At 62.5% G+C, this 56,046-nt stretch carries 54 protein-coding genes (1 of these 54 running past the window's edge); 27 read left to right on the forward strand and 27 right to left on the reverse strand.

The genetic code is table 11. From position 1 onward, the window contains the following. The 4 genes in view from ffh to rimM are tightly spaced (at most 58 nt apart) and all read left to right on the forward strand, a layout consistent with a single transcriptional unit that may run on beyond the window. Positions 1 to 326, forward strand: partial view of a signal recognition particle protein gene (ffh, locus tag AC0CMF_RS15255; RefSeq protein WP_374629627.1) — the final stretch only. Its footprint begins 1,255 nt before the window's first position; 326 of the gene's 1,581 nt are visible here — the last part of the coding sequence; its start codon lies off the left edge, out of view; its stop codon occupies positions 324 to 326. Then, the gene (locus AC0CMF_RS15260; RefSeq protein ID WP_050474048.1) at positions 323 to 661 is read left to right on the forward strand and encodes a chorismate mutase; all 339 of its coding nucleotides are present in this window, start codon (positions 323 to 325) and stop codon (positions 659 to 661) included. The genes ffh and AC0CMF_RS15260 overlap by 4 nt, the downstream gene beginning before the upstream one ends. 18 nt (positions 662 to 679) lie before the next feature. Further along, positions 680 to 1,051, forward strand: coding sequence for a 30S ribosomal protein S16 (gene rpsP / locus AC0CMF_RS15265; RefSeq protein ID WP_050474047.1), 372 nt, complete (start codon positions 680 to 682; stop codon positions 1,049 to 1,051). A 58-nt stretch (positions 1,052 to 1,109) separates the two neighbouring features. Continuing rightward, entirely contained in the window at positions 1,110 to 1,667 is a 558-nt protein-coding gene (rimM, locus tag AC0CMF_RS15270; protein WP_058898436.1) for a ribosome maturation factor RimM, read from the forward strand. On the opposite strand, the gene AC0CMF_RS15275 is transcribed toward rimM, so the two are convergent. Next, a complete protein-coding gene (locus AC0CMF_RS15275) occupies positions 1,613 to 2,107 on the reverse strand; it encodes a VanZ family protein (protein WP_050474045.1) in 495 nt (164 codons plus the stop codon). The two genes, rimM and AC0CMF_RS15275, sit on opposite strands and share 55 nt — an antisense overlap. A 245-nt stretch (positions 2,108 to 2,352) precedes the next feature. Between AC0CMF_RS15275 and trmD the strand changes: the two genes are divergently transcribed. From trmD to AC0CMF_RS15300, 5 genes are all read left to right on the forward strand, one after another. Beyond that, positions 2,353 to 3,051: a tRNA (guanosine(37)-N1)-methyltransferase TrmD gene (gene trmD / locus AC0CMF_RS15280; RefSeq protein ID WP_374629628.1), complete on the forward strand. Its 699-nt coding sequence runs from the start codon at positions 2,353 to 2,355 to the stop codon at positions 3,049 to 3,051. A gap of 225 nt (positions 3,052 to 3,276) precedes the next feature. Next, a complete protein-coding gene (rplS, locus tag AC0CMF_RS15285; RefSeq protein ID WP_094462549.1) occupies positions 3,277 to 3,768 on the forward strand; it encodes a 50S ribosomal protein L19 in 492 nt (163 codons plus the stop codon). 262 nt (positions 3,769 to 4,030) lie between these two features. Beyond that, positions 4,031 to 5,443 (forward strand): 3-isopropylmalate dehydratase large subunit, encoded by a 1,413-nt coding sequence (gene leuC, locus AC0CMF_RS15290; protein ID WP_374629629.1) that lies wholly within the window; start codon positions 4,031 to 4,033, stop codon positions 5,441 to 5,443. Between the two features lie 284 nt (positions 5,444 to 5,727). Further along, a complete protein-coding gene (locus tag AC0CMF_RS15295; protein WP_050474041.1) occupies positions 5,728 to 6,285 on the forward strand; it encodes an HNH endonuclease in 558 nt (185 codons plus the stop codon). A 141-nt stretch (positions 6,286 to 6,426) separates the two neighbouring features. Then, complete coding sequence (locus tag AC0CMF_RS15300) at positions 6,427 to 7,872, forward strand: TadE/TadG family type IV pilus assembly protein (RefSeq protein ID WP_058898431.1); 1,446 nt, start codon at positions 6,427 to 6,429, stop codon at positions 7,870 to 7,872. A 96-nt stretch (positions 7,873 to 7,968) separates the two neighbouring features. Here the strand turns inward: AC0CMF_RS15300 and acs are convergent, their stop codons facing one another. Beyond that, positions 7,969 to 9,906 carry an acetate--CoA ligase gene (gene acs, locus AC0CMF_RS15305; protein WP_374629631.1) on the reverse strand — a complete coding sequence of 646 codons (1,938 nt, stop codon included), beginning with the start codon at positions 9,904 to 9,906 and terminating at the stop codon, positions 7,969 to 7,971. 177 nt (positions 9,907 to 10,083) lie between these two features. Continuing rightward, positions 10,084 to 10,752: a YggS family pyridoxal phosphate-dependent enzyme gene (locus tag AC0CMF_RS15310; RefSeq protein ID WP_374629632.1), complete on the reverse strand. Its 669-nt coding sequence runs from the start codon at positions 10,750 to 10,752 to the stop codon at positions 10,084 to 10,086. Between the two features lie 329 nt (positions 10,753 to 11,081). Here AC0CMF_RS15310 and leuS point away from each other — a divergent pair, with 329 nt between their 5' ends. Genes leuS through holA form a run of 3 tightly spaced genes read left to right on the forward strand, consistent with a single transcriptional unit; the run spans position 11,082 to position 15,294 of the window. Continuing rightward, positions 11,082 to 13,688, forward strand: a complete 2,607-nt coding sequence (leuS, locus tag AC0CMF_RS15315; protein WP_050474037.1) for a leucine--tRNA ligase — start codon at positions 11,082 to 11,084, stop codon at positions 13,686 to 13,688. Continuing rightward, entirely contained in the window at positions 13,675 to 14,238 is a 564-nt protein-coding gene (gene lptE / locus AC0CMF_RS15320; RefSeq protein ID WP_058898428.1) for an LPS assembly lipoprotein LptE, read from the forward strand. Before leuS ends, lptE begins: the two co-directional genes overlap by 14 nt. Before the next feature lie 12 nt (positions 14,239 to 14,250). Next, on the forward strand, positions 14,251 to 15,294 hold the full coding sequence (holA, locus tag AC0CMF_RS15325; RefSeq protein ID WP_374629633.1) for a DNA polymerase III subunit delta: 1,044 nt from the start codon (positions 14,251 to 14,253) through the stop codon (positions 15,292 to 15,294). A gap of 69 nt (positions 15,295 to 15,363) precedes the next feature. Here holA and AC0CMF_RS15330 read toward each other — a convergent pair whose 3' ends face one another. The 9 genes from AC0CMF_RS15330 to hemE form a co-directional block, all read right to left on the reverse strand. Continuing rightward, on the reverse strand, positions 15,364 to 16,287 hold the full coding sequence (locus tag AC0CMF_RS15330) for a ParB/RepB/Spo0J family partition protein (RefSeq protein ID WP_050474035.1): 924 nt from the start codon (positions 16,285 to 16,287) through the stop codon (positions 15,364 to 15,366). A 110-nt stretch (positions 16,288 to 16,397) separates the two neighbouring features. After that, complete coding sequence (locus AC0CMF_RS15335; RefSeq protein ID WP_019964314.1) at positions 16,398 to 17,222, reverse strand: ParA family protein; 825 nt, start codon at positions 17,220 to 17,222, stop codon at positions 16,398 to 16,400. Then, the gene (gene rsmG, locus AC0CMF_RS15340; RefSeq protein WP_374629634.1) at positions 17,219 to 17,905 is read right to left on the reverse strand and encodes a 16S rRNA (guanine(527)-N(7))-methyltransferase RsmG; all 687 of its coding nucleotides are present in this window, start codon (positions 17,903 to 17,905) and stop codon (positions 17,219 to 17,221) included. Before rsmG ends, AC0CMF_RS15335 begins: the two co-directional genes overlap by 4 nt. A 13-nt stretch (positions 17,906 to 17,918) precedes the next feature. Beyond that, entirely contained in the window at positions 17,919 to 19,799 is a 1,881-nt protein-coding gene (mnmG, locus tag AC0CMF_RS15345; protein ID WP_374629635.1) for a tRNA uridine-5-carboxymethylaminomethyl(34) synthesis enzyme MnmG, read from the reverse strand. Positions 19,800 to 20,146: 347 nt separating this feature from the next. Next, positions 20,147 to 21,499, reverse strand: a complete 1,353-nt coding sequence (gene mnmE / locus AC0CMF_RS15350) for a tRNA uridine-5-carboxymethylaminomethyl(34) synthesis GTPase MnmE (RefSeq protein ID WP_374629636.1) — start codon at positions 21,497 to 21,499, stop codon at positions 20,147 to 20,149. Between the two features lie 332 nt (positions 21,500 to 21,831). After that, positions 21,832 to 22,407, reverse strand: a complete 576-nt coding sequence (locus AC0CMF_RS15355; protein ID WP_374629637.1) for a GNAT family N-acetyltransferase — start codon at positions 22,405 to 22,407, stop codon at positions 21,832 to 21,834. Positions 22,408 to 22,516: 109 nt separating this feature from the next. Further along, a complete protein-coding gene (gene rho / locus AC0CMF_RS15360) occupies positions 22,517 to 23,782 on the reverse strand; it encodes a transcription termination factor Rho (RefSeq protein ID WP_026355666.1) in 1,266 nt (421 codons plus the stop codon). A gap of 281 nt (positions 23,783 to 24,063) precedes the next feature. Beyond that, entirely contained in the window at positions 24,064 to 24,492 is a 429-nt protein-coding gene (hemJ, locus tag AC0CMF_RS15365) for a protoporphyrinogen oxidase HemJ (RefSeq protein WP_019964308.1), read from the reverse strand. Positions 24,493 to 24,502: 10 nt separating this feature from the next. Next, complete coding sequence (gene hemE / locus AC0CMF_RS15370) at positions 24,503 to 25,531, reverse strand: uroporphyrinogen decarboxylase (RefSeq protein ID WP_374629639.1); 1,029 nt, start codon at positions 25,529 to 25,531, stop codon at positions 24,503 to 24,505. 433 nt (positions 25,532 to 25,964) lie between these two features. Between hemE and AC0CMF_RS15375 the strand changes: the two genes are divergently transcribed. The 5 genes from AC0CMF_RS15375 (at position 25,965) to dnaQ (ending at position 29,804) form a co-directional block, all read left to right on the forward strand. After that, positions 25,965 to 26,813, forward strand: a complete 849-nt coding sequence (locus AC0CMF_RS15375) for a pyruvate, water dikinase regulatory protein (protein WP_082675899.1) — start codon at positions 25,965 to 25,967, stop codon at positions 26,811 to 26,813. Positions 26,814 to 26,946: 133 nt separating this feature from the next. After that, a complete protein-coding gene (locus AC0CMF_RS15380; RefSeq protein WP_374629641.1) occupies positions 26,947 to 27,540 on the forward strand; it encodes a Maf family protein in 594 nt (197 codons plus the stop codon). After that, positions 27,537 to 28,379 (forward strand): shikimate dehydrogenase, encoded by an 843-nt coding sequence (locus tag AC0CMF_RS15385; RefSeq protein ID WP_374629642.1) that lies wholly within the window; start codon positions 27,537 to 27,539, stop codon positions 28,377 to 28,379. The genes AC0CMF_RS15380 and AC0CMF_RS15385 overlap by 4 nt, the downstream gene beginning before the upstream one ends. Further along, positions 28,376 to 28,963, forward strand: a complete 588-nt coding sequence (gene coaE, locus AC0CMF_RS15390; RefSeq protein WP_374629643.1) for a dephospho-CoA kinase — start codon at positions 28,376 to 28,378, stop codon at positions 28,961 to 28,963. The genes AC0CMF_RS15385 and coaE overlap by 4 nt, the downstream gene beginning before the upstream one ends. A gap of 118 nt (positions 28,964 to 29,081) precedes the next feature. Continuing rightward, entirely contained in the window at positions 29,082 to 29,804 is a 723-nt protein-coding gene (gene dnaQ, locus AC0CMF_RS15395; RefSeq protein ID WP_374629644.1) for a DNA polymerase III subunit epsilon, read from the forward strand. Positions 29,805 to 30,111: 307 nt separating this feature from the next. On the opposite strand, the gene AC0CMF_RS15400 is transcribed toward dnaQ, so the two are convergent. After that, entirely contained in the window at positions 30,112 to 31,098 is a 987-nt protein-coding gene (locus AC0CMF_RS15400) for a 2-hydroxyacid dehydrogenase (RefSeq protein ID WP_058898417.1), read from the reverse strand. 269 nt (positions 31,099 to 31,367) lie between these two features. Here AC0CMF_RS15400 and AC0CMF_RS15405 point away from each other — a divergent pair, with 269 nt between their 5' ends. Continuing rightward, the gene (locus tag AC0CMF_RS15405; RefSeq protein ID WP_374629645.1) at positions 31,368 to 31,922 is read left to right on the forward strand and encodes an SH3 domain-containing protein; all 555 of its coding nucleotides are present in this window, start codon (positions 31,368 to 31,370) and stop codon (positions 31,920 to 31,922) included. Between the two features lie 86 nt (positions 31,923 to 32,008). Here the strand turns inward: AC0CMF_RS15405 and fabI are convergent, their stop codons facing one another. The 3 genes from fabI to fabA form a co-directional block, all read right to left on the reverse strand. Further along, positions 32,009 to 32,821: an enoyl-ACP reductase FabI gene (gene fabI, locus AC0CMF_RS15410; protein ID WP_472482096.1), complete on the reverse strand. Its 813-nt coding sequence runs from the start codon at positions 32,819 to 32,821 to the stop codon at positions 32,009 to 32,011. A 78-nt stretch (positions 32,822 to 32,899) separates the two neighbouring features. Beyond that, positions 32,900 to 34,114 (reverse strand): beta-ketoacyl-ACP synthase I, encoded by a 1,215-nt coding sequence (gene fabB / locus AC0CMF_RS15415; RefSeq protein WP_122522674.1) that lies wholly within the window; start codon positions 34,112 to 34,114, stop codon positions 32,900 to 32,902. 112 nt (positions 34,115 to 34,226) lie between these two features. Next, complete coding sequence (fabA, locus tag AC0CMF_RS15420; protein WP_050474024.1) at positions 34,227 to 34,733, reverse strand: 3-hydroxyacyl-[acyl-carrier-protein] dehydratase FabA; 507 nt, start codon at positions 34,731 to 34,733, stop codon at positions 34,227 to 34,229. 501 nt (positions 34,734 to 35,234) lie between these two features. Here fabA and irrA point away from each other — a divergent pair. Next, on the forward strand, positions 35,235 to 35,675 hold the full coding sequence (gene irrA, locus AC0CMF_RS15425) for an iron response transcriptional regulator IrrA (RefSeq protein WP_050474023.1): 441 nt from the start codon (positions 35,235 to 35,237) through the stop codon (positions 35,673 to 35,675). A 4-nt stretch (positions 35,676 to 35,679) separates the two neighbouring features. Here the strand turns inward: irrA and AC0CMF_RS15430 are convergent, their stop codons facing one another. Further along, positions 35,680 to 36,216 carry a GNAT family N-acetyltransferase gene (locus AC0CMF_RS15430; RefSeq protein WP_374629646.1) on the reverse strand — a complete coding sequence of 179 codons (537 nt, stop codon included), beginning with the start codon at positions 36,214 to 36,216 and terminating at the stop codon, positions 35,680 to 35,682. Next, positions 36,213 to 37,049 (reverse strand): endonuclease III, encoded by an 837-nt coding sequence (nth, locus tag AC0CMF_RS15435; RefSeq protein ID WP_374629647.1) that lies wholly within the window; start codon positions 37,047 to 37,049, stop codon positions 36,213 to 36,215. The genes AC0CMF_RS15430 and nth overlap by 4 nt, the downstream gene beginning before the upstream one ends. A gap of 22 nt (positions 37,050 to 37,071) precedes the next feature. On the opposite strand from nth, the gene AC0CMF_RS15440 reads away from it, so the two are divergent. Both AC0CMF_RS15440 and AC0CMF_RS15445 read left to right on the forward strand, forming a co-directional pair. Further along, positions 37,072 to 37,611 carry a DUF2244 domain-containing protein gene (locus AC0CMF_RS15440; RefSeq protein WP_374629648.1) on the forward strand — a complete coding sequence of 180 codons (540 nt, stop codon included), beginning with the start codon at positions 37,072 to 37,074 and terminating at the stop codon, positions 37,609 to 37,611. 89 nt (positions 37,612 to 37,700) lie between these two features. After that, complete coding sequence (locus tag AC0CMF_RS15445) at positions 37,701 to 38,345, forward strand: DUF2799 domain-containing protein (protein ID WP_186391407.1); 645 nt, start codon at positions 37,701 to 37,703, stop codon at positions 38,343 to 38,345. A gap of 15 nt (positions 38,346 to 38,360) precedes the next feature. On the opposite strand, the gene AC0CMF_RS15450 is transcribed toward AC0CMF_RS15445, so the two are convergent. From AC0CMF_RS15450 to AC0CMF_RS15475, 6 genes are all read right to left on the reverse strand, one after another. Then, positions 38,361 to 39,533, reverse strand: a complete 1,173-nt coding sequence (locus AC0CMF_RS15450) for an MFS transporter (protein ID WP_374629649.1) — start codon at positions 39,531 to 39,533, stop codon at positions 38,361 to 38,363. 192 nt (positions 39,534 to 39,725) lie between these two features. Next, positions 39,726 to 41,009: a TRAP transporter large permease gene (locus tag AC0CMF_RS15455; RefSeq protein WP_094462562.1), complete on the reverse strand. Its 1,284-nt coding sequence runs from the start codon at positions 41,007 to 41,009 to the stop codon at positions 39,726 to 39,728. Next, entirely contained in the window at positions 41,006 to 41,536 is a 531-nt protein-coding gene (locus AC0CMF_RS15460; protein WP_050474017.1) for a TRAP transporter small permease, read from the reverse strand. Before AC0CMF_RS15460 ends, AC0CMF_RS15455 begins: the two co-directional genes overlap by 4 nt. A 5-nt stretch (positions 41,537 to 41,541) precedes the next feature. After that, positions 41,542 to 42,528, reverse strand: a complete 987-nt coding sequence (gene dctP, locus AC0CMF_RS15465; protein ID WP_050474016.1) for a TRAP transporter substrate-binding protein DctP — start codon at positions 42,526 to 42,528, stop codon at positions 41,542 to 41,544. A 26-nt stretch (positions 42,529 to 42,554) separates the two neighbouring features. After that, positions 42,555 to 43,514, reverse strand: coding sequence for a hydroxymethylglutaryl-CoA lyase (locus AC0CMF_RS15470; protein WP_374629650.1), 960 nt, complete (start codon positions 43,512 to 43,514; stop codon positions 42,555 to 42,557). After that, positions 43,511 to 44,698, reverse strand: coding sequence for a CaiB/BaiF CoA transferase family protein (locus AC0CMF_RS15475; RefSeq protein WP_374629651.1), 1,188 nt, complete (start codon positions 44,696 to 44,698; stop codon positions 43,511 to 43,513). Before AC0CMF_RS15475 ends, AC0CMF_RS15470 begins: the two co-directional genes overlap by 4 nt. Positions 44,699 to 44,805: 107 nt before the next feature. Between AC0CMF_RS15475 and AC0CMF_RS15480 the strand changes: the two genes are divergently transcribed. Next, positions 44,806 to 45,738 carry a LysR family transcriptional regulator gene (locus AC0CMF_RS15480; RefSeq protein WP_050474014.1) on the forward strand — a complete coding sequence of 311 codons (933 nt, stop codon included), beginning with the start codon at positions 44,806 to 44,808 and terminating at the stop codon, positions 45,736 to 45,738. A gap of 12 nt (positions 45,739 to 45,750) precedes the next feature. Here AC0CMF_RS15480 and mutS read toward each other — a convergent pair whose 3' ends face one another. Next, the gene (gene mutS, locus AC0CMF_RS15485) at positions 45,751 to 48,495 is read right to left on the reverse strand and encodes a DNA mismatch repair protein MutS (RefSeq protein WP_374629653.1); all 2,745 of its coding nucleotides are present in this window, start codon (positions 48,493 to 48,495) and stop codon (positions 45,751 to 45,753) included. A gap of 144 nt (positions 48,496 to 48,639) precedes the next feature. Between mutS and AC0CMF_RS15490 the strand changes: the two genes are divergently transcribed. Beyond that, on the forward strand, positions 48,640 to 50,922 hold the full coding sequence (locus AC0CMF_RS15490) for an NADP-dependent malic enzyme (protein WP_374629655.1): 2,283 nt from the start codon (positions 48,640 to 48,642) through the stop codon (positions 50,920 to 50,922). Between the two features lie 58 nt (positions 50,923 to 50,980). Here AC0CMF_RS15490 and AC0CMF_RS15495 read toward each other — a convergent pair whose 3' ends face one another. Then, complete coding sequence (locus AC0CMF_RS15495; RefSeq protein WP_374629656.1) at positions 50,981 to 51,190, reverse strand: YegP family protein; 210 nt, start codon at positions 51,188 to 51,190, stop codon at positions 50,981 to 50,983. A gap of 330 nt (positions 51,191 to 51,520) precedes the next feature. Here AC0CMF_RS15495 and AC0CMF_RS15500 point away from each other — a divergent pair, with 330 nt between their 5' ends. Then, the gene (locus tag AC0CMF_RS15500; RefSeq protein WP_374629657.1) at positions 51,521 to 52,189 is read left to right on the forward strand and encodes a phosphoribosylanthranilate isomerase; all 669 of its coding nucleotides are present in this window, start codon (positions 51,521 to 51,523) and stop codon (positions 52,187 to 52,189) included. A 15-nt stretch (positions 52,190 to 52,204) separates the two neighbouring features. Then, positions 52,205 to 53,410 carry a tryptophan synthase subunit beta gene (gene trpB, locus AC0CMF_RS15505; RefSeq protein ID WP_050474010.1) on the forward strand — a complete coding sequence of 402 codons (1,206 nt, stop codon included), beginning with the start codon at positions 52,205 to 52,207 and terminating at the stop codon, positions 53,408 to 53,410. Between the two features lie 349 nt (positions 53,411 to 53,759). Here trpB and AC0CMF_RS15510 read toward each other — a convergent pair whose 3' ends face one another. After that, a complete protein-coding gene (locus tag AC0CMF_RS15510) occupies positions 53,760 to 53,927 on the reverse strand; it encodes a hypothetical protein (protein WP_160318761.1) in 168 nt (55 codons plus the stop codon). Positions 53,928 to 54,264: 337 nt separating this feature from the next. Between AC0CMF_RS15510 and trpA the strand changes: the two genes are divergently transcribed. Next, complete coding sequence (gene trpA, locus AC0CMF_RS15515; protein WP_122522494.1) at positions 54,265 to 55,092, forward strand: tryptophan synthase subunit alpha; 828 nt, start codon at positions 54,265 to 54,267, stop codon at positions 55,090 to 55,092. A 36-nt stretch (positions 55,093 to 55,128) separates the two neighbouring features. Continuing rightward, entirely contained in the window at positions 55,129 to 56,043 is a 915-nt protein-coding gene (accD, locus tag AC0CMF_RS15520; protein WP_050474008.1) for an acetyl-CoA carboxylase, carboxyltransferase subunit beta, read from the forward strand. Positions 56,044 to 56,046: the final 3 nt, after the last annotated feature.

The following is a 56,046-nucleotide window of genomic DNA, read 5'->3' on the forward strand; positions in this document are numbered from 1 at the left end:
TGCACCGCCAGATGGCCGACGTCATGAAAATGATGGGCAAGAACAAGGGCATGCTCGGCAAGATGATGGGCGCCCTCGGTGGCAGTATGGCCGGTGGCATGCCCAATATCGATCCCAAGCAGCTGGAAGAACTGGCCAAGAGCGGCAAGATCCCCGGCGCCGGTGACCTGCTGAAGGGCCTGCCCGATGGCGGCGCAGGCGGTATGCCGGGCGGACTGCCTCCCGGCATGGGCGGCCTCGGCGGCCTGCCGAAGCTGCCGGGCCTGGGTGGCCTCGGCGGCATGGGCGGTTTCCCCGGCCTTGGAGGAAAGGGCAAGAAGCGATGACCGATCAGAACAAGACCGCCGCCGCCGCCCTGCTCGGCGAAAGCCCCGCCATGACCGAGCTGCGCGCCCTGCGCGCCTCGATCGACAATATCGATGCCGCGCTGATCCACATGCTGGCCGAGCGCTTCAAGTGCACCCAGAAGGTGGGCCATCTCAAGGCCACTCATGCGCTGCCGGCCGCTGATCCGGCGCGCGAACAGATTCAGATCGAGCGGCTGCGGCGCCTTGCTGCCGATGCCAATCTCGATCCTGACTTTGCCGAGAAATTCCTGGCGTTCATCGTCAAGGAAGTCATCCGGCATCACGAAGCCATTGCCGCCTCGAACGGCAACTGAACAACTGGAGAAACTCAAATGGCTACGAAAATCCGCCTCGCCCGTGGTGGCGCCAAGAAGCGTCCTTACTACCGCATCGTCGTTGCTGACGTCCGCGCTCCGCGTGACGGCCGCTTCATCGAGAAGGTCGGCTCCTACAACCCGATGGTTGCCAAGGATTCCGCAGAGCGCGTCGTGCTCGACATCGACCGCGTCAAGCACTGGCTCGCCAATGGCGCAACGCCGACCGACCGCGTCGCCCGCTTCCTGGACGAAGCCGGCCTCATGAAGCGCGAAGCCCGCAGCAACCCGAAGAAGGCCGAGATGGGCAAGAAGGCTGCCGAGAAGGTTGCCGCTGCCAAGAAGAAGGCCGAAGAAGCAGCTGCTGCTGCGGCTGAAGCTTCCGAGTAATGCAAACTGCGGGCAGCGCCATGCGTGACATCAGCCTTGGGACACAGGAAGCCCGGCAATGACGAAAGCTCCTGAAAACAAGGTTCTGATGGCCGTGATTGGTGCTGCCCACGGCATTCGCGGGGAAGTGCGGGTCAAGCCCTTTGGCGATGACCCGCTCTCCTTCACGGATTATGGCGTTCTGGAAACCGCCGACGGCTCGCGCCGCTTCACCGTTTCCAAAGCCCGCGTGCAGAAAACCGTCGTCGTCACCAAATTCAAGGAGATCGGCGACCGCAACGCGGCCGAAGCCCTCAACGGGCTGGAACTCTACATCCCGCGCGACCGTCTGCCCGAGACGGAAGAAGACGAGTTCTACCATTCGGACCTGATCGGCATGGATGCCGTGGATGCGGACGGAAACCCCGTCGGCAAGGTGGTGATGGTTCAGAATTTCGGTGCCGGTGACCTTCTGGAACTGCGCCCTGCCAGAGGCCGTTCCTTCTACATTCCCTTCACGCGGGATTTCGTGCCTGAAATCAGCATGGCCGATCGCCGGATCGTTACCGCCATTCCGGACGGTTACCTGTCCGAGACACCGCGCGATGACGGGGATGATGACAACCGGATGGGCTGAAGCTCTCCGAAGTCTGCCGTTTCACCCGTTTGCCCTTCTGCGTCGATCTTCCGGCTTTCCATCCGCCACAGGGCGATGGCGGCAACGACCAGCACTACGCCGGTCCCATTGGCCACCGCGTCCAGCAGCGATGCATCGCGGCCGGGAATGAACATCTGCACCCATTCGCCAGTGAAGCCCAGCGCCAGCGATGAGATTGCCGAAATCCGCAGCCGGCAGCAGAAGAAGGCGTGGATCGAAAGCGTCAGCAAGCCGAAGAATCCGACATGCAGCATCTTGTCATAAGGGTGCTGCAGGCCATGATTGAAGATCACCCCGGTCAGCAGTCCGAACAGGCACAAGGCCGCCAGAGGCAGCACGCGGCTGAGCGAAATGTCGATGTAGTCCCGGTCCACATAATAGGCAATGACATGCGGCAGGGCGAAACGGATGCGGGGCAAGGGTCAACTCCGGTCTTGAGGACCCCAGTCTCGGGCGGCAGGTGTTAAGGCCGGCTTGCCCGCCGGCACAAACCTGCGGGCATGGTTGACGACCCCTTCCCGGATGCAGACAACTTGATCTTTTTCCGGCCATGACAGCCCGGCTGCCCCTGCCTATGCACCGCAAGATCCGTTTGCGTTGCAAAGCCGGGCGTTTCATCGCATAGCAGCCGCAGGAATTGCGCCCCGCAGAACAGGAAACCGCGATGAGCTTTGCCGCGACCGTGCTGACCCTTTACCCGGAGATGTTTCCCGGCCCGCTCGGCGTCAGCCTGTCGGGACGGGCGCTGAAGGAGGGCACCTGGTCGCTGGAAGCCCGGCAGATCCGCGATCACGCCACGGACAAGCACCGCTCCGTCGATGACACGCCGGCCGGCGGCGGGGCCGGCATGGTGCTGCGGGCGGACATTCTGGCCGCAGCCATCGACGCCGCCACCCTGCCCGGCGACACCCGCCCGCGCCTGCTGATGAGCCCGCGTGGCAAGCCGCTGACGCAAGACAGGGTGCGGGAGCTGGCAGGCGGTCCGGGCGCCATCATCATCTGCGGCCGGTTCGAGGGCATTGATCAGCGGGTGATCGACGCGCGCCAGCTCGAGGAAGTGTCCATCGGCGACTACATCCTCTCCGGCGGCGAAATTGCCGCCATCACCGTGCTGGATGCCATCGTGCGGCTTTTGCCGGGCGTGATGGGCAATCAGGAGAGCGGCGAAACCGAAAGCTTCGAAACGGGGCTTCTGGAGCATCCGCATTACACAAGGCCGGCCGAATTCGAAGGCATGACCATTCCTGAAGTGCTTACCTCCGGCAATCACCGCAAGATCAACGAATGGCGCAAGGCGGAGGCCGAGCGGCTGACGCGGGAGCGGCGGCCCGATCTCTGGGCAGCCCATCAGGCGAAGGACTGACGCAGCTTTTCGGCCGGTTTTTCCAGATTCCGCATGACAAGGCGGCGGTCTTCCTGTAAGGAGCCAGCCGTTGTGGCCGGTTCTGTGCGCCGCGCATTGCTTTTGCGCGATCCTGCGGACAGCCGGGTATCTCCAACATGGCCCGAAGACGGTGAACCCGTCCTTTCCACTTCACGTGGGCTGGACGCTCTGGCTGTCTTTGAAAACTGACAAGGGAAATATGCCATGAACCTGATCGAACAGCTGAACGCGGAAGAAAAGGCAAAGGTTGAAGCCGTCCGCAAGCTCCCCGAATTTTCTCCGGGCGACACCATCAAGGTCAACGTCAAGGTGACCGAAGGCAACCGCACCCGTACCCAGGCTTACGAAGGTGTCTGCATCGCCCGTTCCGGCGGCAGCATCAACGAGAGCTTCACCGTGCGCAAGATCTCCTACGGTGAAGGCGTGGAGCGCGTGTTCCCGGCCTGCTCGCCGATGATCGAGAGCGTTGAAGTCGTCCGCCGCGGCAAGGTCCGCCGCGCCAAGCTCTACTACCTGCGCGACCGCCGCGGCAAGTCGGCCCGTATCGTCGAGGCCACCAACGTCCGCGCCAAGCGCCTCAACGAAGAAGCCCGCGCTGAAGTCGTTGCTGCCAAGGCCGCTGCTGCTGCCGAGAAGGCTGCTGCCGCCGAGGCCGCTGCTGCTGCAGCCGCTGCTGCCGCTGCTTCCGCCGAATAAGAACGGCGCTGCATCGCAGATTTTCGAAAGGCGGTCTTCGGGCCGCCTTTCTTTTTGCCAGCTTGCAAGCCCCACGGCGCGGCGCCACTTGAACAAAGCTCAAGAGTGGCGGACTGCGAAGCATATTGACCCCCATGATGCTTCGGGGCATTGAAGAGGCAAGACCGGAACAGGCTGGAAACGGCCAATCCGTGCAAGGGACAAGGGGCAGAACCGCCACGGCGGAGGATCAAGGCCCCGCCCGGTTTCAGGAGACACCCCGATGACCAAGCCGAGAACGCTCTACGACAAGATCTGGGATGACCATGTGGTCGACACCCAGGAAGACGGCACCTGCCTGCTCTACATCGACCGCCACCTCGTCCATGAAGTGACGAGCCCGCAGGCGTTCGAAGGCCTGCGCATGACGGGCCGCAAGGTGCGCCGTCCGGAGAAGACGCTGGCCGTCGTCGATCACAACGTGCCGACGACCGACCGCAGCCAGGGCATCGATGATCCGGAATCCGCACTTCAGGTGCAGACGCTCGCAGACAACGCGGCTGAATTCGGCATCGAATATTACAGCGAGCTGGATCACCGCCAGGGCGTCGTTCACATCGTCGGCCCCGAGCAGGGCTTCACCCTGCCCGGCATGACCATCGTCTGCGGCGACAGCCACACCTCCACCCACGGCGCTTTCGGCGCGCTGGCCCACGGCATCGGCACTTCCGAAGTGGAACACGTTCTGGCCACCCAGACGCTGATCCAGAAGAAGGCCAAGAACATGCTCGTCCAGGTGGACGGCAAGCTGCCGGAAGGCGTCACCGCCAAGGACATCATTCTCGCCATCATCGGCGAGATCGGCACGGCCGGCGGCACCGGCTATGTCATGGAATATGCGGGCGAAGCCATCAGCTCGCTGTCCATGGAAGGCCGCATGACCATCTGCAACATGTCGATCGAAGGCGGCGCCCGTGCCGGCCTGATCGCGCCGGATGAGACCACCTTTGCCTATATCCAGGGCCGCCCGAAGTCCCCCAAGGGCGAAGCGCTGGAGCGCGCGATTTCCTACTGGAAGACGCTGCACACCGACGAAGGTGCGCATTTCGACAAGGTGGTGAAGCTCGATGCTGCCAACCTGCCGCCGATCGTCACCTGGGGCTCCTCCCCCGAAGACGTGATCTCCGTGACCGGCGTGGTGCCGAACCCGGACGACATCGCCGACGAGAACACCCGCAAGTCCAAGTGGCGCGCGCTGGAATACATGGGCCTGACCCCGGGCACGAAGATGACCGACATTCCGGTCGATGTCGTCTTCATCGGCTCATGCACCAACGGCCGCATCGAGGACCTGCGCGCAGCCGCAGCCATGATCGGCAGCGGCAAAGTGAAGGACGGCGTCAAGGCCATGGTCGTTCCGGGGTCCGGCCTCGTGAAGGAACAGGCGGAAGCCGAAGGCCTCGACAAGGTGTTCAAGGCGGCCGGCTTTGAATGGCGCGAGCCGGGCTGCTCCATGTGCCTTGCCATGAACGCCGACAAGCTGCAGCCGGGCGAGCGTTGCGCCTCGACCTCGAACCGCAACTTCGAAGGCCGTCAGGGCTTCAAGGGCCGCACCCATCTGGTCTCCCCGGCCATGGCCGCAGCGGCAGCCATTGCGGGCCATTTCGTCGATATCCGCGAGTGGCAGAAGCCCTGATTCGCTTCACCTGGAAACATGTGGACGGGCGCCCTCTGCGGCGCCCGTTTCTTTTTGGCCAAAATCCTTTCCCGGCTTTACCCTTGAAGCGCGAAGCCTTTTTGATTTCAGAGAGTTGATGGTCAGATGGAGCGCAGTAGGGCAGCTTCTCCATCTTCGGCACTGCGGCGCTTTTACAGGCTTCACAAGAGTGTCACACCGGCACTACTATATGTCTCGCATGTAGAGGTAGAACCCGGCATCGGGTCTGCGGTGCCGGTACCTTGAGAGACAAGGAGCCGAAGGTGACGATAGCCGTACCATCGGGCGCCCATCCGGCCTTGGTGCTGAATGCGGACTACAGGCCCTTAAGTTATTACCCCCTGTCGCTGTGGTCGTGGCAGGACACCATCAAGGCTGTGTTCCTCGACCGGGTGAACATCGTGTCGGAATACGAGACCACGGTTCGAAGTCCGAGTTTCGAGTTCCGATTACCCAGCGTGGTTTCCCTCAAGACCTTCGTCAAACCGTCGCGCCACCCGGCCTTCACCCGTTTCAACGTTTTCCTGCGCGACAGATTCCAGTGTCAGTATTGCGGTTCCCGCGAGGATCTGACCTTCGATCACCTGATCCCGCGCTGCCGCGGCGGCCAGACCACCTGGGAAAACGTGATCACCGCCTGCTCACCCTGCAATCTGCGCAAGTCGAACAAGTCCTGCGAACAGCTGGACATGTGGCCGATGCACATGCCGTTCCGGCCCTCTATCCAGGACCTGCACAACAACGGCCGCGGCTTCCCGCCAAACTATCTGCACGAAAGCTGGCTCGACTTCCTGTACTGGGATACGGAGCTGGAACCGTAAACAGATAATAACCATCCCTGCGCAAACTGCTTAAACACTCATAAACCAAGGTTCGATTTTCGATCCGAATTGACTATAATTTTAGTGTTGCGCAATGGATTCCGATGAATATGAACTCCAGAAAACCTTTGGAGTTCACCCATGTGCAGATCCAGGATCCGCCAGCTTCTGCGGAAGATGCGCCAGTTCGGCCGGAAGAAGGATGGCTCCATCCTGCCCCTGGCGGCCTTCCTGATCGTCATCATGATCGTGATAGCCGGCTCCGGCGCCGATTATGGCCGTGCCGTTATCGTCCGCAGCGCAGTTGCGAATGCGCTGGACGCCGCCGTTCTGAGCGTCGCCCGCCAGCTTTCAACCACCGTACTGACCGAAAGCCAGATCAGGTCATCGCTGGAATCTGCCTTCAATGCCAATCTGACATCGACAGGCGTCGACAAGGTCCGGCTGGCAAATCTCAGCTATACGCTTGATCCGGCAGAGGGCATCATCACCGCCAATGTCACCGGAACGATCGATACCTATTTCATCTCCATCGGCGGCATCGGCCCCGAGACAATACCGGTACGTTCCTCCTCGCAATCCACCTATTCCAGGTTCGATGTGGAGCTGTCGCTGATCGTTGACGTTACAGGATCCATGTCGGAAGACATGGACGCGCTGAAATCAGCAGCAAACAGTGTGGTTGACATTCTGCTGGCCGATCAGACCAGCAATTCCCTGTCAAAGGTTCGCATTTCGCTTGTTCCCTATAGCCAGGGTGTCAATCTCGGCAGCTACGCCAAGACCGTCACAAATGGTGCTGCCCTCGGCGCCAATTGCGTGACGGAACGCATGGGCCCTCAGCAATTTACCGATGCAGCCTATAATTATAACGACACAAACTCAGAGTTCTTCGGCGGTGGCTCCAACGCCTGCTCCTCCGGCTCATCACTGCTGCCCCTGACCAGTTCCGCAAACAACTTGAAAACAGCCATCAAGAATCTGGTTGCCAGCGGCGGCACTGCGGGCCAGATCGGCATCGCCTGGGGCTGGTACACGCTGTCGCCAAACTGGTCTAACCTCTGGCCATCCGCCAGTGCACCCTCCGCCTATGGCAGCAACAAGGTCAAGAAGATCGCGCTCATCATGACTGACGGCGACTTCAACGATTTTTATGACAAGACCTTGCTGACAAGAGATGTCTGCCGGACGAGGTCTGGCTACACAACAAGGAGTCCGTCCTATAAAGGCTGGAGCAATCATACAACGAGAAGCGGATATTATTGGATATACGAGACATTAACCAGCGGATGCAGCACATCTGCAAAACAATACTGGCTTGGTCAATATTTTAATGACGCAACATATAGCGACCCGCCAGCGGTTCGCGCACGCAGTTTCTGCGATGCCATGAAGGCGAAGAACATCACGATCTATACGGTTCTCTTCCAGAATACCTCGGGCTCACTGCCGTCATCGGAAAGGCTGATGAAATACTGCGCCACCAGCGAGGCAACCACCTATTTCAAGGCGACAGACAGCAAGACCCTGATCAACGCCTTCTCCAATATTGCGCGCCAGATCCAGTCGATCTATCTGTCCAAGTGATCCCCCGCCCACGGGAAAGGGCATGGCTGAAGACAAAGGGCCCGCAGCGCGGGCCCTTGATGCTTTCATGGTAGGGATCGAGTGCACCGGAGAGGATCAGGCCCGGTTCTGCCGGTTCTCGATCAGGTCATCCACCACCGCAGGATCGGCCAAAGTGGACGTGTCGCCCAGGTTCTCGAAGCTGTCCTCGGCGATCTTGCGCAGAATGCGGCGCATGATCTTGCCGGAGCGGGTCTTCGGCAGGCCGGGGGCAAACTGGATGAGATCGGGCGAGGCAATCGGGCCGATTTCCTTGCGCACATGCGCCACCAGTTCCTTGCGCAGCGCCTCGCTGGGTTCCTCGCCCGCCATCAGCGTGACATAGGCATAGATGCCCTGCCCCTTGATGTCGTGCGGATAGCCGACGACAGCCGCCTCAGAGACCTTGGGATGGGCCACCAGCGCGCTTTCCACCTCGGCCGTACCCATCCGGTGGCCAGAGACGTTGATCACGTCATCGACGCGCCCCGTGATCCAGTAATAGCCATCCGCATCGCGGCGGCAGCCATCCCCGGTGAAATACATGCCCTTGTAGGTGGAGAAATAGGTCTGCACGAAACGCTCATGGTCACCATAGACCGTGCGCATCTGGCCGGGCCAGCTGTCGAGGATGACGAGATTGCCCTCCGTCGCCCCGTCCAGAATGTTGCCTTCCGCATCGACCACCGCCGGCTGGACCCCGAAGAAGGGCCGCGTCGCCGAACCCGGCTTCAGCGGCGTTGCGCCCGGCAGCGGCGTGATCAGAATGCCGCCGGTTTCCGTCTGCCACCAAGTATCCACGATCGGGCAGCGCTTGTCACCGACCACGTTGTAATACCACATCCAGGCTTCCGGATTGATCGGCTCGCCGACCGAGCCCAAAAGGCGCAGGCTTTCGCGCGAGGTGCGGGTGACATGCTCGTCCCCTGCCCCCATGAGGGAGCGGATCGCCGTCGGCGCGGTGTAGAAAATGTTGACCTTGTGCTTGTCCACCACGTCCCAGAAACGGCCTGCGTTCGGATAGGTCGGAATGCCCTCGAACATCAGCGTCGTCGCGCCATTGGCGAGCGGGCCATAGACGATGTAGCTGTGGCCGGTGACCCAGCCCACATCCGCCGTGCACCAGTAGATATCGCCGTCGTGATAGTCGAAGACATATTGATGCGTCATCGAGGCATAGACGAGATAGCCGCCGCTGGTGTGCAGCACGCCCTTGGGGCTGCCGGTGGAGCCTGAGGTGTAGAGAATGAACAGCGGATCTTCCGCATTCATCTCCGCCGGGGTGTTTTCGGCAGAAACCTTGGCCGCTTCCTCGTGATACCAGACATCGCGGCCACCGGTCATGGCAACGGCGCCGCCCGTGCGCTTCACCACGATCATCGTATCCACTGGCGCCTTGTCGGCCGCCCGGTCGGCATTGAGCTTCAGCGGCACGGTGCGGCCGCCGCGCAGGCCTTCATCGGCCGTAATCAGGCAGGTGGACTTGCAGTCGGCAATGCGCTGCGCCAGGCTGTCCGGCGAGAAGCCGCCAAAGACGATGGAGTGGACCGCGCCAATGCGGGCGCAGGCCAGCATCGCATAGGCCGCTTCCGGGATCATCGGCAGATAGATGGTCACCCGGTCGCCCTTCTTCACCCCATGGGCCAGCAGCACATTGGCGAAGGTGCAGACCTCGCGGTGCAGGTCCTTGTAGGTGATGATCTTGTGGTCCGCCGGATCATCACCTTCCCAGATGATCGCCGGCTGATCGCCGCGCGTCTCCAGATGCCGGTCGATGCAGTTGGCCGAGACGTTCAGCGTGCCGTCCTCGAACCATTTGATCGAGACATTGTGCGGGTCGTAAGAGGTGTTCTTGACCTTGCTGAAGGGCTTGATCCAGTCGATGCGCTTGCCGTGCTCCCCCCAGAAGCCTGCAGGATCATCAACCGATTTCCGGTACATTTCCAGATATTTGGCGTTATCGGCGAGCGCACGCGATGCGACTTCGGCCGGAACCGGAAAAACGTTATCCGACATGCCTTCCTCCCAGGATGAAACAGGCGGGCATGCTCTTGGCGGCAGCCCGCATTCCGGGCGCATTATGCTGCCGGGATGCAGGCAGGTCTATACGGGATCGCTCGAACTTTCGTAGAGTCTGCCGTGACTTGCATCGGAACTGCTACATAATGCCGGGATTGCTGCGGCAGGATCCGTTTAACCTCTGCCTCCAAAGATGGCCGAACCGACGCGCACATGGGTGGCGCCGAAGGAAACAGCAATCTCATAGTCGGACGACATGCCCATGGAAAGCTGCGTCAACCCATTGCGGCGGGCGATCTTTTCCAGCAGCGCGAAATGCGGGCCGGGCGCCTCATCCACGGGCGGGATACACATCAGGCCAATCACGTTGAGGCCGATCTCTTCCCGGCACAAACGGATGAAGTCATCCGTCTCCTTCGGCGCGATGCCGGCCTTCTGCGGCTCCTCCCCGGTGTTGACCTGAATGAAACACGGCAGGTCCCTGCCCTGCGCCGTCATTTCGGCCTTCAGCGCCCGGGCGATCTTCTCCCGGTCGATGGTGTGGATCACGTCGAAGGTGGCAACCGCCTCCTTCGCCTTGTTGGACTGCAGCGGACCGATGAGATGCAGTTCGATGCCGGGATACTCCGTCCGCAGCTGCGGCCACTTGCCCATGGCTTCCTGCACCCGGTTTTCGCCGAAGACGCGCTGGCCTGCGTCCAGCACCGGGCGGATATCTTCCGCCTCGAAGGTCTTGGACACGGCCACCAGGCAGACGCTGCCTGCCTCCCGGCCATGCGCGGCCTCCGCCTCGCGGATACCGGAGAGCACATCGTTGAGCTGGGCGGCGGCGCTGTGAGCCATGTCATGATCCTGATCGCAAGGGAAACGGGCCGAAGAATGCCAATCCGGCCATGGTATAGGGTGCGGGCAAGGCCGGTTTCAAGAGTTGAGCCGGGCCATGGCCTGACGCGCCTGCGAAATAAGCCGCTTTTCCTGCCAACCGTGTTGACCCATGAGGGAATTTCTGGTGACAGTCCCGCAGACATGTTTTTGGTTTGTGCGCCGCCTCCCGGCGCGCAGACATCTGGTTTGCGCGCTCTCCCGCGCGCGAATTTACGGTTTGCGCGCTGACCGCGCGCGGGGTCTTGGTTCATGCGCCCTGAGGCGCAGGGGTTGAAACGGCGGAATTGATGGCAACGGAACGCTATAACGCGCGCGAAGTGGAAGCGCGCTGGCAGAAGCTCTGGGATGAGAAGGACGTGTTCAAGACGTCCAACGACGATCCGCGCGAGAAATACTACGTGCTGGAGATGTTCCCCTATCCGTCCGGCCGCATCCACATGGGCCACGTGCGCAATTATGCCATGGGCGATGTGGTTGCCCGCTACAAGCGCGCCAGAGGCTTCAACGTTCTGCACCCGATGGGCTGGGACGCCTTCGGCATGCCGGCCGAAAACGCCGCCATGCAGAACAACGTCCATCCCAAGGACTGGACCTACGAAAACATCGCCTTCATGCGCGGCCAGCTCAAGATCATGGGCCTGTCGCTGGACTGGAGCCGCGAGTTCGCCACCTGCGACGTGGAATATTACACCCAGCAGCAGCGCCTGTTCCTGAAGTTCCTTGAGGCCGGTCTCGTCTACCGCAAGAAGTCCAAGGTGAACTGGGACCCGGTCGACATGACCGTGCTGGCCAACGAGCAGGTGATCGACGGCCGCGGCTGGCGCTCCGGTGCTCTGGTCGAGCAGCGCGAACTGACCCAGTGGTTCTTCAAGATCACCGATTATTCCGAGGATCTGCTGGAAGCGATCGACACGCTCGACCGCTGGCCGGAAAAGGTCCGGCTGATGCAGAAGAACTGGATCGGCAAGTCGGAAGGCCTGCGCGTCCGCTTCGAGTTCACAACTCCTGCTCCGACCGGTGACAAGACCCTCGAAATCTTCACCACCCGTCCGGACACTCTGTTCGGCGCGTCCTTCATGGGCCTGTCGCCGGACCATCCGGTTTCGGCAAAGCTCGCCGAAACCAATCCGCAGATTGCAGCCTTCATCGAGGAATGCCGCCGCATCGGCACCTCGGCAGAAGCCATCGAGACGGCAGAGAAGAAGGGCATCGACACGGGCCTGCGCGTCAAGCATCCGCTGGATGCGTCCATCGAGCTGCCGGTCTATATCGCCAACTTCATCCTGATGGACTACGGCACCGGCGCCATCTTCGCCTGCCCGGCTCACGATCAGCGCGACCTCGACTTTGCCCGCAAATACGGCCTGCCGGTGCGCCCCGTGGTGCTGCCGAAGGACGCGGATGCGGCCAGCTTCACCGTCGCAGATGTGGCCTATACGGATGACGGCACCATCTTCAATTCCGGTTTCCTCGACGGCCTCAGCATTGCGGACGCCAAGGACACGGTGGCGAAGAAGCTGGAAGCCATCGAGATCGATGGCGCCCCTCAGGCTGCCCGTCAGGTGAACTACCGCCTGCGCGACTGGGGCATCTCGCGCCAGCGCTACTGGGGCTGCCCGATCCCGGTGATCCACTGCGATGACTGCGGCGTGGTGCCGGAGAATGATGCGAACCTGCCGGTCAAGCTGCCGGACGACATCAACTTCGACAAGCCGGGCAACCCGCTGGACCGCCACCCCACCTGGCGTGACTGCAGCTGCCCGAAATGCGGCAAGCCGGCCCGGCGCGAAACCGACACCATGGACACCTTCGTGGACAGCTCCTGGTATTTCGCCCGCTTCACCGCCCCGCAGTGCGATCAGCCGACCGATCCGGCTGCCGCCAACGGCTGGCTGCCCGTGGACCAGTATATCGGCGGCATCGAACATGCGATCCTGCACCTGCTCTACTCGCGCTTCTTCACCCGCGCGATGCAGAAGGTCGGCGCCCTTGATCTGAAGGAGCCGTTCAAGGGCCTCTTTACGCAAGGCATGGTGACGCACGAAACCTACAAGAGCGCGGAAGGCAAGTGGCTGAGCCCGGCCGAGATCCGCTTTGTGGAAGGTGCCGAGCGCAGCGCCGTGGAAGTTGCCACCGGCGCTCCGGTCACCATCGGCTCCATCGAAAAGATGTCGAAGTCGAAGAAGAACACGGTGGACCCGACCGACATCATCGAGACCTACGGCGCCGATACGGCCCGCTGGTTCATGCTGTCGGATTCGCCCCCCGAGCGTGACGTGATCTGGACCGAGGAAGGCGTTCAGGGTGCCTGGCGTTTCGTCCAGCGCGTCTGGCGCCTCGTGGGCGAGATCGCCGCCACCCCGGCCCGCAGCAGCACGGCACCGGAGTTCAGCGATGGCGCGCTGGAACTGCGCCGCGCCACACACAAGACGCTGGCAGCCGTCTCGAAGGACATCGAGACCCTGTCCTTCAACCGGGCCGTCGCCCGCATCTATGAGCTGGTCAACCAGATCGGCAAGACGGTGCATGGCGGACTGACCTTCGAGGACGTGTCATGGTCAGCGCGCGAAGCAGCCGAATGCCTCGTGATGATGATGGCCCCGATGATGCCGCATCTGGCCGAGGAATGCTGGAAGGAACTGGGTCACACCGGCCTCGTTGCCGAAGCCAGCTGGCCGGCCGTGGACGAAAGCCTGCTCGTCGAAGACAGCATCGTCCTGCCGATCCAGATCAACGGCAAGAAGAAGGGCGAGATCACCGTTGCACGAGACGCTTCCAACGAGGTGGTCGAAGCAGCTACTCTGGCCCAGGATTTCGTCCAGAAGGCGCTCGAAGGGCGCCCGCCCCGCAAGATCATCGTGGTGCCGCAAAGGATCGTGAATGTCGTTGCCTAACGCCTCTGGCCGCACTGGCGGCACCAAACTGACCCTTGCCCTGCTCGTTGCCGGCGCCGCCCTTCTGGGCGGCTGCCAGGTGCGCCCGCTCTATGGCAGCCTGACACCCGGTGATGCCTCAACGGCGTCCCATGTGCAGAATGACCTGGCAGCCATCCGGATCGACACGATCGATACGCTCGGTCCCAATACGAGGCGGGTGCTTCTGACGGAGCTGATGTTCAACTTCGAGCGCGGCAATTCAACGGCAGAAAAGAAATATGACCTGAGACTCGTCGGCAATGTCAGCTCCACGTCCATTGGCGTCGAGCAGCTGGCCGATGTCCCGGCCTCCTATACGATGACGATGAATGTCACCTTCGTGCTCTATGAAAGGGCGACACAGCGTACGCTGATGACCGGCAAGTCCTTTGCCAGTGCGTCCTATGACTTCTCCAGCCAGCGTTTTGCCAACCTGCGCGCCCAGCGGGATGCGGAAGAGCGTGTGGCCAAGCAGGTGGCACAGGACATGACGGCACGCCTTGCCGGCTATTTCGCCACGCGCAAGTAAGGACAGGTTTCCGTGGTCGCGCTCAAAGCCGGTGACATTGACAGGTTTGTCGCCAAGCCTCCGGCCAGCGTCCACGCGATCCTCATCTATGGCCCTGACACGGGCCTGGTGTCCGAGCGGGCCCAGGCCCTTGTGGCCGCCGTCAGCGACGGCAACAACGATCCCTTCAGCCTCGCCAAGATCGATGCCGGTGACATCGTTTCAGACCCGAATCGTCTGATCGACGAGGCCCTGACCATTCCCCTCTTCGGCGGCAAGCGCACCATCTGGGTCAAGGATGGCGGTGGCAAGAACCTGTCTCCGGCCGTCACGCCGGTCCTTGCCCTCACGGATTGCCCGGCTGTCGTCGTCATCGAAGCCGGAGATCTCAAGAAAGGAACGGGCCTGCGCAAGCTTTTCGAGGCCGACAAGCGCGCTGTTGCCATTCCCTGCTATGCCGACACCGCCCGTGACCTGGAAGCGCTCATAGACGAGGAAACCCGCCTTGCCGGCCTTACCATCAGCCGTGAGGCGCGCCAGAGCCTGCACGGGCTTCTGGGCGGTGACCGGATGGCCAGCCGGGGCGAGCTGCGCAAACTGTGCCTCTATGCCCTCGGCAAGGGCCGTATCGAGACGGACGACATCGAAGCCATCATCGGCGATGCCTCGTCCTTCGAGCTATCGGAGCTGATTGATGCGGCTGCAGGCGGCGACCTTGCCGCCCTTGATCACGGCCTTGAACGGCTGGAAGCAGCTGGCAGCAATGCCTCCGTCATCGCCGGTCAGGTGCTCGGCCACTTCCAGTGGCTGCACCGGCTGCGGGCAGACGTGGATTCCGGCGGACAGGCCGCCGCCATCATCGAAAACGTCAAGCCGCCGGTGTTCTTCAAGCGCAAGGCTGCCCTCACCCGCCAGCTGTCCATCTGGGCCGCGCCCGATCTGGAACGGGCCATGACACGGCTTGCAGAAACCATGCGCACCGCCCGCCTGAATGACCGGATCGGCATGCCGGTCCTGTCCGAAACGCTACTGACCCTCGCCCGCGTCGCCCGCGCCCGCAGCGCCGCCCGCCGCTGATCTTCCCCGAAATAAAAACGGCCCGGATTTACATCCGGACCGCTTCCGATTCGAATTCGTTAACGCCTGTTAACGTGTCTCGATGCCCAGCTTGCGGCACAGCTCATCCAGCTGCTCCAGCGAGGCATATTTGATCTTCAGCTCGCCCGCATCCTTGCCCGGCTTGTGGCCGATGGCGACCTTGAGGCCCAGCGTATCGGTCAGCCGCTTTTCAAGAGCACGGGTGTCTGCGTCCTTTTCGGCCCGGGTTACCGGGTCCTTGGGACCGGAGAGCTTGGAGAGGATTTCCGGGTCCTGCGCCAGCTTCTCCGCTTCGCGTACGGACAGGCCCTTCTCCACGATCAGCTCGGCCAGAGCCGAAGGATCCTCCAGCGTGATCAGCGCCCGGGCATGGCCGGCGGTAATCAGGCCTTCGGACAGATAATCCTTCACCGCATTGGGCAGCTTCAGCAGGCGCAGGGTGTTGGCCACGTGGCTGCGGCTCTTGCCGATGAGCTTGGCAAGCTCGCCCTGGCTGTAGTTGAACTCGGCCGTCAGCTGCTCATAGCCGAGCGCCTCTTCGATCGGGTTGAGATCCGCGCGCTGCACGTTCTCGATGATCGCCAGTTCCAGCGCTTCCTGATCGGTGATGTCGCGGATGATCACCGGCACTTCATGCAGGCCTGCGCGCTGCGCCGCCCGCCAGCGGCGTTCACCGGCGATGATCTCGAAATGGTTCGGCTTGCCCGCCGCCGGGCGCACGAGGATCGGCTGGATGATGCCCTTCTCCCGGATGGAGTCGGTCAGTTCCGTCAGATCCTTCTCCACGAAGGTCTTGCGCGGGTTGCGCGGGTTCGGCTCAAGGAATTCGACCGGCACCTTGCGCGAGTCCCGCGGCGGCGCCTTGTCCGCGCTCTGTGCCGCCGGTTCTGCAGCCGTGGTAATGCCCGCATCACCGATCAGGGCTGCCAGCCCGCGTCCCAGCCGCTTGTTGCGTCCGCCTTCTTCCGCCATTGGTCTTCTCCGCTTGCGCGTCACATCATACGAATGAAAGAACGCGGGCCCTGCCCTCACAGGGGCTTTGCTCCGCGTTCCATGAAACTTTCAAGCCTGTGCCGTCAGCCTCAGGCCGCCACTTTCCGCAGCTCCCGCTCGCGCTGGATGATCTCGGACGCCAGCCGCAGATAGGCCTGGCTGCCTGCGCATTTCAGATCATAAAGCAGCGCCGGCTTGCCATAGGACGGGGCTTCCGAGATACGCACGTTGCGCGGGATGATGGTCTCATAGACCGCATCCCCCATCGTCTCGCGCACATCCGCCACCACCTGGCTGGAGAGGTTGTTGCGGCTGTCATACATGGTCAGGACGATGCCATGGATGGTCAGCTCGTTGTTCAGCGCATTGCGCACCTGCTCCACCGTGGACAGCAGCTGCGACAGACCTTCCAGAGCGAAGAACTCGCACTGCAGCGGCACCAGAATGGAGTGCGACGCCGACAGGGCGTTGATCGTCAGCAGGTTCAGCGAGGGCGGGCAGTCCACCAGCACATAGGTGAACTTCAGCTCCGCAAACAGCGCCGACGTTGCAAACCGCTCGATGGCCTTGCGCAGCCGGTAGGCCCGGTCGGCGCTGGAAGCGATCTCCAACTCTAGGCCGAGAAGGTCCATGGTGGACGGCGCGACCCAGAGGCGCGGCACGGCCGTTTCCTTCACCGCCTCTTCCAGCGAACAATCGCCGCAGAGCACGTCATAGGTCGAGAGATTCCGGTCGCGCCGGTCAATGCCAAGACCGGTGGAAGCGTTACCCTGCGGATCGAGATCGATCACCAGAACGCGTTCGCCAATGGCAGCCAGCGCGGTGCCAAGGTTGATGGCAGTCGTGGTCTTGCCCACACCGCCCTTCTGATTGGCCAAAGCCAGCACGCGCGGCAATTCAGGAAGCCTGCTCATCTATGGGATCCTTCCTTGATGGAACCGGCCTCGTTGGATCGGGGCGACACGCTGGAGAGGGTCAGCATGCGGCTCTCGGGATCAATGAGACTGGTCCGTTCTACCAGATCAAAACTCCAGGCGTGAGACGCTTCATCAATCTCCCGCTGAAAATCGCGCCCTTTGTGGAAAACAGCCACAGCTCCCTCCGCGAGGAAGGGATGGGAATAGTCCAGAAGCTCCGCCAGAGAAGCCAGCGCCCGGGCCGAAACTGCATCCACCTTGCCATGGGGCCATTGTTGCGCCACCGATTCGATCCGCTCCGGCATCACCGTGCCCTTCGAGCCGGTCTCGCGCAACGCCGTGCGCAAGAAGGCTGCCTTGCGCTGATTGCTCTCGACGAAATAGACGTGGGCCTCCGGCACATCGGCCAGGAGGATGGCCGTGACGATGCCGGGAAAGCCTGCCCCGCTGCCGAGGTCCACCCATCGCTTCGCCTCCGGCCGGCACAGATGCGGCTGCAGGCTGTCCGCCACGTGCCGCCGCCAGATCTCCGGAATGGTCGAAGGCGCAATCAGGTTCTGGGCCGGCTGCCAGCGCAGCACAAGATCCACATAGATCTTCAGCCTCTCCTCAGTTTCACGTGAAACAGAAGCAAACTCTTGCAGGATCTGGGGGCCATCCCTCAGGTTTTTCACAGCCATATCCACAGGTCCTTCAGGCGGCGCCGCGGCGTTCATGCCGCTTCACTTGAGACAGAAGCAGTGTCAGCGCGGCAGGCGTCATACCATCCATGCGCGCCGCCTGCCCCATTGTGCCGGGCCGCACCAGTTCCAGCTTCTGCCGGACTTCGTTCGACAGACCGGCGAGAGCGGAGAAATCAAAGTCCTCCGGAATGGCCAGCGCCTCATCCCGGCGCAGAGCGGCAATGTCAGAAGCCTGCCGGTCGAGATAGACCGAGTAGAGCGCATCCGTCGCCACCTGTTCGGCAATGGCAGGTTCTACGCCTGCCAGCTCCGGCCACACACCGAAGAGCCGGTCAATGGTCATGTCCGGATAGGCCAGCAGATCGAAGGCACTGCGGCGCACCCCGTCCTGATTGACCGGCAAGCCATGTTTTGCCGCCTGCGACGGGGTTACGGTCAGACCCTGCATCAGCTCGCGGGCCGCCTCAAGCTTGCCGAGCTTTGCATCAAAAGCCTGACGCCGCTCACTGCCGATACAGCCAAGCTTAAGACCTGCAGGTGTCAGCCGCTGATCCGCATTGTCGGCACGCAGCGACAGACGGTATTCCGCCCGCGAGGTGAACATGCGGTAGGGCTCGGTGATGCCGCGGGTGACGAGGTCATCGACCATCACGCCGATATAGCCCTGCCCCCGGTCCACCACGAAATCGCGCGAGCCGCCCGATGCCACAAGCGCGGCATTGAGACCGGCGAGTAGGCCTTGCGCGCCTGCCTCTTCATAGCCGGTGGTGCCATTGATCTGACCGGCCAGGAACAGCCCCTTGCAGCGCTTGGCCTCCAGCGTCGTCTTCAGCTCGCGCGGATCGACGTGATCATATTCGATGGCATAACCGATCTGCAGCACCTCGACCTTTTCAAGACCGGGGATGCTGCGCAGGAACGCATGCTGGGCATCTTCCGGCAGCGAGGTGGAAATGCCGTTCGGATAGATCGTGTGATCATCCAGCCCTTCCGGCTCCAGAAAAATCTGATGCCCGTCCCGGTCACCGAAGCGGACGATCTTGTCCTCGATCGACGGGCAGTAACGCGGCCCCCTGCCCTTGATCTCGCCAGAGTACATGGCAGAGCGGTGCAGGTTCTCGCGGATGATGCGATGCGTTTCTTCCGTGGTGCGGGTGATGTGGCACGGCACCTGCGGCGTGGTGATCCCCGTTGTCAACGTCGAGAAAGGCACCGGCTCGTCGTCACCCGGCTGTTCCTCCAGCCGCGCCCAGTCAATGGTGCGGCCATCAAGGCGGGCGGGCGTACCTGTCTTCAGGCGGCCGAGCGCAAAGCCGATGGCTTCCAGCGATGCCGAAAGGCCCATCGCGGGCTGCTCACCCACCCGGCCTGCCGGGATCTTGCGGTCACCGATATGAATGAGCCCGCGCAGGAAGGTGCCGGTCGTCAGCACCACCGCGCCACAAATGATCCGGCGGCCGTCCGCCAGCGTCACTGCCGAGACACGGCCATTCGCGGTCTCGAGGCCATGCGCCTCGCCTTCGACGACCATCAGGTTCGGGATCGCGCGGATCTCTTCCTGCATCGCCGCCCGGTAGAGCTTACGGTCCGCCTGAGCCCGGGGACCACGCACCGCAGGCCCCTTGCGCCGGTTCAGCAGCCGGAACTGGATCCCTGCCCTGTCGGCGACCCGTCCCATCAGACCATCCAGCGCGTCAATCTCACGGACGAGATGCCCCTTGCCGAGACCACCAATCGCCGGATTGCAGGACATGACACCGATGGTTTCGAACTTGTGTGTCACCAGCGCCGTGCGCGCACCCATGCGCGCGGCAGCCGCAGCTGCCTCACAGCCCGCATGCCCGCCGCCAATCACCACCACATCAAAGGTCAGAGACTGATCCATCGCCATTCAAATCCCGATCCCGGACGGGCACATGACTGCACCCGCCAGCGTCGATCACCAGACAAAAGAAAATCACAGCCGGCACCCGAAACTCCTCACAAGGAGCCACCAGAAAACAGACCGGCCAAACTGGCTTCCTTATACGGAAATCACCTGCCAGGGGTCAAAGCTATTTCACGTGAATCACGCAGGCGAGACCGGAACGGATTCACGTGAAACATCCATCACGGCTCAGATATGATTCACGTGAAACACCCTCAAGGCACATTCCGGAGGAGAGATGATTCACGTGAAACAGGCAGATCCATTCATCGAAACCGGAGCCGAACCGGATTCACGTGAAACACCTCGCCTCACTTGCCGATGCAGAATTCCCGAAAAATCACATCCAGCAGATCTTCCACATCGATCCGGCCGGTAATCCGCCCCAGCGCATCAGCGGCCCGGCGCAGGTCTTCAGCCCGGAGCTCAGCCGGAAGATGATCCCGGCTCACCGCATCCTGCAGGGCGGCCAGGCAATCAGTGAGATAATGCCGGTGCCGTTCGCGGGTCGCGAGTGCCGCCTCACCGCTTCCGAACGTATCAGAAGCAAAACGTCCAAGGGCCTTGAACAGGTCATCAAGACCGGTACCTTTGGTAACAGATACAGGAAACTCCTGCATCGTTCCGGAAGAGTCTCGTTTCGCAAGAGTCTCAAGATCGGCCTTGGTGGAGACGATCCAGACCGGAACCGATTCAGTGCGGATCGCCTCCGGCAGCCCTTGCCCTTCATCCTCCGGCAGAGGACCACCCGGCTCCACCGCCCAGAGGATCAGGTCTGCTGCCCGGCCCTTCTCGGTTGCCCGGCGGATGCCCTCCTGCTCCACCCGGCCTGCCCCGCTGCGCAAGCCGGCGGTATCGGCGAGCGTCACCGGATAACCATCAAGGTCGAGGTGCACCTCAATGACATCCCGTGTCGTGCCGGCCTCTTCGGTGACGATGGCCACCTCCCGTCCGGCGATGGCATTCAGGAGGCTCGACTTGCCGGCATTCGGCGCCCCCATCAGGACCACCAGCAGACCATCGCGCAGCCGCTCACCGGAACGGGACCGATTCAAATGGTCTGCCACTTCGCCCTTCAGGACTGCGGCCTCACCCCAGACCGTGTCTGCCACACTGCCAGGCACATCCTCTTCATCGGCAAAATCGAAGTCTGCCTCGATCATCGCCCGCATATGAACGAGCCGCTTGCGCCAGCCCTCATAGAGCCGCCCCAGCGCTCCATCCATCTGCCGGAACGCCTGCCGCCGCTGTGCCTCGGTCTCGGCAGCGATGAGATCGGCAAGGCCTTCCACTTCGGTCAAATCCAGCCTGCCCTTCTCGAAGGCGCGGCGGGTGAACTCCCCGGGTTCGGCAGGGCGCATGCCGGGCAGCTCTGCCAGCGCCTTCAGAACGGCCGCCACCACTGCGCGGCCCCCGTGGCACTGAAGCTCGACAACATCCTCACCGGTGAAGCTGGCCGGACCGGGAAAGGTCAGCACCAGCGCCTGATCCAGCGGCTCCTGTGTCTGCGGGTCCCGCAGCACCCTCAGCGCTGCCTGACGCGGCTGCGGCATGGGGCTGCACAGAGAGCCAAGAGCATCAAAGGCTGACGGGCCGCTCAACCGGATCACGGCAACGCCGGAAGGGAGCGCACCGCTGGAAAGGGCAAAGATGGTGTCCTGCATGAGGGAAGCCTTGGCAGCTGAAAATCCATGCCAAGGCCCATACCTGCTTCGCCCCTCCCTGCAAAGGGGGAAGCACCCAATCAATCCACATCCGATTCAAATGAGTAGGATCAAATGCACTTCATCCCCCTCCATCGTCATCCCGGCCTTGAGCCGGGACCGGTGAGCCGGGGTACCTGTTGGCTGGCTGTGAATATTCGCCGATGGGCCTTGGCTCACCGGTCCCGGATCTTCGCTTCGCTCTCGTCCGGGACGACGACGATGGGGTTGACGACCTTCAACACGGACCCGATTCATTTCCTCCCCGCATTCACCGGGGTGTTTCACGTGAATCAACGTGAAACATGTTCCGCTCCAAAAGCCTTCCAGTTCTCCCGAGAAAGCCGGTAGAGCACATGCGGCCTAAGTGGACGGTCCTCTGGTACGGACGGATGATCGAAGTCATCTGCCGGATCATGGCTCATGCCCAGCCGCTGCATCACCTTGCGCGATGGCCTGTTCATCACTGCGGTAAAGGCGACGATCTCGTCCAGCTGAAGCGTTTCAAAACCGAATCGAAGCCAGCCTCCCGCCGCCTCGCTGGCATAGCCCTGTCCCCATACGTGCCGGGCGAGACGCCAGCCGATCTCGACACAGGGCGTGAACGGCACTGGCTCTGGAAACACAGGACGCGACAGCCCGACCATGCCGATGAGGGCCCCATCCGCCTTGCACTCCACCGGCCAGAAGCAGAAGCCGTCCGCGGCTTCCTTCTCCCTCGCACGGGCGATCAGGGCTGCGGTCTCCTCAAGGGTCAGCGGTTTCAAGAAATAGCGCATGACCTGCGGGTCGCCGCAGAGCGCGGCAAAGGGTTCAAGATCCTCATCCCGCCAGGGCCGCAACACGAGCCGTTCCGTTTCGATGATCATGGCTGTCTCCTTCCTGAAACTGATTGATACGAAACCGAATCCATAGGCTCAAACAAAAACCCCCGGCCGTTGCCTGCCGGGGGTTTGAATGAAGCGTATCCGAATCGGATCAGGTGTTCATGCTGTCGAAGAAATCGTCGTTCGACTTGGTCTGCTTCAGCTTGTCGAGCAGGAACTCGACCGCATCGACCGTGCCCATCGGGTTGAGAATGCGGCGCAGAACGAAGGTCTTCTTGAGACGCTCCGGCGGCACCAGCAGCTCTTCCTTGCGGGTGCCGGAGCGCTGGATGTCGATGGCCGGATAAACGCGCTTGTCGGAGATCTTGCGGTCCAGGATGATTTCGGAGTTACCCGTGCCCTTGAACTCTTCGAAGATCACTTCGTCCATGCGGCTGCCGGTGTCGATCAGCGCGGTGGCGATGATGGTGAGCGAGCCGCCCTCTTCGATGTTACGCGCTGCACCGAAGAAGCGCTTCGGGCGCTGCAGGGCATTGGCGTCCACACCACCTGTCAGCACCTTGCCGGAGGACGGCACGACGGTGTTGTAGGCGCGGCCAAGGCGGGTGATGGAGTCGAGGAGGATGACCACGTCGCGGCCATGTTCCACCAGGCGCTTGGCCTTCTCGATGACCATTTCGGCCACCTGCACGTGGCGGACGGCCGGTTCGTCGAAGGTGGAGGACACCACTTCACCCTTCACGGTGCGCTGCATGTCCGTCACTTCTTCGGGACGCTCATCGATCAAGAGAACGATGAGATAGCACTCGGGGTGGTTCGTGGTGATGGACTTGGCGATGTTCTGCAGGAACACCGTCTTGCCGGTACGCGGCGGCGCGGTGATCAGGGCGCGCTGGCCTTTGCCGAGCGGTGCCACCAGATCGATGATGCGGGAAGAAAGATCCTTGGTGGCCGCGTCGGCGACTTCCATCTTGAAGCGCTCATCGGGATAGAGCGGCGTCAGATTGTCGAAATGCACCTTGTGGCGGGTCTTTTCCGGATCTTCAAAATTGATCGTGTTGACCTTGAGAAGCGCGAAATAGCGCTCGCCCTCTTTGGGGCTGCGGATCTGGCCTTCGACCGTATCGCCGGTGCGAAGCGAGAAGCGCCGGATCTGCGAGGGGGAAACATAAATGTCGTCGGGGCCCGGCAGATAATTTGCGTCGGGCGAACGGAGAAAACCGAAGCCGTCCTGGAGTACTTCAACAACACCTTCGCCGATGATCTCAACATCCTGGGCTGCAAGCCGCTTGAGGATGGCGAACATCAGCTCCTGCTTGCGCATTGTGCTGGCGTTCTCGACTTCGAGCTCTTCGGCGAAGGCCAGCAGCTCGGTGGGTGTCTTCTCTTTGAGGTCTTTGAGTTTCATTTCCCGCATCAATAGGGATCAATCTCTGTTGGAGGGTGGGTATGTGAAAAGACGCTTCTGGTTCTGGAATGAAAAAACGGAAACAGAAGTGGAAGCTGTCACGGAAGACCGGTCGAGGGGATAACCGGCTTTGCTTCGGCAGTGGTGCATCCGGGATTGAGAGCCTCGGCGCACCTTACGTGAAGTTGACGCGGACCATAACTCTTAAAACGAAACCCCGCAAGAGCCTTATGATCTCGCGGGGCCGGTCAAATCGATTGTATCCGCTGCGTCAGATCAGCGCGGACATGTCAGAATGGCTTACCAATCACAAGAATGACGATAAGGATCATCAGGACCGTCGGCACTTCATTGAGGATCCGGTAGAACTTCGCAGGCTTTGTGTTCTCGTCGCGTGCGAATACCTTCACCCGTCCTGCCAGATATCCATGGGCACCGCTCATAAGCAGAACCAGCGTCAGCTTGGCGTGGAACCAGCCGTCCCTGAAGGCATTGATTTCATAGGCAAGCCACAGGCCGAAGATCCAGGACGCGATCATCGCCGGGTTGATGATCGCCTTCAGCAGCCGGCGTTCCATGACCTTGAAGGTTTCCGACTGGGCCGAGCCCGGTTCGGCGCTGCAGTGATAGACGAAGAGACGCGGCAGATAGAGCATCCCGGCCATCCAGGCGATGATCGAGATGACATGCAGCGACTTGAGCCAGAGATAGAGATCCATTTTATCCTCCTCAGCCCTGACGGACGCGTTCGACCATCCGTGCCACATGGGCCGGATCGGTTTCAGGTGTTACGCCATGGCCGAGATTGAAGATCAGCGGCCCCTGCCCCAGCGCCTTCAGAACATGGGTGATGCCCTCATCAAGCGCGGCCCCGCCGGCCACCAGCCGCATCGGGTCCAGATTGCCCTGCACCGGAACCTTTTTCTGGATTGTCTGCGCCACATGATCGGGTGCGGTCCAGTCCAGACCCACCGCATCCACGCCCGTGCCGGCCACATATGCCTCCAGACGGGCCGAAGAGGCCTTCGGGAAGCCGATGATGCGTGCGCCCGGGCGGGCACCCTTCACACCCTCGACAATCGCTCTGGTGGGCTCGATAGACCACCTGCGGAAGCCTTCCTCATCCAGCACCCCGGCCCAAGTGTCAAAAATCTGGACTGCATCGGCGCCGGCATCGAGCTGGCGGATGAGATAGCGGATCGAAGCGGTCACCAGCTGGTCGATGAACCGCTGCATCAGGGCCGGATTGCGATAGGCACCCACACGGGCTGCCGTCTGGTCCTGTGTCGTATGTCCGGCGACCGAATAGCACGCAACGGTCCATGGAGCACCGCAGAAGCCAAGGAGCGTTGTCTCCTCAGGGAGCTCGCGGCGCAGCCGCGTTACGGTCTCAATGACGGGATCGAGGTGCTTGTCTGCCCGTGACTGGTCCAGCTTATCAAGGATCGCTTCGCTCAAGGGCTCAAGCACAGGACCACGTCCCTCTTCAAAGCGAACCGGATAGCCGATGGCATCGGGAACGACGAAGATGTCCGAGAACAGGATCGATGCATTAAAGCCATAGCGGCGGATCGGTTGAAGCGTGACTTCCGTTGCCAGATCCGGATTGTAGCAGAAATCGAGGAAGTTCTTCGCCTTCGCCCTGACCTCCCGGTACTCCGGCAGATAGCGTCCAGCCTGCCGCATCATCCAGATGGGAGGCGGCCACAGGCGTTCGCCTGCGAGCACCCTCATGACGGCACGGTCGGATGACTTCATGGCTTTGTCCTTTATCCCAGGCAGGCCCCTATAAAGGGAGTCTCTGATTGATTTGAATCTGTTTCTTATTCTTGTGAGTGGATTACCGGGATCATTCGTTGTCCACAATCGGTTCAGGTCATTTTCGCGCCGGGAGAAAACGCCGCAGTTTCTGGACAACAGATTTTATTAAAATTGTACGGAACCTGTTACCTGAATGAAATCAGAGAGATGGCCATTTTTTAAGGATCTCTTAAGGAATTGGGCATGAGTGGATAACCTGTCGGCAACGAGTCAGGCCCATGTTAATCCACATGTGCCGGAAACCGTTTCGGCGCCGGTTGCCGGAAATTTACGCTCTGTTAAGAAGATAGAGCCAGCGGGCATAAGTTTTGGCCTCCAGGGGCCACAAGGGTGACTTGTCCCCGCCCGTCAACAGCGGTGAGGTTTTGTTGTGGGAAAGTCGACACACTACTTTCACCTCCATCTCGTATCCGATTCGACCGGCGAAACGCTGATGACGGTCGCCCGGGCGGCGACGGTCCAGTATGACGATGTGCAGTCCATCGAACATCTCTATCCGCTGGTGCGCAGCCACAAACAGCTGGACCGGGTGACGGCCCAGATCGAGTCTGCGCCGGGGATCGTGCTCTACACCCTCGTCGATCCGGAGATCTCCGGCCGTCTGGAACGGTTCTGCCGCGAGATCGGTGTGCCCTTCGTCAACATCCTCGACCCGGTCTTTGCCGTCTTCCAGGCCTATCTCAATGTGCCGCTGACCCGGCGCATCGGCGGCCAGCACGCGCTGGATGCGGAATATTTCAAGCGGATCGACGCGCTGAACTACACCATGATGCATGACGACGGGCAGATCGCCGGAAAGCTGGAAGAGGCCGATATCGTTCTTGTCGGCATTTCGCGCACCTCCAAGACACCCACCTGCATCTATCTCGCCAACCGTGGAATCAAATGCGCCAACGTGCCGATTGTTCCCGGCATTCCCCTGCCGGACCAGCTTCTCGGCCTCCGCTATCCGCTGGTCGTCGGCCTCATCGCTTCGCCGGAGCGGATCCAGCAGATCCGCCAGAACCGGGTTTTGTCCCTGAATGCCGACGGATACGGTGACACTTATGTGGACCGGCGGGAGATTGCCCGCGAGATTGCCGCCACCCGCCGGCTTTGCGTCGAACAGGGCTGGCCCTTGATTGATGTGACGCGCCGCTCCATTGAAGAGACTGCAGCCGAGATCATGGAGCTGTTCCGGGACCATCGTCAGACCGCCCGGGAAGCCGGCGGCTTCTAGCCTCAGTCAGGCCGGGATTGAACCTGACTGAGGCTGGTTTCTTTGTTTTCGTTTGTCTTTTCGGGAAAACCGGTGCCCACTTCTCCCTGACAAACTCCAAGATCAAGACGGAAAGCCTGGAGGAATTCCCCATATGACCCTTGTTCTGGCCAGCGGCAGCAGCATCCGCGCGACGCTTCTGCGCAATGCAGGGCTTGATTTTGCCGTCGATCCGGCCGGCGTGGACGAGCGCGAGATCGAGCGCCCGCTGCTGGAAGCCGGTGCCGAACCGCAGGAAATTGCCCTTGTTCTCGGCAAGGCCAAGGCGCTGGATGTGGCACTGCGCCGCCCGGGGGATCTGGTGATCGGCGCCGATCAGGTGCTGGGGCTCGGCTCCACCCGCTTCACCAAGCCCGCTGATCTTGCCGCCGCCCGCGCCCAGCTGGCGCTGCTCGCCGGCAAGACGCACGAGCTGCATTCGTCTGTGGTTGTGGCGAAAGGTGGGGAGGTGCTCTGGAGCCATGTTTCCACCGCCCGCCTGCAGATGCGCGCTTTGAGCGATGCGGAGCTTGATGCCTATCTCGCAATGGCCGGGTCTGCGGCCCTGTCGAGCGTCGGCTGCTATCAGCTGGAAGGCCTTGGCATCCGTCTGTTCGAGCGGATCGAGGGCGATTATTTCACCATTCTCGGGCTGCCGCTGCTGCCCCTTCTTGGATTCCTGCGGGAGAAGGGAGAAATCCATCCATGACTGCCATCCGCCGCGCCGCCATCACCGGCTGGCCCGTCACCCATTCCCGCTCGCCCCTCGTTCACGGCTACTGGCTGAAGAAGCACGGGCTTGAGGGGGAATATATCCGGGTGGGCGTCGAGCCTGAGGGGGCCGAAGCCTTCTACCGGGATCTTGCCGCCGCTGGCCTCACCGGCGCCAATGTCACCGTGCCGCACAAGGAGCTGGTGGCCGGGCTTTGCGACTGGCTGGACCCTGCGGCCAAGGCCATGGGCGCCGTCAACACGCTCTGGCTGGAAGACGGCCGCCTGATGGGCGCCAACACCGACGGGCTCGGCTTCCTGGGCAATCTCGACCAGTGGGCCCCGGGCTGGGACAAGGCCGGCGGCACGGCCGTGGTTCTGGGCGCCGGCGGCGCAGCGCGTGCAGTCATCTGGGCGCTGCTGTCGCGTGGCTTCACGCAAGTTCATGTTGTCAACAGAACCGAAGAGAAAGCCAGGATCCTCGCGGATCATTTCGGCTCCGCTGTTGTGGCTCACGGGTGGGACAAGCTGGGGACAGTGCTTGGACAAGCCTCCGTCCTCGTCAACACCACGTCGCTGGGCATGACGGGCAAACCGCCGCTGGAAATCGATCTTGCCCCCCTGCCCCGCACGGCGCTGGTGACGGATGCGGTCTACTCGCCGCTGCAGACGGATCTGCTGAAGGCGGCTTCCGAGCGGGGCAATCCCACGGTGGATGGTCTCGGCATGCTGCTGCATCAGGCGGTCTATGGCTTCGAGCGCTGGTTCGGCATCCGGCCGGAGGTGGATGCGGAGCTGCGCGGCCTCATCCTCAAGGATCTGGGTGTCACGGAATGATCCGCCTCGGCCTTACCGGGTCCATCGCCATGGGCAAGTCGGCCACCGCGAAGATGTTCGCCGAGGCCGGCGTGCCGGTGCATGACGCCGATGCCGCCGTGCATGCGCTCTACGCCGGGCGCGCCGTGCCGCTGATCGAGGCCGCCTTTCCCGGCACCACGGCGAACGGCAAGGTGGACCGCACGCGTCTTGGCGAAGCGGTGCTGGGCAAGCCGGAGGCCATCGCAAGGCTGGAAGCCATCATCCATCCGCTGGTGCATGAGGCCGAAGCAGACTTTCTCGCCAAGGCAAGGGCGGAAGGCCGCCGCATGGTGGTGCTGGATATTCCGCTGCTGTTCGAGACCGGCGGCGAAAGGCGGATGGATGCGGTGGTGGTCGTGTCTGCCCCCGCAGAGGTTCAGCGCGAGCGGGCCCTCGCCCGTCCCGGCATGACGGTGCAGCGGCTCGATGCCATCCTGGCCCGCCAGATGCCGGATGCGGACAAACGCCGCCGATCGCATTTCATCATTGAGACCGGTTCCGGTCTGGACCCGGCACGCCGGGCGGTCCGTTCGGTCATCCGCGCGCTTTCCGGGAAAGCCTGAGCGCAAACAGCCAAGCGGCCGGGGAAAAGCCAAGGAAAGCCTTGCGTCCTGCCCCGTCCGTTCCCACACTTGCCCCGGAATACTGGCGGACGCCGGTGCATCAGGATGACAGACAGCCATGCGCGAGATTGCCTTCGATACCGAAACCACGGGCCTTGACCCGCGCAGCGGCGACCGGCTGGTGGAAATCGGCGGTGTGGAACTGATCAATCATGTCGCCACAGGCCGCACCTTCCACGTCTATATCAACCCGGAGCGGGATGTGCCGGAGGGCGCCTTCGCCGTTCACGGCCTCTCCACCGAGTTCCTGTCCGACAAGCCGAAATTTGCGGAAGTTGCGGATGACTTCCTTGCCTTTGTCGGCGATGCGACGCTGGTGATCCACAACGCCTCGTTCGACATGGGCTTCATCAACATGGAGCTGGGGCGGCTCGGCCGCCCGCCGATCCCGCAGAGCCAGGTGCTTGATACGCTGGCCATGGCGCGGCGGAAGTTTTCCTCCGGCCCCTATTCGCTGGATGCGCTGTGCTCGCGTTTCGGCATCGACAATTCCCGCCGCACCAAGCACGGCGCGCTTCTCGACAGTGAGTTGCTGGCGGAAGTCTATCTGGAGCTGCTGGGTGGCCGCCAGACGGCACTGGGGCTCATGGATGAAACGGAGCGCAAGTCCGGCGGTGCATCGCAAGAGACCGGCGGCCCGCTGGTGGCAGCCCCCGCCCGCCCCCGGCCCCAGCCGCTGGCACCACGGCTGACAGAGGACGAAAAGGCCGCCCACGCGGCTTTTATCTCTAAAATGGGGGACAGCGCCCTCTGGAAAAAATACGAGCCTGCGGGGGAATAAGGGGCTGGAAGGCGGTGCCTTGCGCAGGCGTCTCCCCCTTTCTCCGTCATGCCATGACTTGATCATGGCATCCATATCGTGACGCCAACGGCAAGTCAGGCCTTTGAAAAATAAACGTTTTCCTTCGCACCGCATTTCATGTTCCTGTGCGTGTGCGGCAAGGGAATGGATGCCATGATCAAGTCATGGCATGACGAATACGGCAGCGGTTGCCCCCTTTCAGCACCGCACCGGCGTGGCGGATCACAGCCAACAAAAAGGCCGGAGAGCATCCCCTCCGGCGTCATTTCGTATCCTCGACCGCTCCTCAGAGCATCGACGGCAGCACGCGGTCGGGCGGGCGGTGGCCGTCCATGAAGGTCTTGATGTTGATGATGACCTTCTCGCCCATTTCGATACGGCCCTCGATGGTGGCCGAGCCCATATGCGGCAGCAGCAGCACGTTCGGCATCTGCGCCAGCTTCGGGTTCACCGCAGGCTCGTGCTCGAACACGTCGAGACCGGCACCGGCCAGATCGCCGGACTCCAGCTGGCGGATCAGCGCGGTCTCGTCGATCACCTCGCCACGGGCCGTGTTGACCACATAGGCGTCCTTCTTCATCAGCTTCAGGCGGCGGGCCGAAAGCAGATGGAAGGTGCCGGGCGTGTGCGGGCAGTGGACGGACACGACATCCATGCGGGCCAGCATCTGGTCGAGGCTGTCCCAGTAGGTCGCTTCCAGCGCATCCTCGATGTCCGAATGCAGGCGGCGGCGGTTGTGATAGTGGATCGACATGCCGAAGGCCTTGGCGCGCCGGGCAACGGCTTGGCCGATCCGGCCCATGCCGATGATGCCGAGGCGCTTGCCCCAGATGCGGCGGCCCATCATCCAGGTGGGCGACCAGCCGGACCACTCACCTTTTTCCATCACCTTCATGCCTTCCGCGATCCGGCGCGGCACGGCGAGGATCAGCGCCATGGTCATGTCGGCGGTGTCTTCGGTCAGCACCCCCGGCGTGTTGGTGACGTTGATGCCGCGGTTGTTGGCGCTGACCACGTCGATGTTGTCGACGCCATTGCCGAAGTTGGCGATGAGCTTGAGGTTTGGCCCGGCCTGGGACAGCACGGCAGCGTCAATCCGGTCCGTCACGGTGGGAACCAGCACATCGGCCGTCCGCACGGCCTCCACGAGCTCGGCCTGCGTCATCGGCCGGTCGCTTTCGTTGAGGCGGGTTTCGAACAGCTCTCGCATCCGCGTCTCGACCACATCGGGAAGCTTGCGCGTCACGACAACCAAAGGCTTCTTCTTGCCCATGCCACTAGCCTTCTGCGTTGCGTTGAGGGTGCTTTAACCCTAACGGACCTAGGTTCTCACCGTGCGGTATCCCCGCATGGCGGTTCGCTCCTGTTTTCCTTATCAGATGGCCTGCGAGAAACAAGGGGACCAGCCCTTCGGCCAGTATCGACCTTGGTCGGGTGCTGAAGGCCGCAGGCGGCATTTGAGGGACAAAACCGTACCGCTGCATCTGGCCACGGGGGGTGGCTTTCGCTAAAGGGAACGCAGAAGAGGTGAATGAGGACGGCATGACCCGGTTTGATCAGACCCTGTCTGGCACGATAGCCCGCAAATTCCGGCTGCTGGCCGCCGCTGCCGCGGCGCTGGTGCTCGTTGCGCCGCAGGTTCTGGCGCAGACCGCCCAGACCGGCTCCACCGGGCTGCCGCTTCCCCGTTTCGTCAGCATCAAGTCTGACCGGGCAAATGTGCGCATGGGCCCCTCGCGCGAGCATGAGGTGTCCTGGACCTATGTTCAGGGCGGCCTGCCGGTGGAAATAACGCAGGAATTCGAGAACTGGCGCCGCGTGCGCGACTGGGAAGGCAAGGAAGGCTGGCTGTTCCACACGCTGCTGTCCTCCCGCCGGACAGCGCTTGTGACGCCCTGGGAGCAGAGCGAGAACACCCCCCTTCATTCCGAGCCCAAGGCGGAGGCTGCGATCAAGGCCTATCTCGCCCCCAAGGTGCTGACGGACATCAAGTCCTGCAATGGCACCTGGTGCCGCGTTCAGGGCCGCGGGTATGACGGCTGGGTGGAGCAGGTCCGGCTCTTCGGCGTCTATCCCAACGAGAAAATCAGCAACTGACCGGATGCAGCGCGTTCAGCAGCCGACATGACAAAGGGGCCTCACGGGCCCCTTTGCTGTTTCACGTGAATCGTGTGGCAGGACGATCAGTCGTCGCTGCGGTCCTGACGCTTCAGCTCGTCGAGACGCGGCATGGACACAATGTTGTAGCCGCTGTCGACGAAATGAATCTCGCCGGTCACGCCGCCCGAAAGTTCGGACAGGAGATAGAGGCCGGAGCCGCCGATCTCGTCCAGCGTCACGGTGCGGGCCAGCGGCGAGTGGCGCTTCTGGAAATTGTACATCAGGCGCGAATCCGAGATGACCGAACCGGCGAGCGTGCGCACGGGGCCGGCGGAAATCGCGTTGATGCGGATGCCCTGCTCGCCGTAATCCATCGCCAGATAACGCACGGAGGATTCCAGCGCCGCCTTGGCAACGCCCATGACGTTGTAGTTCGGCATGACGCGGGTGGAGCCGCCATAGGTCAGCGTCACCACGGAACCGCCGTCCGGCATGATGGCCGCTGCACGCTTCACGATTTCGGTGAAGGAGAAGCAGGAAATCAGCAGTGCCTTGCTGAAATTGTCGCGGCTGGTGTCCGCATAGCGGCCGCGCAGCTCGGTCTTGTCCGCATAGGCAATGGCATGAACGAGGAAATCGATCTTGCCCCGCTTTTCCTTCAGCACGTCAAAGACGTTGTCGACGGAAGCAATGTCTTCCACGTCGCAGGGCAGCAGGATGCTGGAGCCGATGGACTCGGCCAGTGGCTTGATGCGCTTTCCGAAAGCCTCACCCTGATAGGTGAAGGCCATCTCGGCGCCATGTGCGGCAAGGGTCTTGGCAATGCCCCATGCAATGGAGTGGTCATTGGCGACACCCATGACAAGCCCGCGCTTGCCCTTCATCAGCCCTTCCATAAAAAACTCCTGTCGGACCGCCTTTGAGGCGCGCGGGAGACGTCTCGAACGTCCCCGGCGCGCCGGCAATCAATCTGTTTAAGCGTATCGTTTGAAAACCACGGAGGCGTTGGTGCCGCCAAAGCCGAAGCCGTTGGACAGAACGCAATCAAGCTTGGCGTTGTCGACGCGCTCGCGCACGATCGGCATATCCGCAAAGGCGGGATCAATGGTTTCGATATGGGCCGAGGCAGCGATGAAATTGTGCTGCATCATCAGGATCGAATAGATCGCTTCATGCACGCCTGCGGCCCCCAGCGAGTGGCCCGAAAGGGCCTTGGTGGCGGAAATCTGCGGGATCTTGTCGCCGAACACGGCACGGATCGCCTCGATTTCCTTGATGTCGCCGACCGGCGTGGAAGTGGCATGCGGATTGAGGTAGTCCACCGGCAGATCCACCGTGGACAGGGCAAGGCGCATGCAGCGCTCGGCGCCTTCACCCGAGGGAGCCACCATGTCGTAACCGTCAGAGGTTGCGCCATAACCCACGATTTCGGCATAGATCTTGGCGCCGCGCGCCTTGGCGTGCTCCAGCTCTTCCAGAACCAGCACACCGGCACCGCCGGCAATGACGAAACCGTCGCGGTTGGCGTCATAGGGGCGCGAGGCGGTGGACGGTGTCTCGTTGTACTTGGACGACATGGCGCCCATGGCGTCGAACAGGGAAGAGAGCGTCCAGTCCAGTTCCTCGCCGCCGCCGGCAAAGACGATGTCCTGCTTGCCCCACTGGATCAGCTCGGCCGCATTGCCGATGCAGATGTTGGTGGTCGCGCAGGCTGCGGAGATGGAATAGTTCACGCCGCGGATCTTGAACGGGGTGGCCAGCGTCGCCGAGTTGGTCGAGGACATGGCTTTCGGCACGGCCGTCGGTCCGATGCGCTTCGGGCCTTTCGTGCGGGTGATATCCGCCGCTTCCACGATGGCGGGGGTGGACGGGCCGCCAGAGCCCATGATGATGCCAGTGCGCTCGTTGGAGACGTCGCCGTCCTCAAGGCCGGCATCGGCAATCGCCTGCTGCATGGCGATGTAGTTCCAGGCGGCGCCCTGACCCATGAAACGGGTGGTGCGGCGGTCCAGCGCCTCGAAGGGGTTCAGCTTCGGAGCGCCGTGCACTTGGCAGCGGAAGCCGAGATCGGCATATTCCTGCGCCTTGACGATGCCGGAACGGCCCGCCTGCAGGCTCTCCAGAACCTCCTGAGCCGTGTCGCCAATCGAGGACACGATACCCATGCCGGTAACAACCACCCGCCTCATCGCGGTCTCCTGTCTTTCCAGGCTGCCCATGCGCGCGGCGGCGCGGCAGCAAACTCATTCGTCAGATGTTTGGATGGGCGCGGACATGCCGCACCCACGGGCTGATATGGTATCAGGTCTTGGCGAGGCCAACCCGCAGGTCGGTCGCCTTGTAGATCTGCTCGCCATCGGCCTTCAGCCAGCCATCCGCGATGCCGAGCACGAGCTTGCCCTTCATGATGCGCTTGAAATCGACGCCATACTCGACCTTCTTGACCGACGGCGTGACCATGCCCTTGAACTTCACCTCGCCGGTGGACAGGGCCATGCCCTTGCCCTCGAGCCCGAGCCAGCCAAGGTAGAAACCGGTCAGCTGCCACAGGGCATCAAGGCCGAGGCAGCCCGGCATGACGGGGTTGCCTTGGAAGTGGCAGGGGAAGAACCACAGGTCCGGATGGATGTCGAACTCGGCGCGGGCAAAGCCTTTGTCATATTCTCCGCCGGTCTCGGAAAGCTCCGTGATCCGGTCGAACATCAGCATGGGCGGCAGCGGCAGCTGCGCGTTGCCGGGTCCGAACAATTCCCCGCGTGCACAGGCAAGGAGGTCTTCATATTCGTAGCTCGAGCGCCGATCGGTCATTCCGTTCCCGTTTATCTTGTTGTTCTGCCCGCCCGGTGAGGCTTGCATTTTCTGCCGCAGGGGCAAGCGGTTCTGCAGTCATGTGTTCGAGGCCTTCCTAACACAGCAGGTGCAGCTTCGAAAGATCACCAAACGCACAAGACGGGCGAAAGCGGGGCCTGAAGGCAAGGATATCGCTGCGTCACTTGCTGCGGAGCCCTCTTCCGGGGCCTTAATGCGGCCTGTAGCTCGCCGGACTGAAGCACGCAGGGCTGCTTCTGCGGCCCGCCGGGGCTGTTTCATCACGCCGTCGGGAGGACATTTGACCGGCAATTCAAGGAAAAACTTGCATTCCCGGTCCAAGAAATGGCAAAATTGAATTGTTGATATGAAAAAGTCCCCTACAAAGGGCCATAGAGACCATCAGGACAGGCCTTCAAAGCACCGCGCTGCGAATGCCTATGAATAGCACTAGGTTCCGCCGCTGAGGCTGGCCGACGAGACAGAGATCCAAAGTCAGATATGACCGCGCCCGATCACGCCGACCACCACCACAGCCATGATGTGACTGAAATGCTGCGCGATTCCGGGCTGCGCCCGACGCGTCAGCGTGTCGCTCTTGCTGAATTGCTCTATTCCAAGGGCCACCGCCACATCTCTGCGGAAATCCTGCATGAGGAGGCGGTCCGCGCCTCCGTGCCGGTGTCACTGGCGACGGTCTACAACACCCTGCACCAGTTCACCGAAGCCGGCCTGCTGCGGGAAGTTGCCATCGACGGCACCAAGACCTATTTCGACACCAACGTCCACGATCACCATCACTTCTTCATTGAAGGCGAAAACCGGGTCGTCGACATTCCGCACGATGGCATCGGCATCGGCCGTGTGCCCCAGGCCCCCGAGGGCATGGAGATCGTGCGTATCGATGTGGTGGTGCGGGTGCGTCCGAAGGGCGCAGCCTGATCTTTCAGGCCGCGCGCTCCCATCTTTCCCTTTCGAGGCAATGCAGCAGTTGCGGCCGTCCCGGTGCATTAGGCAGCCGGTAATCCTGCACGGCTACCTCAAAGCCGAGGCGGGCCAGCAGACTGTTTGACGCCTCGTTCCCCGGACTGGTGATGGCGAGAACACGCGGCAGGGCCAGCGCTGCAAAGCCATAGGCAAGCACGGCCCGGGAGGCCGCCATGGCATGTCCCTGTCCGCGCGCTTCCGGCAGCAGGGCATAGCCCAGATCCGGCAGATCCAGATTGTCACGTTTGGCAAGGCCCGCCATGCCCAGCGCCGCGCCGCTCGCCCTGTCCGAAATCACCCAGAAGCCATAGTTGCCGCGCCGGTATGCCGGGCGGATGGCGCTGCGGATGTAGTTGCGGGCATCTTCAACCTGTCTCAGGCCCCGGTCGCCGATATGTTCGATGAAAGCGGCATCGTTCATCAGCCGCATGAGGAAGTCAGCGTCGGAAAGCTCGAACTGGCGGAAGGAAAGCTGCGGACAGTCCGGGATTTTCATGATGCCGCAGGTGCCCCTGCTTCTGCCCCTGCCTGTGTCCCGGCCTGTCTTGCGGCAATTTCCGCCGCCGTGCGCAGCGCAATGTCCGGCACCGCATCCATCGGCACCTTCTCGTGGCTCTTGCACAGGTCATAGATCAGGCAGCGCGCGCATTCCGGCTTGCGGGCCTTGCAGATGTAACGGCCATGCAGGATCAGCCAGTGATGGGCGTGCAGCCCATATTCGGCCGGCACGATCTTCTCCATCGCCAGTTCGACCGCCAGCGGCGTCTTGCCGGGAGCAATGCCGATGCGGTTGCCCAGGCGGAACAGATGCGTGTCCACCGCAATGGTCGGATGGCCAAAGGCCATGTTCAGCACCACATTCGCCGTCTTGCGGCCAACGCCGGGCAGCGCCTCCAGCGCCTCGCGGCTTTCCGGCACCTCGCCGCCGTGATCACGCAGCAGCTGTTCGCACAGGGCGATGACATTCTTCGCCTTGGTCTTGAACAGGCCGATGGTGCGGATTTCCTCGCGCACCCGGTCCTCGCCCAGCGCCAGCATCTTCTCCGGCGTATCGGCAATGCGGAACAGGGTTTTTGTCGCCCGGTTCACGCCCACATCCGTTGCCTGCGCCGACAGGACCACGGCGACCAGCAGCGTGAAGGCATTCACATGGTCCAGTTCGCCCTTGGGCTCCGGATTGTCCGTGTGGAACCGGTCGAAGATCGCGTGGATTTCGGCCTTCGTGTAGCGCGGCGCGGCCTTTTTGCGCCGCGCCGGAGCGGGTGTCTTCACCGCCGCCGCAGCGGTCTTGCTCTTTTTTGGTGCTTTTGTGATCTTTGCTTGCGTCATGCCTCCTCTATAAAGCTTTCTCATGAGCGGCACCAAGAGCAATCCTGACGGTCCTGATGACGCGGCGCTGGCGCCGGGTGAGCGGCCAATCTTTGCTGCGGTGCTGACGCCGCACCGCTCGCTGGGACCGAAGGGCTTTCTGGTGCTGATGCTGGCCACGGGGGCGGTCTGTTTCGCCGCCGGGCTTTTGTTTCTCTCCATCGGCGCATGGCCGGTCTTCGGTTTCTTCGGGCTGGATGTGCTGCTGGTCTGGATGGCCTTCCGGCTGAATTATGCGGCCGCCAACCGCTGCGAGGAAGTGACGGTCAGCGCACACGAGATTGTCGTCCGCAAGACCGGGCCGGGCCGTCAGCGGCAGGAATACCGCTTCAACCCCTTCTGGGTGCGGCTTTCGGTGATGCGGCTTGAAGATGAAGGCGTCACCCGGATCACCCTGAGCGCCCGCGGTGACACCATAGGCATCGGCGATTTCCTCAATCCGCCGGACCGGACAAGCTTTGCCACGGCCTTTGCCGCAGCCATTGCCGATGCCAAGGCGGGGCGTATCCCGGCCGTTTCCTGATATTGGACCCATAATTTACCGCAAATCCGCCTTCCGGTTCCCGTCCGTGAGGCGTATCACTCTGGTCTGGGTATCTTGGGGAGGCTTTCATGAAGTTCTGGCTGGGGGCCGCTGCGGCCATGGGCATTGCGCTGCTTTTGGGCGGCTGCGACACGGTTTCCAAGGAACAGTGCCAGGCCGGGGACTGGCGCGCGCTGGGCCGGGCGGATGCGGCTTCCGGCCATGCGGCCAACCGCATCTCCAAGGTGGCGGAAGACTGCGGCCAATATGGCATTTCCCCTGATCCGGCGGCCTACCAGTCCGGCTGGCAGGAGGGTGTGCAGATTTATTGCACCCCGCTCAACGGCTTCAACATTGGCCGCCAGGGCGACAGCAAGTCGGATATCTGCCCGCCTGCTCTTGCCGGTCAGTTTGAATATGCCTATCAGCTCGGCAACCGCATCTATTCCGCCCGGCGGGAGGTCGAGAATGTCGAATCCCGCCTGCGGTATCTGGAAACCTCCACAGACAGCGCCCGCTTCGACCTGTCGCGGCTGGACTGCGGCTCTGGCAGTCCCGACGAGCGCAACGCCTGCCGCCAGAAGGCAGACCGCCTCCGCGACCGGATCAGCGATGGCCGGTTCGAGATCCAGGACCTGCGTTTCCGTCTGATGCAGCGGCAGGGCGAATATGCGGCAACGGAAGCGGCCGTCAACGCTGAGGCCCGGCGTCTCATTTCCGGCTACGGCGGCTGAGGCCGCACGGGCGCTTCAGCTTGCACCCCGCGGCGGCCGCAGCTGGCTGAGGGCCACCAGCACGGCAAGGCCGCTGCCGGCCGCCACGAAGACAACGGTGCGGAAATCAAAGGCGCTGGCGATCAGCCCCATGGAGACCGAGCCGATGAAGGAGCCGAGAAACAGCCCGTTCATGTAGAGCGCGGTGGCCCGCCCCGGCTTGTCCGGGGCATAGCTCTGCACGAAGGAAATCGCGACCCCGGCGAAAAGGCCATAGTAAAGCCCCTCTATGGCCGAGAGGATCACCACATGCAGCACGCTGCTGATCTGGGTGAACAGCAGGAAGGTGACCACAGCGAGCAGCGAAGCGCCGTAGAGCACCGTTCTTGAGCCGAAACGCGCGGCAATGCGCGCAGCGAGAAAAATGGCGATGACCTCGACGATGCACTTGAAGGACAGCGACAGGCCGGGCGTATAGCCGGGCAGGCCCACTTCCCTGACATAATAGAGCGGCATGGCGGCGGTGAAGAGCACATTGCCAACGGCAAAAAGCGTGCAGGTGAAAGCTGCCAGCAGGATGGGCCAGTCGATGCCCTCCAGCGCAGCCGTGCCGCGCGGGCGCTGCGGCGCGCGGAAGTCCCCCGGCACGCCCAGATGCCACAGCACAAGCCAGATCACCGCAAGGCCTGCCGAAATCAGATAGGCCACCCGGAAACCGGCGAGATCAAACAGAATGAAGGTCATGGACGGCCCGATGACCCAGGCCAGCGACACGACCATGCGCAGCCAGGCGTTATACTCGGCAATATCAAGGCCGGTCCGCTCTGCATAAAGCCGGCCGTAGGTGAACTCGGTCGAGGTCGCGCCATTGGCCACCGCCATGATGGGCGCACCGGCAAGCACCAGCACCAGAAAATCCGGAATGGCCGCAAGCAGCAGGGCCATCGCCATATAGGCCAGGATCGAGATCAGCAGCAGCGGCTTCACCGCCACCGCGCCATCCAGCTTTTCGCCAAAGGTCCGGTTCACCACCATGGTCAGCGGCGCCACGAGCCCGGTGTAAAGGCCGATCTGCCAGGGCTCCTGCTTCAACCCTTCGACGATGAAATAGCCCATCGCCGGAATGAGCGAAGAGGTGCACAGCGCGCCGAAAAAGACGAGCAGCAGGATGAGGACTGCCTGACGGGGCAGCTGCAGGACGAAAGACATGAGACGGTCCGGGCCGGTCAAACCGGCAAGGGCAAGGCGCAGCACACGGTCTGCGCCCTGAATGGAGGGACCACCAGAATAAGGTGATTTGACGGCTTTGCGCCAGTCCTTCGTGGGGAAATGACTGCCCCCGGCCGTGCACAGCCGGGGGCAGCCGGGACGCAGGGCGGTTTCCCTTTTGCTGGAATTGCTCTAGCGGCCAAATCCGGATTGCTGCGGCAGCCAGAGGGCCAGCTGCGGAAACAGCCAAACCATGAAGAGGCCGAAGATCAGGATGCCGACATAAGGCGCGGCCCCGCGCATGATGTCGATCAGCGGCGCCCCCGTGATCCCCTTGAGAACGAACAGGTTCATGCCGACAGGCGGCGTGATCAGGGCAAGCTCAAGGTTGATCATCAGCATGATGCCGTACCAGACCGGATCAATGCCAAGGGCCAGCATGGACGGCAGGATGATTGGTGTGGTGATCAGGATGATCGCGATCGTTTCCAGAAACATCCCCAGGATGAAGATTGCGATCATGACCGCCAGAAGGAAGCCCGTCTGGGACAGTTCGAGCGCCGTCACGGTTTCCATCACTTCGGCAGGAAGCCGGATGATGGTGATGGCATGGCCGAACATGCCGGCAGCCGCGATAATCATGAACAGCATGGCGCAGGTGCGCATGGTCTGCCAGAGGCACTCCCCGAGATCGCGCAGCGATACGTTCCGGTACACGAGCAGAGCGACGAGCAGCGCATAGGCGGCACCCACTGCGGCTGCTTCGGCGGCTGTGAAGATGCCGAAATAGATGCCGCCCAGAATGACCGGTGGCATCATGACGGCCCAGATCGACTTCCAGAAAGCCGCAAGGACGGCGCGTGTGCCGGGCCAGTCCTGGGCCTGTGTTTCGCCATGGGCGTTCGCCTGAACCCAGGAGAAGATGGCGAAGAGGAGTGCGATCAGCAGGCCGGGCACGATTCCGGCGAGGAACAGGCCGCCGATCGAGGCATTGGTGACGACCGCATAAAGGATCATCGGCCCGGAGGGCGGAATGAGGATACCGAGCGTGCCGCCTGCGGCAATGATGCCGTAAGTGTCGCGCGGGCGGTAGCCGAACCGCTGCATTTGCGGAATGGCGGTGGTGCCGATGGTGAGTGCGGTGGCCACGGAGGAGCCGGAAATCGTGGCAAAGATCGTGCAGCAGAGGATGGTGGCAAAGCCGAGCCCGCCCTTGACGTGGCCGACCAGCTTGTTCGACATCTCGTAGAGATCGTCGACGACCTTCGCCTTGATCATCACATGCGCCATGAAGGCGAACATCGGGATGGTGGCGAGCAGCGGATTGTTGAGCGAGGCAAAGACCGTGTCGGCCATCGACCAGACCTTGCCCTCGAAAAGCCAGAGAATGGCAAGCGAGGTAAGCCCGAGGGCCGCGAAGATCGGTATGCCTGTCAGAAGCACGGCGGCCAGAACGGCGATGATGATGAGGGTCATGTCCGGCCTCCACGCAGGAGAATGAAGAGACGCGCCAGGCACACCAGCAGGATCAGTCCGCCGCCTGCGATCATCGCCGATTGGGGGATCCACATGGGCAGTTCGAGATAGCCGGGCGAATAGGCGCCGAAACGGCGTGAGAACGACACCGTGTGCCAGGCGGTCACCAGCAGCGCAGCTGCAAAGGCCAGCACCGAAATCTGCGCCCAGATGTCGAGCCAGCGGCGCAGACGTGGCGGGGCCTTGTCGAGGATGATGTCGATGCGGATATGATCGTTCCGGCGCGATGCCTCGGCCGCGCCGAACATGACGATGGCCACAACGAAAAAGCCGGTTGCCTCCTCGACACCGGCGATGGGCTGGCCAATCACGTACCGCATCCACACGCCAACGCCGGTGATGATCAGCACCACCAGGATCAGCGCAGAGCTTATCAGACCTCCGGCGCCGGAAATCGCGGCGGCGAAACGGTCGAGGGGTGAGGAGGAGGCGCCCGCCTCCTCCCCCCTTTCAGCAGGATCCCGCATCGGAGCTACTTGATCTTTGCAATCAGCGCCAGAAGCTCGCGGCCTTCCTCGCCGGTCTCGGCGGCAAAGCCCTCTTCAAAGGCCGGCTGCATCGCCGCACGGAAGGCTTCGTTCTCCTCGCTGGTGGCGATGTGGACGGTCACGCCCTTCTCCTGCAGCTGGGCCGGAGCATCGGCGGAGGCTTTTTCAGAGGCCTCGATGGCCCAGCCCGCTGCCTTCCTGCCAGCCTCATCGATGGCCGCCTTCTGCGTTTCGGTGAGGCCGTCATACCAGGACGGCGTCACATAGCCGTGGAGATAGGCGGCAAGGACGGGCACGACCGTCATGTGGTCCTGCACCTCGTAGTAGCGGCGCGAATAGGCGGCCGCGACGTCGGTCACGGCAGCATCGATCACGCCGGTCGCCAGCGCCTGATAGACCTCACTGCCGGGCAGCGACACGGTCGAGGCGCCCATGGCGGTCAGGCCACGGTCGAAAGCAGGGCCAAGGCCGCGCATCTTCAGGCCCTTGAAGTCATCCGGCTTCGTCAGTGCCTTGCCCTTGGACGTGAACACGCTGACATTGGTCTGGAACATCCAGGCGATGTTCTTCACGCCCTTGTCGAGAAGCTTGCCTTCGAGATAGGCAGCGGCTTCCGAGTCCGGCCACTTCTTCCAGGACTCGATGGAGGACATGGTGTAGGGGCCGATGGTGACGTTCATGAGGGGAAGCGTCTTGCCCCACTGGAAGTTCAGCGAGAAGGCGCATTCGATCTCCCCGCGCGCAACGGCGAGGATATTGTCATTGGCCTTGATCAGGCTGTCGGCGCCGAAGATCTGAACATCGATCTCGCCGTTGGACAAGGTTTCAACTTCTGCGGCCCATTTCTCGATCACCTCGGAAATGTGATGGCCGGGCGGCAGCTGATGGCTGCAGCGCATCAGTTCTGCTGCACCCGCAGCGCCTGTCATGGCTGTTGCGGCAAGAAGCGTTGCAAGAAGTGTCTTCGTCATGATGGTCTCCTCCCAGTTTGACCAGTTTATCTCAGGCTCACAATTGCTCCCGTTCCGGCCGCCTGCGGCAGCCCTGCACGGGCCAGCTGGCCGTAGAGCGTTTCTGAAGGCATTTCGCGGGCCAGAATCTCCCGGACTCCGATCAGCTTTCCAATGTCGATGCCGGTGGCAAAGCCCTTGGATTCGCATAGGAAAACGAGGTCTTCGAAAACCGCATTACCGGTAGCGCCGGGCGCAAAGGGGCAGCCTCCCAGCCCCCCGAGCGCTCCGTCGAGAATGCGGCAGCCCGCATCGAGCGCGGCGGACGCATTGGCCATCGCCATGCCGCGCGTGTCGTGCAGGTGGATGGCGGCCTCCCGGTCTGCCGCAATGGCGCGGATACGCCGGACAAGGGCGGCAATCTGGTCTGGTCCGGCAAAGCCGACCGTGTCGGCCAGCCCGACGACATCGGCACCAGCCTCGAACAGCGCTTCGGCAAGATCAATCACCTCGTCCGGATCGACGGCACCCGTGATCGAACAGCCGAAGGCCATGGCGATGCCGGCATTCACCAGTGGCCGGTGGTGGCTTTCATCGCGCAGCGCGCAAAGCCGTTTCACATGGGCCACCGCTTCGGCGCGGCTGCGCCGGGTGTTGGCTTGCGAATGCGCTTCCGTGGCAGAGACAACGCACATGATCTCATCAACCCCGGACGCAAGCGCGTCATCCGCGCCCCGGTCGTTGAGGACGAGGCCAACCGCATGGGCGCCCGGCAGGGCCTTCACCGCAGCCAGTACCTCCCGCACATCGGCGAATTGCGGAAAACGTGAGGCCGGCAGGAAGGAGCCAACCTCGAAATTGCGCACACCGGCAGCGTACTCACGGTTGATCCACTCGATCTTGGCTGCCGTCGAGGGATAGGATTTGACGAGCTGCAAGCCATCACGCAGCCCGACTTCGCGCAGCACCACATGGCCGGCCGGATAGACGTCGCGAAGCCGCGTCATGCCGCCTGCTCCTTCGCCTTGCCCCGCGCGGCAGCGATCTCTGCAGCGTCAAGACCGACCCCGGCCAGAACCGTCTCCGTGTCCTGCCCGACCGATTGCAGATCGCCGCCACCGGTCAGCATTTCGCCATCGACTTCGAAAGGCAGGGACGGGGCGCGGAAGGTGGAGCCATCCGGCATATGCGAGGTGGCAAGCCCGCCGGGGCGCATCACATGCGGATCGCTGTACATGTCGGCGGGTTTTGCGATGGGTGAATAGGGAATGCCCAGGTCTTCGAATTGCCTGGTAAGTTCACCGGCATCGCGGGCCGCAATGGCACGGGCGACGACCGGAATGGTCCGGCCGCGGGCTTCAATCTGCTGCATCCTCGTCTGAAGCTGCGGATCGCTCAGCAATTCATCGAGACCCAGGAGCTTGCACAGCGCAACCCATTGCCCTTCGGTCACGGCGCCGACGAAGATCTGGTTGCCGTCCGAGGTGTCAAAAATATCGTAGACCGGCCAGGAAAAATCCCGTTCCGGCATCGGTGGCGGCGATTTGCCTTCGAGCTCGTACTGAACCATGTGCTGGGCAACGAGCAGCAGGCAATTCTCGAACAGGCCAATGCGCAGGTTGCGGCCCTTGCCGGTTTCCTTGCGCTCCAGCAGCGCAGCCAAAACGGAAAAAGCACCGAAGAGCCCGCCCATGATGTCATTCGCCGACGAACCGACCCGCAGGGGCCTGCCCGAGGGGCCGGTCATATAGGCAAGGCCAGTCATCATCTGGACCACCTCGTCCAGCGCCGTGCGGTCCTGATAGGGGCCGCGCAGGAAGCCCTTGTGCGAGGCAACGACCAGCCCGGGAAATTCGCGCCGCAGCGTCTCGCCGTCAGCGCCCATCTTTGCCAGCGACTGGTCCCGGAAATTTTCAATGAAGACGTCGGCGGTGGCCAGAAGCTTGCGGAGCGCGGCCTGGCCGCTCTCGCTGGCCAGATCAAGCTGGACCGACTTCTTGCCGCGGTTGAAGAGCGGGAACATCGGCCGCCCCATGCCGGACAGATAGCGGGTCTTGTCTCCTTCCGGCGGCTCGACCTTGATCACTTCGGCGCCGAGAAAGCCGAGGAACATGCCGCAGGACGGCCCCATGATCATGTGGCTCATCTCGACGATGCGTATGCCTTCGAGCGGCTTGAACGGTTCCGTCACCTGCTAGTCCTCCCAGTGCCTGGCGGCAGCACAGAAGCAAGTTAGCGCTCGACTCGGAGTAGAAAAATTATAAAGTTTATAAGGCTTCATTCTAAAATCGAGAAACCATGGACACGCGCCAGCTCCGCTACTTCGAGGCGATCTTTGAAAGACGCAGCCTGACGACTGCTGCCGGCGAGTTGCGCATCGCGGTGTCGGCGCTGAGCCATCACCTCGCCAATCTTGAGGCGGATCTCGGGCAGAAGCTCTTCCACCGCAGGCCGCGCGGGCTGGAACCGACGGCGGCGGGTGAGCGGCTTTACACCCACGCCAAGGCAATCCTGCGCGCCATGCAGGCCGCCGAAAGGGACATCAAGGCTTCAGGCGGCGAGGTTGCGGGTGACGTGACCATCGGCATGGCCTATTCGGCGGTCAAGGCCATCGGCGTGCCGCTCCTTCAACGGATCATGACCGACTACCCGAAGCTGAACCTGTCGCTTTCCGAAAGCCTGTCCGGCACGACACTCGCGCATCTGCTCGCCGCCGACGTGGACATGGCTCTTGTCTACAACCCTCCGGCGGATGCACGGCTGAAGTCGATCCCGGTGCTGGAGGAAAGCATGGTGCTGATCGGGCACGAGGCCATCATCGGGGAAACCGGCCGCCCGATCGCCTTTCACGACACGCTCGGGCTGCCGATGATCATCCTGCGCCAGGGCATTTCGGCGCGTGCGCTGGTCGATGACGCCACGCTGCTGAAGAAGCTGGAGAGCAGTGCCCGCTTTCAGCTGAACTCGGTGCATGTGATCGGCGGCGCGCTGATTGCGGGGCTCGGCTGCGCCATCGGCACACGGCTGTTTCTGCAGGAGCACATAGAAACAGGCGCCCTCGCTGTCCGGCCCATCATCATGCCGGAACTGTCACGCACGCTGCATCTGTGTCAGATGGCGGACCGCCCGTCCTCCTATGCGCTGGAGGCGGTGCAGCGGCTCGTCATCGAGCTGGTGCATAAGGCCATCGACAGCGGACTATGGCAGGCCCGCAAGGCAGAGCAGGCCTGACCTTTTCCGGCGTCACCCTTTCGCCTTGAGAGACTTCAGCCGGTAGAGCGCTTCCAGCGCCTCACGCGGGGTGAGGTCGTCCGGATTGATTTCACCGAGCGCTTCCAGCACCGGATCGGCCTTGGCCGCAGGTGCAGTGGCGGCGGCCTTGGTGGTCTGGACCACGGCGGCAAACAGCGGCAGCTCGTCGATCAGGGTTTCCGCCGGGGAGCGGCGGTCCTTTTCCTCAAGCTGGGAGAGGACGGACTTCGCCCGCTCCACCACCGCCGCCGGAAGGCCCGCAAGCTTGGCCACCTGAATGCCGTAGGACCGGTCTGCCGCGCCGGGGATGATCTCGTGCAGGAAGACCACGTCGCCGTTCCACTCCTTCACGGAGACAGTGGCATTGGTCAGCCGCGGCAGGCGCTGGGCCAGCGCGGTCAGCTCGTGATAGTGGGTGGCAAAGAGCGCGCGGGAGCGGTTCACCTCGTGCAGGTGCTCGATGGCGGCCCAGGCGATGGACAGGCCGTCGAAGGTCGCCGTGCCGCGCCCGATCTCGTCCAGAATGACCAGCGCCCGCTCGCCCGCCTGATTGAGGATGGCCGCCGTTTCCACCATCTCCACCATGAAGGTGGAGCGGCCGCGCGCCAGATCATCGGCCGCGCCAACGCGGGAGAACAGCCGGTCCACCACGCCCAGATGAGCGCTGGCGGCAGGCACAAAGCTGCCCATCTGCGCCAGAACGGCAATCAGCGCATTCTGCCGCAGGAACGTGGACTTACCGGCCATGTTGGGACCGGTGATCAGCCAGATCTGGCCCGACGCTTCCTTGCCCTGCGGCCCGAGGTTGCTGTCATTGGCCACGAAGGTATCGCCGCCGCCGCGCCTGAGCGCCTGTTCCACCACCGGATGGCGGCCGCCTTCGATGGCGAAGGCAAGGCTCATGTCCACCAGCGGGCGGCAGTAATTTTCATCCTGCGCCAGTTTCGACAGGGCCGCTGCCACATCGATCACGGCCAGCGCCCGGGCTGCGGCCTTCACTGGCTCGCTGTCCGCCACCAGCTGGGCGGCAAGCCGGTCGAAGATCTCCAGCTCGATGGCCAGCGCCCGCTCCCCCGCGCTGGCGATGCGCGATTCCAGATCGGCCAGCTCCGTGGTGGTGAAGCGCATGGCGCCCGCCATGGTCTGGCGGTGAATAAACCGCGCCGGATCCGCCGACAGCTTGTCCGCCTGTCCGGCCGGCACTTCGATGAACCAGCCCAGCACGTTGTTGTGCTTGATCTTGAGCGAGCGCAGGCCCAGCTCTTCGGAATAGTCCGCCTGAAGCCGGGCGATCACCTTGCGCGAGGCATCGCGCAGATCCCGCAGCTCATCCAGGTTGGCGTCATAGCCAGCCGCCACAAACCCGCCGTCGCGCTTGAGCAGCGGCGGCTCGGGGTCGAGCGCGCGGGTCAGTTCGGCGCCCAGATCATGGGGCGCGGCGGCAAGATCGCGCCAGGCTGCGGCGAGTTCCGGCGGCAGATCCTCGGCGCTCTTCATCTGCGTCAGAATGCGTGCCGTTGCCTCAAGGCCTTGCGCAATCGCCAGAAGATCACGCGGCCCGCCGCGCTGCATGGCAATGCGGGACAGGGCGCGGGCCAGATCGGGCGCCGCCTTCAGCTCGGCCCTCAGGCTGTCGCGCAGGATCTCGTTGTCGAGGAAGAAGCCGACGGAGTCCTGCCGTGTGGCAATTTCGGCCGGATCGGTGAGCGGTCCGGCCAGACGGCTGGCCAGCAGGCGCGCGCCTGCGCCTGTCACCGTGCGGTCGATGGATGACAGAAGGCTGCCCTGCCGCTCGCCGGAGAGGGTGCGCGTCAGTTCAAGATTGGCGCGGGTGGCCGGATCGATCAGCATCCGCCCGCGTGCAGCCTCCCGGGTGGGCGGGTCCAGCGGCGGGCGTTCGCCCAGCTGGGTCTTCTCCACATAGGCGAGAATGCCGGCCGCTGCGGTCAGCTCGGCGCGGGAGAAATTGCCGAAACCGTCGAGGGTCTTCACCCGGAAGTAATTTGCCAGCCGGTCCGCCGCCGTTGCCCCGTCGAAGAAGGCGCGCGGCACGGGCGAAATGGCAGCGCCCTGCCCTTCCACCAGATGGCGGATTTCGGTTTCCTGCAGGAGATTGTCCGGCAGCACGATTTCACGCGGATCGATCTGGGCAAGGTCGGCCGAAAGCCGCTGCAGATCCGTCTCGGCCACCTGGAAGCTGCCGGTGGACATGTCGATCCACGCAAGGCCGAAGACGCCGTCGCCTGCATCCGATCCGGCGCGCAGCCTTGTCAGCGCCAGCAGGAAATTGTTGCTCCCCGCGTTCAGCAACCGCTCTTCGGTCAGCGTGCCGGGGGTGACAAGGCGGATCACATCACGCCGCACCACGGATTTCGAGCCGCGTTTCTTCGCCTCTGCCGGGTCTTCCATCTGCTCGCAGACCGCAACCCGGTGGCCAAGGCCGATCAGCTTCTGCAGGTAGTCGTCTGCCGCATGCACCGGCACGCCGCACATCGGGATGTCTTCGCCCTGATGCTTGCCGCGCTTGGTCAGCGTGATGCCCAGCGCCTGCGAGGCGATTTCCGCGTCCTCGAAGAACATCTCGTAGAAATCGCCCATGCGGTAGAACAGCAGGCTGTCCGGATTGGCGGCCTTGATCTCGATGAACTGCGCCATCATCGGCGTCACGCGGGCATCGCTCGCGCCGGATGCGGCATCGTTCGGGGCAGGGGTATAGGGGCTCTGATCGGTCGGCATGTGCGGACCCTAGCAAAGCCCTCCGCAGCTTTCACAGGTCCTGTGCCCAAAGGTGCCTTGAGGCGGTAATTTTCCGGGGATAAGGTCTTGGTCCAGATAAGAGAAGCGAAGGCTTCGCAGCACGAGGGAAGGACCGGCCAGACCATGTCGTCATCAGGCAAGAAGGGCAAGACAGGCGTCAGCTTTACAGACCAGGAGGCCCTGCTGTTCCATCAGGAAGGCAAGCCCGGCAAACTCGAAATCAACCCCACCAAGCCGATGGCGACGCAGCGCGACCTGTCGCTGGCCTATTCCCCCGGTGTGGCAGTGCCCGTGCGGGCCATCGCGGAAGACCCATCGCGGGCCTATGACTACACGACGCGCGGCAATCTGGTCGCGGTCATCTCCAACGGCACGGCCATCCTCGGCCTCGGCAATCTCGGGGCGCTTGCCTCCAAGCCGGTGATGGAAGGCAAGGCGGTGCTGTTCAAGCGCTTTGCGGATGTGGATTCCATCGACCTTGAGGTCGATACGGAAGATGCGGACCAGTTCATCAACGCCGTGCGCTATCTCGGCCCCTCCTTTGGCGGCATCAACCTTGAGGACATCAAGGCGCCCGAGTGCTTCATCATCGAGCAGCGCCTGCGCGAGCTGATGGACATTCCCGTCTTCCACGACGACCAGCATGGCACCGCCATCATCGCTGCCGCCGGCCTCATCAATTCGCTGCATCTGACGGGTAAGGACCTGAAGTCGGTGCGCATTGTCTGCAACGGCGCGGGCGCGGCCGGCATTGCCTGTATCGAACTGGTCAAGGCGCTGGGCGTGCCGCATGACAATGTCATCCTCTGCGACACCAAGGGCGTCATCTATCAGGGCCGCACCGATGGCATGAACCAGTGGAAGTCCGCTCATGCGGTGAAGACCGACGCCCGCACCCTCTATGAGGCGCTGAAGGGCGCGGATGTGTTCCTCGGCGTATCGGTGAAGGGTGCCCTGACGGAGGATATGGTGCGCGCCATGGCCCCGAACCCGATCATCTTCGCCATGGCCAATCCGGACCCGGAAATCACGCCGGAAGAGGTGGCGGCCATCCGCGACGACGCCATCATCGCCACGGGCCGGTCGGATTATCCCAACCAGGTCAACAACGTGCTCGGTTTCCCCTACATCTTCCGCGGTGCGCTGGATGTGCGGGCGACGACCATCAATGACGCGATGAAGGTGGCCTGTGCGCAGGCGCTTGCAGCCCTTGCCCGCGAGGAAGTGCCGGACGAGGTGGCCGCCGCCTACCGGGGCAGCCGTCCGAAGTTCGGCCCGGACTACATCATCCCCGTGCCGTTTGATCCGCGTCTCATCTCCACCATTCCGCCCGCCGTGGCGCAGGCGGCGATGGACACCGGCGTCGCCCGCCGCCCGATCATTGACATGGACCAGTACAGGCACCAGCTTTCCGCCCGCCGCGATCCGGTGGCCGGAACCCTGCAGCGCATTTTCTCCAAGGTGCGTCAGGCGCCCAAGCGCGTGGTCTTTGCCGAAGGCGAAGAAGAACCGATGATCCGCGCCGCCGTCAGCTTCGTCAGCCAGGGGCTGGGCGAGGCCATCCTGATCGGCCGCGAGGACGAGATCCGCGAAGCCGCCGCTGGTGCGGGTGTGGATCTTGCCCGTTCCGGCATCAGCATCCAGAACGCCCGCAATTCCACCCGCAACACCGACTATGCGCAGTATCTCTACACCCGGCTGCAGCGGAAGGGCTATCTGCTGCGCGACTGCCACCGCATGGTCAACAACGACCGCAACTACTGGGGCGCCATCATGGTGGCGCGGGGCGATGCGGATGCCATGGTCACCGGCATCACCCGCAACTATTCCGTCGCGCTCGACACCATGCGCCAGTGCATCGACACCAAACCCGGCCACCGGGTGATCGGTGTGTCGGTGGCGCTGTGCCGTGGCCGCACCGTGCTCATCGCCGACACCACAGTGCATGACATGCCCAACGCGGAGGAACTGGCCGATATCGCCGAAGAGGCAGCCCATGTCGCCCGCAGGCTTGGCTACGAGCCGCGTGTGGCCATGCTCGCCTATTCCACCTTCGGCCATCCGAAGGGCGAGCGCGCCGAGCGGGTGCAGGAAGCGGTGCGCATCCTCGACCGCCGCCGTGTCGATTTCGAGTATGACGGCGAAATGGCGGCGGACGTGGCGCTCAACATGGACAAGATGGCGGCCTATCCCTTCTGCCGCCTGACCGGCCCGGCCAACGTTCTCGTCATGCCGGCCTTCCACTCGGCCTCCATCGCCACCAAGATGCTGCAGGAACTGGGCGGCTCCACCGTCATCGGCCCGCTGCTCGTCGGCTTCGACAAGCCGGTGCAGATCGTCCCTATGGGTGCCAAGGACAGCGACATCGTCAACATGGCCGCGATTGCAGCGTATAATGTGACGTAAGAGGCCCAATATGTGTAAATTCCGGGTCTGCTTCTAACAGCAGACCCGGGTTTTAAGATCACGCCGCGTTTAATAACGAAGATGGGAGATATGTCGGAGCACTGTAAGAGCTCTTCATAATCTCAATTCCTCTCTCGCAGTCTGCACGGCGTTTATAGCCTTCGCTGCTAACCGCAATGATCTGGCCATTTGATGCGGCATAAGACCAACGCCATTCACCACGGTTGTCTTTGTACATGTAATAGGATGGAAACGTACGACCTGTCATTGTCAAACTCCTATATGTCGAGCTTGACCTGATGCTTATTCCGGAACATAGTTCCAGACGCTAAGGTAAACATAGGTCAATCCTCGAGCATGAGGTTTAGATCGGTTTGCTTCGAGGCCACCAAGCAGTACCAGTGCTTGGTGGCCTCTTTCACTTCAAACCGATAAAATGAATCCAAATCAATCACTTAGAGTCAAGCTGGAGAGAAAATAGTTTAAATTCAGTGGGTTACCAGAGTGATTTTGAAGACTTTACATTATTCCTTAACGAATCGTTAACTAAATTGATTCGAATTCGCTGAGTTACGAACTGGTGGTGTTCAGGAAAAACATGCTTTCTAGCCAAAAAACCATCATCAAGATCTGCGGTCTTTCGACCCCCGAAACCATGGAAGCGGCCGTCGAGGCGGGGGCGGATATGGTCGGGCTGGTGTTCTTTCCCAAGAGCCCGCGCCATGTGACGCTCTCCGATGCCTGCCGTCTGGCTGATATTGCCCGCGGGCGCAGCGAGATTGTCGCCCTGACGGTGGACATGGATCTGCATGGCCTGCAGCGCATCAACGAGCTGGTGCAGCCGGATATTTTCCAGTTCCACGGCCAGGAAACGCCGGAAGCCTGTGCTGCCGCGCGGGTCATGATGCGCCGGCGCATCATCAAGGCAATTGGCGTGAGTGAAAGGGCTGACCTTGAGGCCGCCCTGCCCTATGTCAATGTGGCTGAGCGGATCCTGTTTGACGCCAAGCCCCCGAAAGACTCCGATGTGCCCGGCGGCCACGGGGTTCCGTTTGACTGGACGCTGCTGAAGTCGCTTGACCTGCCGTGTCCCTTCATGCTTTCCGGGGGACTGGATCCGGAAAACGTTGCGCAGGCGATTGCGCTCAGCGGCGCCACAGCGGTCGATGTCTCTTCCGGCGTCGAGCGCGGCAAGGGCGTGAAGGACAGCGGGTTGATACGTGCTTTCGTGGCGGCAGTCCGGGGCGCGGAACATGCGAAGGAGTGACGAGAGTTGACCACAATGGCGAACACCCTGCGGTCCGGCCCGGACGAGCGGGGCCATTTCGGGATTTTCGGCGGCCGCTACGTGGCCGAAACCCTGATGCCGCTGATCCTCGATCTGGAAAAGGCCTATAGCGACGCCAAGGCCGATCCGGCCTTCAAGGCGGAGCTGGACAACCTCAACACCCATTACACCGGCCGTCCGTCGCCGCTTTATTTCGCCGAACGCCTGACCGAACATTTGGGCGGCGCCAAGGTCTACTTCAAGCGTGATGAGCTGAACCACACCGGCAGCCACAAGATCAACAACTGCCTCGGCCAGATCCTGCTGGCCAAGCGCATGGGCAAGACGCGCATCATCGCCGAGACGGGCGCCGGTCAGCACGGCGTGGCAACGGCCACCGTCTGCGCCCGCTTCGGCCTGCCCTGCGTCGTCTACATGGGTGCCACGGACGTGGAACGGCAGAAGCCGAACGTCTTCCGCATGAAGCTGCTGGGCGCCGAGATCGTTCCGGTCACCGCTGGCGCGGGCACGCTGAAGGACGCCATGAACGAGGCGCTGCGTGACTGGGTCACCAATGTTGACGACACCTATTACCTGATCGGCACCGCCGCAGGCCCGCACCCCTATCCGGAGCTGGTGCGCGATTTCCAGTCGGTCATCGGCAAGGAAACCCGCGAGCAGATTCTGGCCGCAGAAGGCCGTCTGCCGGACGCGATCGTTGCCGCTGTCGGCGGCGGCTCCAACGCCATCGGCCTGTTCCACCCCTTCCTCGACGACAAGAGCGTCGAAATCTGGGGCGTCGAGGCGGGCGGGCGCGGCCTGAACGGCCACGAGCACTGCGCCTCGCTGAATGCCGGCAAGCCGGGCGTCCTGCATGGCAACCGCACCTATCTGCTGCAGGATGATGATGGCCAGATCCTGGAAGGCCATTCCATCTCGGCAGGCCTTGATTACCCCGGCATCGGGCCGGAACATTCCTGGCTGAAGGAAATCGGCCGTGCCAACTATGTGCCGATCACCGATGACGAGGCGATGGCCGCCTTCCAGCTTCTGACCAGGGTGGAAGGCATCATCCCGGCGCTGGAACCGGCCCATGCGCTGGCTCAGGTGGTCAAGATGGCGCCGAAGATGGACAAGGACCAGATCATCGTCATGAACCTGTGCGGCCGCGGCGACAAGGACGTCTTCACCGTCGGCAAGATGCTCGGCTTCGACCTGTGATCTGAGGTTTTGCCGTATCCGGCAGGGCCAGTTCCATACTCTGAGTCGCCCCGGGCCGAACGTCGTGAGGACCCGGGGCCTACTTGTTTGCAGAGCGTGGCCGTTATCTCAAGCCGCGCGGCAGGGACGTCCTGTGTGGCCATTGTACCGGGCTCATCTGACCGCTCTGGAAGCGAGTGGTCCTCGGATCTCCGCTACGCTTCGTCCGGGGCGACGCCGAATATCTGGCGTGGCCCTCCTCCTCCCCGAACCTGCACACCAGCCGGACCAATTTCCCGCACACCTTCCCACAAACGCAAAGGCCCCGCAGCCTTCTGAACTGCGGGGCCTTTGCATGAAAAACGTCCGGTCAACGGCCGGTTAGGCCGCCTGCGAACATGGCGGTGAGATAAAACTCGAATGCACCCGGGCCGTTGTGGTCCTTATGCGGTGCAGCGGCCTGCGGCTCACGGTCGCTGAAGATGCGGCCAATTCCGGCGAGGCGCGTTGTCTTGCGGCGCGTGGTCTCAATGATCATGGGGGAGGCTCCTTTTCTTGTTGTTCCTGGCCAACCCGGCCTTGTCTTCAAGAGATAGAGACGCACAATGTGCGCTTCAAGGCCCCCCCATTGCAGACCAACCCTGCAACCGCTGCATGGCTCAAAGGACAGGATTTCTGCCGCTGATGCGTCTTCCCCTTGCAGGAAAAGCGGCGCGATTCAGCCTTTCTTGCCTTTCCCTGCCGCGATGCGTTGACAGAAGGCCTTGAAGCCCCCTACATCCAAGCGCTGGTTTCAAGGTTCAGCGCGCCCGCCCTCCGGGCTGCCTGCCCGGCAAACCAGATCTGCGAACAGATCCTCAAGGATGGGAAGCTGAATGACCGGGACGCGCATCGACCGCCGCTTCAAGGCTTGTGCCGAAAAGGGGCGTCCGGCCCTTGTCACCTTCATCACGGCAGGCGATCCGGATCTGGCCACATCGCAGGCGATCCTTGAGGCCCTGCCTGCGGCAGGCGCTGACGTGATCGAACTGGGCATGCCCTTTTCCGATCCGATGGCGGAAGGCATTCCCATTCAGCTTGCCACCCAGCGGGCGCTGAAGGCCGGCCAGACCATGGACCGGACGCTCGCCATGGTGCGCAAGTTCCGCGAAAAGGATCAGGACACGCCCATCGTGCTGATGGGCTATTACAACCCCATCTATGTGCGCGGGCCGGAGGCTTTTGTTGCCGAGGCGCGTGCGGCGGGCGTGGATGGCCTGATTGTTGTCGATATTCCGCCGGAAGCTGACGACGAGCTCTGCATCCCGGCGCTGGAAGGCGGCATCAACTTCATCCGCCTGGCAACGCCGACCACCGATGACCGCCGCCTGCCGGCGGTGCTGAAAAACACGTCCGGCTTCGTCTATTATGTCTCCGTCACCGGCATCACCGGCTCGGCGGCCCTCAACACCACCAATGTTTCGGCAGCGGTGAAGCGGATCAAGGGCCACACGGACCTGCCGGTCGCGGTCGGCTTCGGCGTCAAGACGGCAGAGGATGCCGAGGCTATCGGCAAGGATGCGGACGGCGTGGTCGTCGGCTCCGTGCTGGTGGAGGCGATCCGCAACAGCCTCGATGCAGATGGACAGGCGACGGACAAGACCGTTGCCGCCGTGACAAATCTTGTGTCCTCCCTGGCCGGAGGCGTGGCGCGCGCCCGCTGACCGGCCAACAGGCACCAACAACGAACGGGATTTGCCGTGAACTGGATCAACACTGTCGTACGGCCCAAGCTGCGCAACTTCCTGTCGCGCCGCGAGATGCCGGAAAACCTCTGGATCAAATGCCCGGAAACGGGCGAGATGGTGTTCCACCGCGATCTGGAAGCCAACCTGTGGGTCGTGCCGAATTCCGGCTACCACATGCGCATTCCGGCCAAGAAGCGCCTTGAGTCCTTCTTCGATGGTGGCAGCTATGACCGGGTGGCAACGCCTTCCGTGACCGCTGATCCGCTGAAGTTCCGCGACACCAAGAAATACGCCGACCGCCTGAAGGAATACCGCACCCGCACCGGCGAGGAAGACGCGGTTCTGGTGGCGCGCGGCCGCGTCAACGGCCTCGATTTCACCGCTGCCGTGCAGGACTTCGACTTCATGGGCGGCTCGCTCGGCATGGCCGCAGGCGAAGCCATCCTGACCGGCATGATGACCGCCGTGGAGCACAAGACCCCCTTCGTGCTGTTTGCTGCCTCCGGCGGCGCCCGCATGCAGGAAGGCATCCTGTCGCTCATGCAGATGCCGCGCACCACCATCGGCATCCAGATGCTGCGTGAAGCGCGCCTGCCCTACATCGTGGTTTTGACCAACCCGACCACTGGCGGCGTTTCGGCCTCCTACGCCATGCTGGGGGATGTTCACATCGCCGAGCCGGGCGCCCAGATCGGCTTTGCCGGCCGCCGCGTCATCGAGCAGACCATCCGCGAGAAGCTGCCGGACGACTTCCAGAGCGCCGAATATCTGCTGGCCCACGGCATGGTGGACATGGTGGTGAAGCGTCACGACCTGAAGGACACCATCTCGCGCCTGGCGGGCATCTTCATGAAGCGCGAGCTGACCCTGCCGGACCTTGATCCGCCCGCGGACGAGCCCGCCCAGGATCAGGCTTCCGCCGCCTGAAAA

It is taken from the genome of Pannonibacter sp. CBAS1226 (genome assembly GCF_055685825.1).

Excerpts from the sequence above, each read along its gene's own strand:
- trpB (WP_050474010.1), top strand. The coding sequence starts at position 52,205 with ATGGCGAACACCCTGCGGTCCGGCCCGGACGAGCGGGGCCATTTCGGG.
- AC0CMF_RS15335 (WP_019964314.1), bottom strand. The coding sequence starts at position 17,222 with ATGAGCAGGCTTCCTGAATTGCCGCGCGTGCTGGCTTTGGCCAATCAG.
- mnmE (WP_374629636.1), bottom strand. The coding sequence starts at position 21,499 with ATGCAGGACACCATCTTTGCCCTTTCCAGCGGTGCGCTCCCTTCCGGC.
- trmD (WP_374629628.1), top strand. The coding sequence starts at position 2,353 with ATGAGCTTTGCCGCGACCGTGCTGACCCTTTACCCGGAGATGTTTCCC.
- AC0CMF_RS15445 (WP_186391407.1), top strand. The coding sequence starts at position 37,701 with ATGAAGTTCTGGCTGGGGGCCGCTGCGGCCATGGGCATTGCGCTGCTT.
- AC0CMF_RS15480 (WP_050474014.1), top strand. The coding sequence starts at position 44,806 with ATGGACACGCGCCAGCTCCGCTACTTCGAGGCGATCTTTGAAAGACGC.
- AC0CMF_RS15500 (WP_374629657.1), top strand. The coding sequence starts at position 51,521 with ATGCTTTCTAGCCAAAAAACCATCATCAAGATCTGCGGTCTTTCGACC.
- leuC (WP_374629629.1), top strand. The coding sequence starts at position 4,031 with ATGACCAAGCCGAGAACGCTCTACGACAAGATCTGGGATGACCATGTG.
- mnmG (WP_374629635.1), bottom strand. The coding sequence starts at position 19,799 with ATGGCGATGGATCAGTCTCTGACCTTTGATGTGGTGGTGATTGGCGGC.
- AC0CMF_RS15385 (WP_374629642.1), top strand. The coding sequence starts at position 27,537 with ATGACTGCCATCCGCCGCGCCGCCATCACCGGCTGGCCCGTCACCCAT.
- AC0CMF_RS15510 (WP_160318761.1), bottom strand. The coding sequence starts at position 53,927 with ATGATCATTGAGACCACGCGCCGCAAGACAACGCGCCTCGCCGGAATT.
- leuS (WP_050474037.1), top strand. The coding sequence starts at position 11,082 with ATGGCAACGGAACGCTATAACGCGCGCGAAGTGGAAGCGCGCTGGCAG.
- hemE (WP_374629639.1), bottom strand. The coding sequence starts at position 25,531 with ATGAAGTCATCCGACCGTGCCGTCATGAGGGTGCTCGCAGGCGAACGC.
- rho (WP_026355666.1), bottom strand. The coding sequence starts at position 23,782 with ATGCGGGAAATGAAACTCAAAGACCTCAAAGAGAAGACACCCACCGAG.
- AC0CMF_RS15380 (WP_374629641.1), top strand. The coding sequence starts at position 26,947 with ATGACCCTTGTTCTGGCCAGCGGCAGCAGCATCCGCGCGACGCTTCTG.
- AC0CMF_RS15470 (WP_374629650.1), bottom strand. The coding sequence starts at position 43,514 with ATGACGCGGCTTCGCGACGTCTATCCGGCCGGCCATGTGGTGCTGCGC.
- AC0CMF_RS15460 (WP_050474017.1), bottom strand. The coding sequence starts at position 41,536 with ATGCGGGATCCTGCTGAAAGGGGGGAGGAGGCGGGCGCCTCCTCCTCA.
- rplS (WP_094462549.1), top strand. The coding sequence starts at position 3,277 with ATGAACCTGATCGAACAGCTGAACGCGGAAGAAAAGGCAAAGGTTGAA.
- AC0CMF_RS15490 (WP_374629655.1), top strand. The coding sequence starts at position 48,640 with ATGTCGTCATCAGGCAAGAAGGGCAAGACAGGCGTCAGCTTTACAGAC.
- fabA (WP_050474024.1), bottom strand. The coding sequence starts at position 34,733 with ATGACCGATCGGCGCTCGAGCTACGAATATGAAGACCTCCTTGCCTGT.
- dctP (WP_050474016.1), bottom strand. The coding sequence starts at position 42,528 with ATGACGAAGACACTTCTTGCAACGCTTCTTGCCGCAACAGCCATGACA.
- AC0CMF_RS15330 (WP_050474035.1), bottom strand. The coding sequence starts at position 16,287 with ATGGCGGAAGAAGGCGGACGCAACAAGCGGCTGGGACGCGGGCTGGCA.
- AC0CMF_RS15300 (WP_058898431.1), top strand. The coding sequence starts at position 6,427 with ATGTGCAGATCCAGGATCCGCCAGCTTCTGCGGAAGATGCGCCAGTTC.
- dnaQ (WP_374629644.1), top strand. The coding sequence starts at position 29,082 with ATGCGCGAGATTGCCTTCGATACCGAAACCACGGGCCTTGACCCGCGC.
- irrA (WP_050474023.1), top strand. The coding sequence starts at position 35,235 with ATGACCGCGCCCGATCACGCCGACCACCACCACAGCCATGATGTGACT.
- trpA (WP_122522494.1), top strand. The coding sequence starts at position 54,265 with ATGACCGGGACGCGCATCGACCGCCGCTTCAAGGCTTGTGCCGAAAAG.
- coaE (WP_374629643.1), top strand. The coding sequence starts at position 28,376 with ATGATCCGCCTCGGCCTTACCGGGTCCATCGCCATGGGCAAGTCGGCC.
- acs (WP_374629631.1), bottom strand. The coding sequence starts at position 9,906 with ATGTCGGATAACGTTTTTCCGGTTCCGGCCGAAGTCGCATCGCGTGCG.
- nth (WP_374629647.1), bottom strand. The coding sequence starts at position 37,049 with ATGACGCAAGCAAAGATCACAAAAGCACCAAAAAAGAGCAAGACCGCT.
- AC0CMF_RS15260 (WP_050474048.1), top strand. The coding sequence starts at position 323 with ATGACCGATCAGAACAAGACCGCCGCCGCCGCCCTGCTCGGCGAAAGC.
- fabI (WP_472482096.1), bottom strand. The coding sequence starts at position 32,821 with ATGGAAGGGCTGATGAAGGGCAAGCGCGGGCTTGTCATGGGTGTCGCC.
- AC0CMF_RS15455 (WP_094462562.1), bottom strand. The coding sequence starts at position 41,009 with ATGACCCTCATCATCATCGCCGTTCTGGCCGCCGTGCTTCTGACAGGC.
- rimM (WP_058898436.1), top strand. The coding sequence starts at position 1,110 with ATGACGAAAGCTCCTGAAAACAAGGTTCTGATGGCCGTGATTGGTGCT.
- AC0CMF_RS15440 (WP_374629648.1), top strand. The coding sequence starts at position 37,072 with ATGAGCGGCACCAAGAGCAATCCTGACGGTCCTGATGACGCGGCGCTG.
- AC0CMF_RS15310 (WP_374629632.1), bottom strand. The coding sequence starts at position 10,752 with ATGGCTCACAGCGCCGCCGCCCAGCTCAACGATGTGCTCTCCGGTATC.
- lptE (WP_058898428.1), top strand. The coding sequence starts at position 13,675 with ATGTCGTTGCCTAACGCCTCTGGCCGCACTGGCGGCACCAAACTGACC.
- AC0CMF_RS15430 (WP_374629646.1), bottom strand. The coding sequence starts at position 36,216 with ATGAAAATCCCGGACTGTCCGCAGCTTTCCTTCCGCCAGTTCGAGCTT.
- AC0CMF_RS15495 (WP_374629656.1), bottom strand. The coding sequence starts at position 51,190 with ATGACAGGTCGTACGTTTCCATCCTATTACATGTACAAAGACAACCGT.
- rpsP (WP_050474047.1), top strand. The coding sequence starts at position 680 with ATGGCTACGAAAATCCGCCTCGCCCGTGGTGGCGCCAAGAAGCGTCCT.
- AC0CMF_RS15355 (WP_374629637.1), bottom strand. The coding sequence starts at position 22,407 with ATGATCATCGAAACGGAACGGCTCGTGTTGCGGCCCTGGCGGGATGAG.
- AC0CMF_RS15405 (WP_374629645.1), top strand. The coding sequence starts at position 31,368 with ATGACCCGGTTTGATCAGACCCTGTCTGGCACGATAGCCCGCAAATTC.
- AC0CMF_RS15450 (WP_374629649.1), bottom strand. The coding sequence starts at position 39,533 with ATGTCTTTCGTCCTGCAGCTGCCCCGTCAGGCAGTCCTCATCCTGCTG.
- mutS (WP_374629653.1), bottom strand. The coding sequence starts at position 48,495 with ATGCCGACCGATCAGAGCCCCTATACCCCTGCCCCGAACGATGCCGCA.
- rsmG (WP_374629634.1), bottom strand. The coding sequence starts at position 17,905 with ATGGCTGTGAAAAACCTGAGGGATGGCCCCCAGATCCTGCAAGAGTTT.
- fabB (WP_122522674.1), bottom strand. The coding sequence starts at position 34,114 with ATGAGGCGGGTGGTTGTTACCGGCATGGGTATCGTGTCCTCGATTGGC.
- AC0CMF_RS15400 (WP_058898417.1), bottom strand. The coding sequence starts at position 31,098 with ATGGGCAAGAAGAAGCCTTTGGTTGTCGTGACGCGCAAGCTTCCCGAT.
- hemJ (WP_019964308.1), bottom strand. The coding sequence starts at position 24,492 with ATGGATCTCTATCTCTGGCTCAAGTCGCTGCATGTCATCTCGATCATC.